A 56,134-nucleotide genomic window follows, 5' to 3' on the forward strand; every position below is an offset into this window, starting at 1 on the left:
CCCATAGCTGCGGGTAACGTCGCGGATTTCGATCATGGATCGATCAGACTGGGGCCGTTCGGCCTGGGTTGGCTCAGGCATAGAGGCCTCCCTCGTTCTGGGTGCGCCTGGCCGCACGGCGGCGCAGGATTTCGGCAACGGTCATCAAGACGAAAGAGGCAACCAGCAGCAGCGTGCCCAGCGCCAGCACGCCCGGCAGCTTGGCGGCGAAGCGTAGCTGGCCCCAGATATAGATAGGCAGCGTCGTCTCGGTGCCGGTCAGGAAGAAGGCGATGACGAATTCGTCGAGCGAAATGGTGAAGCAGACCAGCAGGCTGGAAATGATCGCCGGCGCCACCATCGGCAGCGTCACCCGCCGGAAGGTGCCGAAGGCGCTCTCGCCGAGATCGGCGGAGGCTTCCTCAAGGCTGCGGTCGAACCCCTCGAAGCCTGCAGTCAGCACCGTCATCGAATAGGGGATGCAGATCAGGACATGGCCGAGCACGACAGTGAACAGCGACAGGCTCAGGCCGAGCTGCAGCATGACCAGCAGCATGGAGATGGCGAGGATGATTTCCGGCAACACCAGCGGCGCCATGATCAGGCCGTTGATGGTGCGGCGGCCGGGATAGCGGTAGCGGGTGATCGAACGGGCGGCGAGGATGCCGAGCAGCGTTGCCAGCACCGATGCCGAGACGCCGACGATCAGGCTGTTCCAGGCGGCGTCAAGCAGCGCCGGCGTCTTCGGCAGGTCTTCGTACCATTTCAGCGTATAGCCGGTGAGGGGAAACTTCGGCGTCGGCGCGGTGTTGATCGAGAAGATGGGCAGGAAGATCACGGGCAGATAGAGAAAGACGATGTAGAGGAAGGCGTAGGCGGTCAGCCAACCGCCGGCAAAGAAGCGCCGCATCGCCGTCATCGCGCCAGCCTCTGCAATGCGCGAATGATCAGTACCGTGGCGCCTGCCATCAGCGTGACGACCAGCATGGTGGTGACGGAAAGAGCCGCACCCAGCGGCCAGTTCGATGCCTTGCCGAACTGCGCCTGGATGGCGTTGGCGATCATGACGCCGTCCTTGCCGCCGACAAGCTTCGGCGTGACGTAGTCGCCGACCGTCGGGATCATCACGATAAGCGCCGCCGAGATGACGCCCGGCGCCGACAGCGGCAGCGTCACGCGCAGGAAGGAGCGCAGCGGGCCGTCGCCGAGATCCGTCGCCGCCTCGACCAGAGTGCGGTCGACCTTTTCCAGCGAGACGAAGATCGGCAGGATGGCGAAAGCCGCCCAGGCGTGCGTGAGCGTGATGATGACGGCGCTGGAATTGTAGAGAAGCGCCGTCGACGGTTCGTCGATGATGCCGAGGCCCATGAGGCCGGAATTGAGCACGCCATTGTAGCCGAGGATCACCTTCCACGACATCACGCGCAGCAGATAGCTGGTCCAGAACGGGATGGTGATCAGGAACAGCCAAAGGCTTTTGTGGCGGCCGCCGTGGAAGGAAATGAAATAGGCGATGGGATAGGCGAGGATGACGGTGAAAAAGCTCACGGTCAGCGAGATGTAGAGCGAGCGCCACAGGAGATCACGATAGATCGGCTCGGTCAGCGCGATGCGATAATTCTCCAGCGTGAATGTGTGGTCGATGGTGAGGTAGTCCTGCGTCCAGAAGGAGTGGGCGAAGACCACCAGGATCGGCAGCACCAGAAGAATAAGGGCATAGAGGAAAGTCGGGCTGATCAGGGCAAAGCCCTGAACGGGTTCGGACTGCAGAAGGGCGTTTCGCCTGGCTCGCGTCATGCGCCGCGCGGGCACCCCTTCGGCAGCCGCCGTCATTGCAGCGCCCCGGGCGTGATCTCGGTTGCTGGCTCGAACTGTCCCGCCATGATGCTCCCATTGACCGGGCCGGCTGCCTGTTCCCAATTTTTGCGGAGCGCGATTTTCTGGTCGCGCTCCAAGCTTGCCGGCTTTCTTTCATCATGAGCGCATCCGTGTATTGAAATCAAGCGCTATTTCTGTAATATTGATTGAACGGACATTCAAAATGAAGTGAAGAAAGCCCGCTTTTCAACGCTTGGCGCTTCGTTTTGTGCCCGACGAAAATTACGCTCCAGACTGCGAGGCAATGATGGCGGCTGCAAGAGACCTAAGAGCGATGGAGATGACTGGCGACGACGATGCGGTCGAGCTGGCCAAGCGCCATCTTGTCCAGCCCTGGCCCTATGCCGGCTCAGTTGGCAATGAAGCGCGCGCGCTGATCGGCGAGGGCGATGGCATCTACATCACCGACGTCACCGGCAAGCGGCTGATCGACGGGCCGGCCGGCATGTGGTGCATCAATGTCGGCCACCGCCGCGAGGAACTGGCCAAGGTTATGTACGACCAGGCGATGATGCTGTCCTACAACACGCCCTGGTACACGATGAATGCGCCGTCGGCCGAGCTTGCCAAGCGCATCGCCGACCATGCGCCGGGCGATCTCAGCCATACCTTCTTCACCACCGGAGGTTCTTCGGCTGTCGAGACGGCGCTGCGCTTCATGCAGTTCTACAACAATGTGCGCGGGCGACCGGAAAAGAAGCTGATCCTCAGCCGCGGCGGCGCCTATCACGGCTCGACCTATCTGTCGGCCTCGCTCAATGGCCGACCGCGCGATCGCGACTGGATGGACGGCGCCGATGACCTTGTCGTGAAGTTGTCCTCGCCCGACCTGTTCCGGCGGCCGAAAGGCATGAGCATCGCCGATTTCACCGATTTCCTGGTCGATCAGTTCCGCGATACGGTCGCTCGTGTCGGGGCTGAGAAGATCGGCGCCTTCGTCGGCGAGCCGGTGCAGGCATCGGGCGGTGTCGTCGTGCCGCCGGACGGCTATCTCAAGCGCATCCGCGAAATCTGCAGGGACAACGACATCCTCTATGTCTCCGACGAGGTGGTGACCGGCTTCGGTCGGCTCGGGCATGTCTTTGCGTCCGGCGACGTGTTCGGCATCGATCCTGACATGATCACCTTCGCCAAGGGCGTCACATCAGGCTATTTCCCGCTCGGTGGCGTTATCATCTCGGAGCGGCTGCTTCAGGAAATGCGCCGCTCCAACCATCCCGACGCAATGTTCGGCCATGGCCTGACCTACACCAGCCATCCGATCGGCTGCGCGGTGGCGCTGAAGAACCTCGACATCCTCGAAGACAGCGTGCTTGCCCATACGCGTGATGTCGCGCCCTATTTCCAGGCGCAGTTGAAGACGCTCGAGGAACTGCCGCTGGTCGGCGAAGTCCGCGGCATGGGCCTGATGGGCTGCGTCGAATGCGTCGCCGACCGCGAAAGCAAGGATCCGCTGCAACTCGACAAGGACGTCGGCAAGCGCATCGACGCGCATTGCCACGAGCTCGGCCTGCTGGTCCGGCCGCTGATCAACATGTGCGTGATGTCGCCGCCGCTGATCATTACGCGCGAGCAGATCGACGACATGGTGACCATCCTGCGCGAGGGCATTTCGCGGACCATGGATGATTTGAGGAAAGAAGGGGTTTGGCAGGGGTGAAGGCTCTTCCTTCTCCCCGTTTCACGGGGAGAAGGTGCCCGAAGGGCGGATGAGGGGCGGCGCTGACATCGGCGATTGGCGTGCCAGCGCCGTTCGTTAGGCGATCTCACAAGCCGGCGCTGCCCCCCTCTGTCCTGCCGGACATCTCCCCCTCGAGGGGGGAGATTGGCAGCTTCACCATCCGCCTTACACCTGCGACCGCATGGCGTCGTTGAGGTTCCACATGTCCTTTTCCTCAGGCGCGGTCTCCAGGCCCAGAACCGGGATCTGCTTGCGCAAATGGTCGTGGTGGGTGCGCACGCCGTATTCGAGGTCGGAGAGGTAAAAGCCCTCGAAGGCCTCCGAAATCATGGACTCGTTCGACCAGACGGAAAGCTGGACATCCTCGTTCATGGTGTCGCGGTCGATGCGGTAGGCGAGATAGCGCGCCGCTGCCTGTTCCCTGGTCTCGTCGGGGTAGCGGTAGATGGCGCCGCGTAGCAGCGTCTCACCGGTCGACAGCGGGAACTCCTGATAGAACTGCACCGATTCCGGCATGATCGACAGGGCGTTGTTGGGGAAGATGCCGTAATAGATCCAGGCCCTGCGCAGGTGCTCCGGCAGATGCGACGCATCTGGCGTGAGCTTGATGTATTCGCGCACGCTCCAGCGCCGGCCGGCATGAGGATTGTAGGTGGCGAAGGAACGCGACACGCCGTTGATGAACGGCTCATCGAAATAGGTCGCGCCGTAGAGATCCTGCAGCGCTGGATGCGCCATGGCGACGTGGTAGCCTTCATTGTCGACGTCGCGCACCGACTTCCAGTTGACCGGCGACTTCTGCGTCCAGATACCCCAGGACGGCACCATCTCGGCCACATTGTAGTGAGTCATCTCGGCTTCGATCGGCTTCAGCAGTTCGGCCACCGAAGGCTGCGGGCCGCCCTTGCGGAAGCGGATGAAGATGAAGCCCATCCAGATTTCGAGGTCGAGCGGCATCAGGCCGAACTCGGTCTTGTCGAGTTCCGGGAAGGAGCGCGGCCGGGCTGCGCCGCGCAGCGTGCCGTCGAGATTGTAGACCCAGCCATGGAACGGGCAGACCAGCGCGTTCTTGCAGGTGCCCTGGCTGTCGGCGACGACGCGGCTGCCGCGATGCCGGCACATATTGTTGAAGGCGCGCACGACGCCGTCCTTGCCGCGCACGATCAGCGCCCGCTCGCCGACCACGTCCATGGTCAGATAGTCGCCGGCATTCGGCACGTCGGAGATATGGCCAGCGATCTGCCAATGGTTGCGGAAGACGTATTCCTTCTCGAGTTCGAGAAGCGCGTCGGAGTGATAACTCCAGCCCGGCAGGCCCCGCCGGTCCCAATCGTTGGGGATCGCCACGTCACGGAGGTGCGGGTTCATAAAAAAGCTCTTCTTTTGTTGAATACTCATTCAATAAAATCATATTTTGCATTAAAATGCAATGGCTTGTGGAAATCGATTGGTTTCTCCTCGATGTAATCAAGCCAGCTCGGAGCCGCTTCGATCGAAGAAAATCCCGGAAAATCCGGGCGTTAACCTGGGTCCTGAAATGGCCGTCCAGCATGCGGATTTGGTCCCGGTGGGCGTACAAAAGCGGCCCTGCTCGGAGACGAAAAAATGCCTGCCGTGCGCAAATTCAATCCGCAGTGTGAGCTTGTTCATAGTTCGACTGGCCAGCAGTAGGCTTTGCTGCGTTCACGGCCCGCCTGTCGTCAACGAATTGATTGAGCGCATGAAACAGCTCCGCAAACGCATCCTGCCGTCGGCACATGACCGGATCTGCCCGGATATGCCCGAATTTCTTGTTTCAAACCTGTTACGCGGGCAAGCCAAGCGCATCATTCGCCCGTTACCGGGCGCGATTAAGTTCGTTTCATAAGAAAACGAAGGGGAGCAACAATGTTTACGAAAGCCGAGACAGCCAGCAACGAACGGCGCGCCAAACTGGCACTGCGCCAGCGCGCCAGCGATCATCCGGTCGCGATGTTCTCGATGCTGGGCGCCTGCGCTCTTGCCGTCCTGTTCCTGACGCCGGCTTCCGGTCCGGCCTTTGCTTCGCTCAACCCGCCGGCCAATGTCGTCGAGGGCGCGCCAACCACCATCAAGACCGCCCGGCTGCCAGAGCCGGAAATCGATTTTGCCTGCCAGGGCCAGGCCTGGGGCGCCGAGAGCGCGGACTGCCTGCGCGTCATCGCCGCCCAGTCCGGCGTGCACAAGGCGCGCGCCGTCCGCATGATCGCCAACGCCGCGCCGCTGACCACGACACCCAACGTTTTCTGAACCTCCCGAGCGCTTCCTCCCGCGCTCCTTTTTGGCTCCCGCCGTCCTGCCGGTTGGGAGCCTCTTTTTTTCCGGGTCTGCCGATATTCGGGTGAGGCCGGCCTGCGAACGATGGTCGCCTGCGCTTCCGGTGTTCACGTACCCAAACGTACGCTCCGCTCCGGTTCTCGGCGTCCGCCGTTCTCGGCTCGGCCTGACCCGAATCTCGATAGACCTGGATGGCGTTGGGAAACTCAGCCGGCGGCGGCGACCTGGTCGGCTATTGCCGAGAGCACGCCACGGACGTCGAGCGTCGAGAAGGGTTTTTCCAGGATCTGCGGCCGCTGTTGCGCCGGCAACGCCTCGATCTCGGCCTTGGCGCCGATCAGGTCGCCGGTGACCAGCACGAAGCGTTTGGCGAGCGCCGATTTCTCGGCCAGCAGCTCGCGGTAGATAGCAATGCCGCTGATGCCGGGCATGCGCAGATCGGAAAAGACGATGTCGGGCGGCATGTGACCGGTCAAGGTTGCGGCCGCCGATGTCCAGACCGGCACGATCCGCGACTTGATGCCCATCAATTCCAGGATGTCGGAGAGCGAGCCGGCGACGTCGGGTTCGTCGTCGATGATCAGCGCGTGGCGCAAGCCGCTGGAACGGGCCGGGCTTTCGCCGACCGCGGCTGCGCCGCTGGTGATCGCCGGCAGCTGGACGACGAAGCGCGCGCCGCGCGGCAACACTTCCTCGAACCAGACATTGCCATTGTGCCGCTCGACGATCGATTTCGAGATCGACAGGCCGATGCCGGTGCCGACGCCGACCGGCTTGGTGGTGAAATAGGATTCGAAGATGCGGCCCCGGATCGCCTCCGGAATGCCCGGTCCATTGTCCTCGACCGAAAAGCCGGGATTGCCGCGGTCGCTGCGAAACGTTCGCACCTTGATCAGGCGGTCACCGCCAATACCGGCCAGAGCGTGCTGGGAGTTGATCAGAAAGTTGGCGGCCACCTGCGTCACGTGGTCGGCATCTGCCATCGCCAGCAGCGGGCCGGGGGCGAAATCGGTGTCGATAATGATGCCGCTCGAACGCGCGCCATAGGCGGTCACTTCGAGCGCGGCGCGGATGACCTGGTTGAGATCGGTTTCGGCCTGGGCAGCGGGGTGCAGGCGCACCATCGACAGGAAGCTCTTGACGATGCGGCCGCAGCGCTCGGCGGCGGCGCGCACTTTTTCGGCGCGCACCTTGGTCTGCGGGTCGGTGGCGAATTCATGCAGCAGCGTTGATTGCGCGACGACCACGGCGAGCGGGTTGTTGAGCTCGTGSGMMACGCCGGCCAGCAGTGAACCCATCGCCGCCATCTTCTCGTTCTGGTGCAGTTTCTCGCGTTGGCGGTTGATCTCCTCCTCGGCGCGCAACTTGTCGCGCAGGTCGCGGATCGAGCCGAAGATGAGGTGGCGGTCGGCAACCCGCATTTCGGTCGCGGTCAGCTCGATGGGAAACACCTCGCCGGCGGCATTCTGGGTCACCGTCTCCAGCCGCTGGCCGACCATCGGCGCGCCGCGGCCAGACATGTATTCGGCCCCCGAGACATAGCCCTTGCGGTAATATTCCGGCACCACCGTGTCGAGCAGGTCCTTGCCGAGGATGTCACTGCGCTGGAAGCCGAACATCTTTTCGGCGGCCGGATTGAATTCGATGATCGAGCCGGTCTCGTCGATGACGATGATGGCGTCGAGCGAGGCCTGCAGCATGGTGCGGCGGATGACTTCGCTGGCATGGGCGTCCGACGGCGACCGCTCGATGGCGTCGCCGATGGCGAGCGCGATGATGTGCAGCGCCGCCTCCTCCTCGTCGGTCCACTCACGCTCACTGACGCAGTCATTGACCGCAAGCGTGCCCCACAGATGGCCGTGTGCGAACACCGACACCGACAGGAACGATTTGATGTGCTGCTTTTCGAAATCGGTCCTGAGGAAACCGTCGAGGTTGCGCGTGTGGCCGGCGAAGATCTTGCCTTGCCGCTCGTCCTCCGAAATCCGCTCCAGCAGCGGGTCGTTATCGACGATCGATTGCATGATCACCGTCGGCGAGGCCAGCTCGCCGCCGAAGCGCGGGTCGATCCAGTAGGCGGCGACCGACTGGGCAAAACCCTGGCCGGGCAATTCGCGCAGCCTGAACAGAATGCCGCGCTGGCAGTGCATGGCGACGCATAGCGTCTCCAGGATGGTGTCCATCTCGCGCTGCCAGTCGCCGGCTTCGCGCAGCCGGCGCACGACACGCACGGCCGCCATCGCCGCGCCCTGGCGAACGCCCTTCAGGTCCATGCGTGCTGGTTCAGCGGTCATGTCAGCCATCTATACAGGGCCGTGGGTGGTGGGGCTTAGTGCCCATCGCCGATCGGCAGCGAGAAGATATAGCCTTCGCCGCGCACCGTACGCAAAAATTTCGGATTGGCCGGGTCTGCCTCGATCTTCTTGCGCAGCCGCATGATGCGGATATCGACCGCGCGCGACGATTCCGGGTCTTCGACAAAGCCGATCGCCTCGGAGATCGCCGCCCGCGTCAACAGCCGGTTGGCACGGGTCAGGAAAACCTCCAGCACGTCGAACTCGCTCTTGGCCATGTCGATGACCGTGCCATTGGCGCCGGTGACAAGCCTGCCGTCGAGGTCGGCCTGGAATTGACCGAAGCTCAGCCGGCGCCCGCCATTGGTTTGCGCCTTCGCGGCCTGTGGCGGGCTCGGCTGCGGTACCCGGCGCAGCACGGAGCGGACCCGGGCCAGCACCTCACGCAACTCATAGGGCTTGACGATGTAATCGTCGGCGCCAAGCTCCAGCCCGACAATGCGGTCGAGCGCGGTGCCGGCGGCCGTGGCATAGATGATGCCGATCGGCATTTTCGAGCGCAGCCAGCGGCCGAGCGACAGGCCATCCTCGCCGGGCATGGCGATGTCGAGGATGGCCAGGTTGAACGCTTCGGTCTCCAGCAAGGTGCGCGCCTCGGCAGCGCTTCCGGCCTGCGCCACGTCGTAACCATTGGCGCCGAGATACTCGGCGACCGCGTCCCTGAGATCGGGCTCGTCCTCGACGATGACAATTCGTGCCCGCACTATGGCTTCGCTCCCGCTTTCAGCAGAAAGTAGATTGGGTATAAACATGATGTCCAGCACTCATATCCGGTTGCAGGGGCGGGGGAAGAAAATATGGCTGCACGATCCGTCATCGCGCTGGTTTCCGTCGCCGATGTGGTGGCCAGCGATCTCGCCGACCATCTCGACCGGCGTGGCCATGACGTGCGCGAGGCTCGGCAACCCTGGGAAGCTGAATCGCTGCTGTCGGCCGGAGGCATAGATGTCGTCATCGTTGGCGACAGCGTCAGCCAGGCGGAGGGGCGGGACCTGCTCAGGCGTTATGGCGGCGGCCAGAGCGTGGACGGCAAGGCCGGGCCGGATTTCATCCTGATCTGCCGGCCGGCCGATCTGGTCGACAAGGTGCTGGCGCTCGAGCTTGGCGCCGCCGATGTCGTTGAAAGCCCGCTTAATGTTCGAGAGCTTGCCGCGCGCATTGGCGGCCTGCTGACGCGGCGCGGCAGGTCCGCCCAGGAACTGATCGTGCTGGAAAATGCCACCGTCGATTTGCGGTCGGCTATCGTCATGCACCGCTCGGGTGCGGAAGAGCAGCTGTCGCCTGGCCAGGTGGCGCTGCTCAGGCTGTTTCTGGCCAGCCCGCGCAAGGTGCTGACGCGCGACGACATTATTGCGGCGGCGCCGGCCGAAAATGCCGATGCTTTCGACCGCTCGATCGATTCGCGCATCGTGCGGCTGCGCCGCAAGCTCGACACCGAAACCATCATCACCATACGCGGCGCCGGCTACCGGTTCGACCCGCCGACGCAGCGCGCCGACTAAAGCAATTCCAGGAAAAGTGTGATGCGGTTTTCCGGGGAAAAGCGCGTAGCGCTTTCCCTTGGGAATTGCGTAAAAACCAATAGATAGAGCGGGTCGCGGTTTCCGTGAAACGGTGAACTGCTCTGGGGGCAATAGAAGATTATTTGCCGGTCCACCCAAAACCGCTGCGCAATTTTGGGCGCCATGCATAGGCTTTAGCGCACCACCAGAAGCGATGGTCCCGGCAGCAATTCGCTGGCGACTTCGATTTCGCTGGCGGCATGCGCGCGGTTCTTCAGAAGAACCGTGGCGAGACCGGCAAAGCCGAGCAGGCCTTGTGCGAAGAGCAGCGCCGAAAGCACCGAGGCAGCAGATTTCGTCTTCATCGGTAATCCCTCAAAATCAGAACCGCGGGTACTTCAGGATAAACCCGAAGTGCCCGCGCCGCCCACGGAGCCCCCCGCTGCGGCGCGGGCCTTCGGTCCTCTCGGCAGCAAGTTGCCGGAGGGGCCGCGCATCCACTTCAAACCAAGGCCGACCCGCCAGAAGGCCTTGAGACGGTTGATGCGCAGACTGGAGACAATCCAGACCAAGGCTATGAACAGCGCGGTATGTAGCGTCGAAACCTCACCCGAATTCATGACCGCCAGTTTCGTCATCGGGGTGCCGGCTACTGTGCCGATGCCGCCGATGACAAGTGCGGCGATGCTTATCCTGAAGAGCCAGGACAGGGTGGTCGATCTGATGCTCATTTTCGTTTGGCGCCGGCTGTTCTCGTTGGGATGACTGTGCCGTTGGCCTGTAACCAGATCATGCCGCCCGGGCCGCGCTTTGTTGCAAGTCGGTTTCGAGCGAAGCCAAACTCCTTTCATATAAGGATATTTGTACTTTCGTTTGGCGGCTGGGATCATGATCGAGAGTGAGCCGGGCAGACAGGAAAGCACCCTTGGCTCCTCTCTTGACCGACCTTGCTTGTTAACCAGAGGAAACAGATTCGAAACACAAACGAGCATCAAGCGAAGTCAGCCTGAAACATGACGTTGGGATAAGGCGGTCATCGAATTGACACCGGCCGGGCCGGCAAAAGGGGAGCCATCATGTACAAAGCCATTTCCGCCAAACTCATCAACGTCACCGCCGCCGCTGCCGGCACCGCGCTCCTGCTTGGCGCCGCCAACAGCACGGCGCACGCCGCGGCAAACCAGATCGTGGCGCGTGTATCGCTGTCGCAACAGACCATGGAAGTGCTGGTCGACGGCCGGCCGACCTTCGCCTGGAAGGTCTCGACCGGCGACAGGGCGCATGTCACGCCGACCGGTTCGTTCAAGCCGACCCGCATGCATGAGATGTGGTATTCGAAGAAATATGACAACGCGCCGATGCCGCATTCGGTGTTCTTCAGCGGTGGCTACGCGGTGCATGCGACCAACGCCATCAAGCGGCTGGGACAGCCGGCGTCGCATGGCTGCGTGCGGCTGCATCCCGACAATGCCGCCGACTTCTACCAGCTGGTCGAAACCTTCGGCCCGACCAACACCAGCATCGTCATCGTCAAGTAGCAGACTGCGGTTGGAGCGGTTGTGAAGTCTGGCCGACGCCGCGCTTCACCGCAGGCTCCCCCGAAGCTCCAGCAGGAGCTTTGCGGTAATCAATCCAGTCAAAAAAAGAGGCCGGAAGTTTCCGGCCTCTTTTCTTTGCACTTGGCTGTTCCGCGCAGCGCTTAGTCCGCGTGCACCGGCATCAGCTTCGGGTCGGGCTTTTCGGCGTGATGCGGCAGGTCCTTGCTGGCGATGAAAGTGTAGAACATCGGCACCACGAACAGGGTGAACATAGTTCCGACCAGGATGCCGGTAAAGATCACCAGGCCCATCGAATAGCGCGCCGCGGCACCCGCGCCGCTGGACACGATCAGCGGCACGACGCCGAGCGCCATCGCCGCGGTGGTCATCAGGATCGGCCGCAAGCGCACCTTGGCCGAGGCGACGATCGCATCGCGCCGCCGCATGCCATGCAGCTCGCGCTGCTGGTTGGCGAACTCGACCAGAAGAATGCCGTGCTTGGTGATCAGGCCGATCAGTGTGATCAAGCCAACCTGCGTGTAGATGTTGAGCGTTCCAAGCCCCAGATTGAGCGGCACGATGGCGCCGAAGATCGACAGCGGCACCGCCATCATGATGATCAGCGGGTCGCGGAAGCTTTCGAACTGCGCTGCCAGCACCAGGTAGATGACGATGACGGCGGCCGCGAAAGCGATCAGGATCGTGTTGCCCTGCTCCTTCTCCTGCCGGGACTGGCCGGAGTAGTCGATGAAGAAGGTGTCGGGCAGGCTCTCCTTGGCAAGGTTCTCCAGGGTCTGCAGCCCGTCGCCGGTTGTGACGCCGGGAAGCGGCAGCGCCGATATCGTCGCCGAGTTCAGCTGGTTGAACTGCTCGATCGCGGCCGGCGCGGCGTTGGTCGAAATCTTCACCACCGCTGAAAGCGGCACCATCTCGCCGGTCACGCTGCGCACGAAATATTCGCCGAGCTTCTCGGGATTGTCGCGGAATTCCTGCGGCACCTGCGGGATGATGTCGTAGCTGTTGGAGTCGCGGTCGAACTGCGCCACTTCGGCGCCGCCGACCAGCAGCGTCAGCGTCTGGCCGATGTCGGCGATCGGCAGGTTGAGGGCCGCGGCGCGGTCGCGGTCAATGGTCACCGTCACCTGCGGCGCGTCAAAGGACATCGAGTTCTGCACGACGATGAAGCGACCGGAGGCCTGCGCCTTGTTCTTGATCTGCTCGGCCGCCTCGTAGACCTCGGCGGAACCGCCGGTCGAGCGCACCACCATGGAGATCGGCAGGCCGCCGCCGGAGCCGGGCAGCGTCGGCGGCGCGAAGACGAAGGCCTCGACGCCGGCGACCTTGGCGAGGCGTCCCTGGATGTCGGCCTGAAGCTCCTTTGAATTGCGCTGACGCTCGGCCCAATCCTTGAAGGCGAAGCCGACAAAGGCGCCGTTGGTCGCACCGCCAAAGGCAACGGCGGAGAATTGCGCCCTGGTCTCGGGAATGTCCTTCACCAGGCCGAGGATCTGGTTGACGTAGGTCTCGGTGTAGTCCGAGGTCGCATAGCGCGGTGCCGTTACGATCGACAGCAGGAAGCCCTGATCCTCTTCCGGCGCCAGTTCGCTCGAGGTCTTGGTGAACATGAAGCCGGTGAGCGCCACCAGCGCCACGACCATCAGCAGCGTCACCGGCCGATTTCTCAAGGAGGCGGTGACCGCCCGCTCGTAGACATGCTCGACACGGCTGAAGGTGCCGTCGACGATGCGCTGGAAGCGGCTGTGCGATCCGGCCTTGAGGAGACGTGCGGCCATCATCGGCGTAATGGTGACGGCAATCAGGCCGGACAGCACCACCGAGCCGGCGAGCGTCACTGCAAATTCGCGGAAGAGCGCGCCGGTCAGGCCGCCGGTGAAGGCCAGCGGCGCGAACACGGCGGCGAGCGTGATGGTCATGGCCACGATGGCGGAGAAAATTTCGCGCATGCCGTTGAAGGCCGCCTGCATCGGCGACATGTGGTCTTCCTCCATGTGGCGATGGATATTCTCCACCACCACGATGGCGTCGTCGACGACAAGGCCGATGGCCAGCACCATGGCCAGCAGCGACAGAAGGTTGATCGAATAGCCGACCGCAAACAAAAGGAAGCAGACGCCGACCAGCGACAGCGGGATGGTCACGATCGGCATCATCACCGAGCGGAACGAGCCGAGGAACAACAGGATGACCACGACGACGATGGCGACGGCCTCGGCGATGGTCTTGAACACTTCGTCGATCGAGGCGCTGATCTGCTCGGTGGAATCGTAGACGATCTCGATGGTCATGCCTTTCGGCAGCGTGTCCTGGATCAAAGGCACGATCTTGTGGATCGCCTCCGCCGTCGTCAGCGGGTTGGCGGCCGGCGTCGGGAAGATGGCGAGGAAGGTGCCGGGTTTGCCATTGAAGCTCACCCTCGTGTCGGTGCTCTCGGCGGCAAGTTCGACGCGCGCGACGTCGCGCAACCGAACCACCTGGCCGTCGGTCGAACGCAGCGGAAGCTCGGCAAAAGCCTCCGGTGTCTGCAGCGTCGAGCGAACGGTGATCGAGGACACGACATATTCGTTCTGGGTGTTGCCGGGCGCCGACAGGAAGTTGGAGTTGTTGATCGCGGTCAGCACTTCGGCCGCGGTGACGCCGCGCGCGGCGAGCTTGATCGGGTCGATCCAGACGCGCATCGAATATTCTTCGGCGCCGAAGATCTGCACATCTGCGACACCTTCCACCGTCGAGATGCGCGGCCGAACGACCCGCTCGATGTACTCTGTGAGCTGCTCCTTCGTCATGTTCGGATTCTGCATCGAGATGTACATCATCGCGAACTCTTGACCGGTGCCCTTGACGATGACCGGGTCCTTCGAGGCGTCAGGCAAGGTGCCGCGCACACCCTGCACCTTCGACAGCACCTCGGTCAGCGCGACATCGGGGTTGGAGCCGAGCTTCATCTGGACGACCACAGTGCTCGAAGACGGCCGGCTCGACGAGGTGACGTAGTCGATGTTCTCGGTCGATGCGACGGCACGCGCGATCGGGGCGGAGATGAAGCCCTGGATCAGGTCGGCGCTGGCGCCGGGATAGGCGGTCGTGATGGTGATCGCCGTCTCGTCGACCTTGGGATATTGCCGGATCGACAGGTTGAAGATGCCCTGGAAACCCAGGAGCAGGATCATGCAGGCGAGGACGGTGGAGAGAACCGGTCGGCGAATGAAGATGTCGGAAAAGTTCATTGCTGAGCCTGCTGGTTCGCCGACTTGCTGGGGTCAATGGTGTTGTCGACCGCAACGGACATGCCGTTGAAGAGACGGTTCTGACCGGCGGTGACGACCTCGTCGCCGGCCTTGATGCCTTCCACGATCTCGACCATGCCGTCGTTGCGGCGGCCGGGCTTCACGAACACCTGCGACAGCACAAGCGACGGCTTCTCCTCTTCAGCCGGCTTGCCGGCATCGGCAGCGTTCTTGTCGGCGGGCTTCGCCGCGTCGGCGGTGGGCTTGGCGGCCTCGGCCTGCGGCTTTGCAGTATCGTCGGCCGGTTTGTCGGCCGCCGGCTTCTGGTCCTCGGCCTTGGCCGGCGGAGCTGCGCCCGCCTCGGCTGGCTTCGCCGGCACGACGACAAAGACGAAGTCGCCATAGAGGCTCGACGTCAATGCCGTCTGCGGCAAGGACAGGATATTTTTCTCCTGCGGCAGCTCGACGCGAACCTGGACGAACTGGCCGGGCGTCAGCTTGTCGTCAGGATTAGCGACCTCGCCGCGGACGGACACCAGCCGGCTCGAAGCGTCGATCTTGGGGTCGATGCCGCGAATGGCGCCGGCAAACGGCATGTCGGCGCCGCCGCCGCTGCCTCCAAGGCCGAGCCGTACCGTCTGGCCAATCTTGAGCAACGGCAGCTGCTGTTCGGGCACCGAGAAATCGACCCGCATGGTGTCCAGATCCTGCAAGGTCACCACCGCGTTGCCAGGCGAGAGATATTGACCGAGGTCGATCTTGGGGATGCCGACGGTGCCGCTGAAAGGCGCCTTCAGCTGCTTCTGGTCGAGCACCGCCTGCAGCTTGGCCACTTGGGCTTCGGTGGCTGCTGCGGTTGCACGTGCCGTGTCGAGCGTAGCTTCCGGATTGACGCCGCGCTTCTGCAGTTCGATGGCGCGCTCCAGCGCCGTCTGGACGACCGCCACTTGCGCCTTCGTTGCTTCAAGATCGGCGCGCTCGACGGCGTCGTCGAGCTGCAGCAGGACTGCGCCGCCCGCAACCTTCTGATTGGCGTGAAACAGGATCTCTTTGACGATGCCGCTGGTCTCGACGGTCAGGTCGACGCCGCGCACGGCGCGCACCGTGCCGATTGCCTCGACGCCCGGCGTCCAGTCAGAAGGCTTGACCACAACCGTCGAGACGGTCGTCGCCGGCGGCTTCATGGTAGCGAAATACTGTTTGATGGCGCTGTCACGGAACAGGTTGAAACCGACAACGCCGACGCACACCAGAGCGAGCAGTAGCAGAATTGCTATAATGGAGATGATGCGCTTCACGAACTGCCCCCTAGGCCGGTGTCCGGTAAAATAGTCGAATAACGGGACGCTTATCGACGGCAGGTCCCGATTACAAATGACGGCGAACTTACTGTACCGTCTGGACGGTCTTGTCAATTCCGCCTAGGCTCATGTGGGGGAACGGATAAATGAAGACCCGAAGGGCAAATTCGCGCGACAAGATACTCGCCGCCGCCGCCGATGTAGCACGCGAGGCCGGCCCCGGCAGCCTGTCGCTTGATGCCGTCGCCAGCCGCGCCGGCGTGTCGAAAGGCGGCTTGCTTTACAACTTTCCGACCAAGGCCAAATTAATGCAGGGCCTGGTGGAGAATTACCTGCGCGCTTTCGAGCTGGCGCTGGAATCGGGCCGCGTCGCCGGCGCCAGCGGCGAAAGCCTGCTTGCCACCTATATCCGGCTCTCGGCGGATGATTGCGAGGAGCCGAAGCCGACGGCCTCGTGGATATTCTCGGCGATCGCCGAGGATCCGGATTTCCTGACGCCGATAAAGGCCTTCAAGTCGCAGTTGCTGCAGCGGCTGAAGAGCGAGACGCCGGACCTCAAGGCACTGCTGGTCTGCTTTCTCGCCATCGAAGGGCTGCGTAGCATGAACCTCTTCGACTCCGACGTGCTTTCCACCGACGAACGCCGCTTGCTCGTATCGGCACTGCTGGAGATTGCTGGATAGTCCCATTCATGGGAATGCAGGCTGGTGGTCGTATGCCGCGCCGCAATGGCTTGCGTGCTCGAAAAAACCATAGCCGTCACACCAGCTTCATTGACCAGCCATAGCGTCATTCCCAGTTCTTTGCTGCAGTGCAAAACGGAGTGGGACGATGGTGGACGTTGTTTCTAGCGAGGCGGGGATTCCGAGACCGGACCATCCGCTCAATCAAACGGGCGGTGCGAAGTGGTTCCTGCCGGCCTTCGGCGTGCTGGTGCTCGTCGGTGTCATCTATGTCGGCTACGCGCTCAGCCAGGATCTGGCGGTGGCCAAGACCGTGCCGTGGATCCTGCTCGGCATTGCCTTGCTGATTGCGTTGGGCTTCGAGTTCGTCAACGGCTTCCACGACACCGCCAATGCGGTGGCAACCGTCATCTACACGCGCTCCCTGCCGGCTGAATTTGCAGTCATGTGGTCGGGCGTCTTCAACTTCCTTGGCGTTTTGACCTCGAGCGGCGCGGTTGCGTTCGGCATCCTGTCGCTGCTGCCGGTCGAGCTCATCCTTCAGGTTGGTTCTTCCTCGGGTTTCGCCATGGTGTTCGCGCTGCTCGTCGCGGCCATCCTGTGGAACCTCGGCACCTGGTTCCTCGGCCTGCCGGCTTCCAGCTCGCACACGATGGTCGGCTCGATCATCGGCGTCGGCCTCGCCAACCAATTCATGGCGCCGGCCGGCAGCGCCACCAGCGGCGTCGACTGGGGCCAGGCGACCAATGTCGGCATCACCTTGCTGGTGTCGCCGATCATCGGCTTCTTCGCCGCCTTCATCCTGCTTTATTTGATGAAGCTCTTGGTGCGCAATCCGGCGCTTTATGAAGCGCCGAAGGGCAACACGCCGCCGCCATGGTGGATCCGTGCCCTGCTGATCTTCACCTGCACCGGCGTGTCGTTCGCGCACGGTTCCAATGACGGCCAGAAAGGCATGGGCCTGATCATGCTGATCCTGATCGGCGTCGTGCCGACGGCCTATGCGCTCAACCGCACGCCCGACATCAACTATCTCGAAGCCTACAAGGCGGCATCAGTCGGCGTCGAGACGGCGCTCGGCAACTACGTCAAGCCGGGCGTCACCGTGACCGACGCGAAGGCGGCGGTGCAGGATGCCGTGCGCACCAAGACCTGGAGTGACCAGACGACGGTCGCGCTGCAGACCTACATTCACGACACGACCGCTTCGCTGCAGCCCTATGCCTCGGTCGACAATGTGCCGACCGACTTGGTCAGCAACGCGCGCAACGACATCTATCTGATCGGCGAGGCGCTGAAACTGATCGACAAGAAGAAGCTGCTGCCGATGCAAGATGCCGACCTGAAGGCGGTCACCGACTATCACAAGGCCGTCGACAACGCGACAAAGTTCATCCCGCTGTGGGTGAAGATCGCCGTCGCGCTGGCGCTGGGCCTCGGCACCATGGTTGGCTGGAAACGCATCGTCGTGACCGTTGGCGAGAAGATCGGCAAGAGCCATTTGACCTATGGCCAGGGTGCCGCAGCCGAACTCGTTGCCATGATCACCATCGGCATGGCCGACCGTTTCGGCCTGCCGGTGTCGACCACCCATGTGCTGTCCTCGGGCGTTGCCGGAACCATGGCCGCCAATGGGTCGGGCCTGCAATGGTCGACGGTGCGCAACCTGCTGCTTGCCTGGGTGCTGACGCTGCCGTGCTCGATCACCCTCGCCTTCGTGCTGTTCATCATCTTCCGCCAGGTGTTCTGAGCGGAGCAGAGGCTTTCAAAGAAAAGGCAGCGCCGGGCGACCGGTGCTGCCTTTTTACTTAGGAGCACCGTGTTCAAGTCGGCAGATTATGTTGACGTTGAACATTCTAGGGCATTGGCGCGAAACGCCCATCTCTTCGTCATCCACGGGCGAAGCAAGGAGCGTAACGACGCGGCGCAGACCCGAGGATCCATGCCGCGACTTCAAAGCGTTGCTGCGGTGCAGGATTCTGCTCCGCTGCATTCTTCGCGCGAGGTAACGGCATGGATCCTTGGGTCTTCACTTCGCTTCGCGTCGCTACGCCCAAGGATGACGAACGTCGCGGGTTAAGTCGGATCTTCGCGATGCAGATCGTGGATGGAGACACCCTCGGCATTGGTCGGCAAGGTCAGCCACTGGCTGTGGCGCAGCGTACGCTGGGTGTCCTCCTGGCCCATCTCCCAATGTTCGCGCATTGAGGTGCCGGAGAATTCGTAATCCTTGGCGTGCCCCTCATAGCCTTTGTGCTGATAGATCAGGTGGACGATGTTGACGACGCCGGCATCCGAATAATCGGCGATCAATTCCTTCTCGCCGTCCTTCAGCTGCTCCGGCGGCACGCGCTTCAGCGCATCGAGCAGCTTCATCTTCAGCGCGTGGATGCGCTGGAAATTGTCGGTGTTCTGCCGCGTGCGGCTGGAATACATGATGTCCTTGTGCCGCGACAGCACGTCGGCCATGCCGCGCGGCAGCACGCCACGGGCGCTGAACAGGTCGACCTGGAACACCAGTGAGGAGCGGTCCTCTTCCTGGTCGAGCAGATACTGCAGCGGCGTGTTGGAGACGATGCCGCCGTCCCAGTAATACTCGCCCTCGATGCGGATCGACGGGAAGGCCGGCGGCAGCGCGCCACTGGCCATGATGTGCTCCGGCTCGATGCGCAGCTTCTCAGTGTCGAAATAGACGAAATTGCCGGTCCGGACATTCACCGCGCCGACGCTCAGCCGCTTTTTGCCGTCGTTCAGCACATCGAAGTCGATCAGGCTCTCCAACGTATCCTTGAGCTCGGCGGTGTCATAGAACGAGGTAGCGCCTTCCGCGCCCGCCAGTTGGAGCCAGGGATTGGGCGAGCGCGGCTTGAAGAAGCCGGGCTGGCCCATCGCCATCGTCATGAATGACGATGTCTGGTTGCGGATATCGCGGTAGATGTCGCCTTCCGGCGTATAGGGCCAGATCTTGCGGCCCGAAACCGTCTGCCAGAACTGTTCCAGCCGCTGCAGCCGGCGGCTCGGCTCGTTGCCGGCGATGATGGCGGCATTGATGGCGCCGATCGACACGCCGGACAGCCAGGTCGGTTCGCAGCCGGCATCGGCCAGCGCCTGATAGACGCCGGCCTGGTACGCGCCGAGCGCACCGCCGCCCTGGAACACCAGCGCGACGCGATCATATTGCGCCGAGATTTCCGCGATGGTGGCGGCAGTCGCCTTGCTGCGGTTACGCTCAAGCACTGACTTTCTCCAGTCTGGTCGCGCCGGCAGCAGACTGGCTGTGTTCGGCGAGGTAATCATGCACGACTTCGCCGAGGCCAAGCGTCAGATCTGCTTTGAAGTGGACGGCCGAGACGATGTCGAGCACCGGCAATTTCGCAACATCGGCCATGACGTGCGGGCGAAGATCGAGCGCGGCCGGCGCTGTCCAGGCTTCCTTCAGCGTGATGTCGGTCAGGTAATAGCGCACCAGCTCGCAGATGCGTGGGGTTCCGTCGACATGCGGGATGATTTTGATCAGGAAGTTGGGCGCGGCAAGCGCGGCGAGCACCTGGTCGTGATCAGCTTCCCGGTGCTTGTAGCCCATCGTGCCGGTGGCGCAGAGAACACTGCCATAGTGCAGCGTGCCGACCACCACTTCGCCCTCATGCACAATCTTGGGGTTGGCGAGCTTTTTCGGAAAACCCCAGAGCTCGCGGCCGCCGGCGATCGGCGCATCGTCGTCGAGATACATGGAATGGACGTACCCGCCATGCTGGCCCTTGTACTTCACCGGGATGACCTGGCCGGTCTCGGTGTAGTCGCCGAAGCCGGTTGAGTCAGGCATGCGGATGAATTCGTATTTGACCAGCGGCTCGTCGATCTCCAGCGGCGCCGGCACCACGGCTTCGAGCGCCTCGCGCGTCGTGCGGTAGGTGATGATGACGTATTCGCGATCGAAGAAACGGTACGGGCCGGGGGGGAAAGAAGGGTTGGTCAGCGGCATGGCATACGCGCGCTTCACAACGTCGGCGATTTCCATGGTGTTGCCCCGGTTGGTTCAGAAAAACCCCGCGCGAATGCGCAATCGATTATGTTGCACGGCACCATGACACTGCCGTGTCAGCCTTGAGACGACGCTCGGCTGAGCCGGGAAAGCCCGTCGCAGAGCTGTAATAGCGCCGACATATGGCTGTGGCATTGTCATGTTGCGGCGCACAAACTATGTGCCTTTGTAGTCCTTCCCACCATTCGCGAGATCTCCCATGGGTTCCCTGTCTTCGAAGAATGCGCTCGTCACCGGCTCGACCAGCGGCATTGGCCTGGCCATTGCCCGCGCCTTTGCCGCCGAAGGCGCCAATGTCACCATCAACGGGCTCGGCGATGCCGCGGCAATCGAACAGGAGCGCGCCGGCATCGAGAAGGATTTCGGCGTCAAGTGCCGCTATTCCGGCGCCAACATGATGGACGGCGCTGCTGTGACTGCCATGGTGCACGACGCCGAGCAGGCCTTCGGCAGCCTCGACATTCTGGTCAACAATGCCGGGATCCAGCATGTCGCGCCGATAGAAGACTTCCCCGATGATAAATGGGAAGCGATCATCCGCATCAATCTGCTCGCGGCCTTCTATGCGATCAAGGCCGTGGTGCCGGGCATGAAGGCGCGCAAATGGGGGCGCATCATCAACACCGCCTCGGCGCATGCGCTGGTCGCCTCGCCGTTCAAGTCGGCCTATGTCTCGGCCAAGCACGGCATTGCCGGCCTGACCAAGACCGTGGCGCTGGAAGTCGCCCAGGATGGCATCACGGTCAACGCCATCGCGCCCGGGTATGTCTGGACGCCGCTGGTCGAAAAGCAGATTCCCGACACGATGAAGGCGCGCGACATGACCGAGGAACAGGTCAAGCACGACGTGCTCCTGGCAGCGCAGCCGACCAAGGAGTTCGTCACCGTCGAGGAACTTGCGGCGCTGACGCTGTTCCTGTGCTCGGATTCGGCCAGGCAGATCACCGGCACGACCTTGCCGATGGATGGCGGCTGGACGGCGCAGTAGGGCCATCCCCGAGATCGACTCGCCTCCACAGATTGCAGATTGACTCATCCCCCCGGGGGGGATAGTCGACTGACATGACAGACAACACCCATCAGTCGCACCCCGCTATCGTGAAGCGTCTAAAGCGCGCGCAAGGCCACCTTGCGGCAGTGCTCTCCATGTTCGAGGCTCGTCGTTCCTGTGTTGACCTCGCACAGCAACTCCATGCCGTGGAAAGCGCCATCAGCAGCGCCAAGCGAGAACTGATCCACGATCACATCGAACATTGCCTGACCGACACCGCCGAGGGTGGAGCGCACGACTCGCTGGCGGAACTCAAGCAGTTGGCCAAGTATCTATGAGCGGTCTCGGTAGGCGCACCCTCGACTGGTTCGGTTTCGGTTCGCACGATCACGCCGGCCAAGATCACGACCACCACGGTCCGCATGGCCATACACATGGCGTCATCGATGCAACCATCGCGACGACCGCTCGGGGCATCTGGGCCATAAAATGGTCCTTTGTCATCCTGGCGGTCACGGCAGCAATGCAGATGGCCGTGGTGGTTCTCTCGGGCAGCGTGGCCCTTCTTGCCGACACCATTCACAATATTGGAGACGCAACCACTGCCATCCCCTTGTGGGTCGCCTTCATGCTGGCGAGGCGCAAGCCGTCATCAACCTTCACCTATGGACTGGGTCGGGTCGAAGACCTCGCCGGTATCGTCATCGTCCTGGTCATTCTGTTCAGCGCCATCGTTGCCGGGTACCAGGCTATCGAGCGCCTGATCCATCCGCAGGCAGTGACGCATCTCGGTTGGCTGACGGCGGCGGGCATCGTCGGCTTCCTCGGCAATGAGGCCGTCGCGGTGTTTCGCATTCGCATCGGCAGGGAAATCAACAGTGCGGCGCTCGTCGCCGACGGCTACCATGCCCGCACCGACGGGCTCACCAGCCTTGCCGTGGTCATTGGCGCTATCGGCGTCTGGCTCGGATTTCCGCTTGCCGACCCAATCATCGGGCTCCTCATCACGGTCGCCATTTTCGGTATCGTCTGGCAATCGGCGCGCTCGGTGCTCACCCGCATGCTCGACGGCGTCGAGCCGGGTGTGATGGCCGAAATTCATCATGCTGGCGAGCATGTGCCGGGTGCTCACATCGTCGATGCCAAGGCCCGCTGGATTGGCCACAAGTTGCACGCCGACATCGCCATCGCTGCAGACGAAACGTTGCCACTCGCAGAAGCGAACAAGATCACGGCAGCGCTCGAGAATGAACTGTTCGAACACATGCCTGCGCTCGCGACAGCCAACATCAGGTTTTCGAGCGAGCATGGCGCGCACGAGCATCCACATCCTCACGACCACAATCATGGCGAACACCACGACCACCAACACTGACGTGCGCAGAAAACCACCCGCTTCTGCTAGTCCAGGCTGATGCTCCAGACGCTTGTCGAATTCCAGCGCACCATCTACCTGGCGCTCGCCGATCAGATAAAGCTGCTCTCAGTCGGCGGTGGCTGGCTCGCGTTCCTTGCCTTTCTGCCGATGGGCGTGCTTTTTGGCGCGGCGCATGCCCTGACGCCCGGACATAGCAAAGCCGTCCTGGCTACGTATCTGGCCGGTTCGGACGCGAAGGTTTCGCGCGGCCTTCTGGTGTCACTGACGCTCTCCTTCACGCATGTGACGATCGCGGTGCTGATCGCGGCATTCTCGTTACCGCTGGTATCGATTGCCTTGGGAAGCGTTGGCCGAGCGCCTTTGCTGGAAGACGTCAGCCGTGGTTTGCTTGGCCTGATTGGCGTCTGGATGCTGTGGCGCGCATTGAGCCACGGCCACCATCACAAGCATGAGGGCGAAGCCGTTGGGATCATGGCCGGCTTGATTCCATGCCCGCTGACCCTTTTCGTGATGACCTTCGCGATATCCAGAGGCGTTCCGCTTGCCGGCATTCTGTTTGCGGTCACCATGATGGCCGGTGTGGCGCTGACCTTGTCCTGCGTGGCGGTGGTGTCGATCCTGTTTCGAGAACGGCTGGTGCATTTTTTTGACAACCGGCCACGCTTACTCGACATAATATCCAGAGGCATCGAAGGTACCGCCGGCCTCATTCTTGCTGGCGTCGCTGTTTGGCAAATTTCTGCGCGCTGAGGACATTGAAACGAACAGCTGGGCCATGGATTGACAAGCACGAAGGATCAATCCAGCATAGTGACAAGGGGTTCCTTCGCGACGACCCCGTGAGGCGTCAGCCCAACGATCGCGTCCAAACTCTCACTCTGGAGGTGGACGCCATGCCGTCAACAACCGCAATCACCGTAGCGCAACTTTCCCGTCTCGTCGGCTTGCCCGACGCGCCTGTTCTTGTCGATGTCCGCACCGATGAGGACTATGACGCCGATCCCCACCTGCTGCCGGCCTCGTGCCGGCGCGATTTCAAGACTGTTTCGAGCTGGGCGGCCGAGTTCACCGGCGCTCATGTGGTCGTTATTTGCCAGAGAGGGCAGAAGCTCTCGCAAGGCGTCGCCGCCTGGCTGCGCCATGAGGGCATCGCTGCCGAATCGCTCGAAGGCGGTTTCGAAGCCTGGCTGGCGGCCAAGGGGGTTCTGGTCAAGGCCGACAAGATACCGCGCCGCGACGACAAGGGCCGCACAGTCTGGGTGACGCGGGCCCGCCCCAAGGTCGACCGCATCGCCTGTCCGTGGCTGATCCGCCGCTTCGTCGACCCTTCGGCGGTGTTCCTGTTTGTCGAACCGGCCGAAGTGCTGGCTGCCGCCGATCGGTTCGCGGCGATCCCCTTCGACATCGACGATGTGTTCTGGAGCCATCGCGGCGAGCGGTGCACCTTCGACACCATGATCGAGGAATTCGGGCTGCGGTTCGAGGCGCTCGACCGTCTTGCCTTGATCGTGCGTGCGGCCGACACGGCGCGCCTCGATCTCATACCGCAGGCGGCGGGGTTCCTTGCGGCATCGCTCGGCCTGTCGCGCATGTTCCGCGACGATCTCGAACAGCTCGAAGCCGGAATGCTGCTCTATGACGCGTTTTTCAGGTGGTGCCGCGACGCCACCGACGAAACCCACAACTGGCCGAGCGGGGGCAAAGCGCCATGAGCGCCCTTACCGCCGGCGACAGTCCGCTCGCAGCTCCGACCACGCCGACCTTCAGGCAGGCCGCGAAACTGTGGGCCAGGATCGGCCTGCTGTCGTTCGGCGGGCCGGCCGGACAGATCGCGTTGATGCACAAGGAACTGGTCGAGGAGCGGCGCTGGATCGGCGAGCAGCGGTTTTTGCATGCGCTCAATTATTGCATGCTGTTGCCTGGTCCCGAGGCACAGCAACTCGCCATCTATATCGGCTGGTTGCTGCACCGGACCGCCGGCGGCCTCGTTGCCGGCATCCTGTTCGTGCTGCCCGGCGCTTTGGTCATGTTGGGCCTGAGCATCTTCTACGTGCTCTACAACGATGCGCCTGTCATCGAGGCGCTGTTCTTCGGCATCAAGGCGGCGGTGCTGGCCGTCGTCGTCGAGGCGGTCATCCGCATCGGCAAACGGGCGCTCAAGAACCGGGTGATGGTGGCGATCGCGGTGGTCGCCTTCCTTGCCATCTATGTCGTCAGGCTGCCGTTTCCGCTCATCATCCTGTTGGCAGGACTGACCGGCTGGATCGGCAACCGCCTGGCGCCCACGCGTTTTTCCGGAGCCGCACATGGCAAGGGCAACTTGCCTGATATCAGAGGCGCGGTCGACCTGATGTTCGAGCGCGGCGAACTTGCCCATACCAGACCGACGAAATGGCACGCGCCGCGCACCATTGCGATCTGGCTGCCGATCTGGCTTGGGCCGGTTGTGCTGATCCTGGCGCTGACCGGCCCTGCCAGTGTGTGGACGCAGCTTGGCGGCTTCTTCAGCCTGATGGCGGTGGTCACATTCGGCGGCGCCTACGCCGCACTCTCCTATGTCGCGCAGGCGGCCGTGACGTCGTTCGGCTGGCTCGCGCCCGGTGAAATGGTCGACGGCCTCGGCCTTGCCGAGACGACGCCGGGACCATTGATCCTGGTGCTGCAGTTCGTCGGCTTCGTCGCCGCCTACCGTCACGCCGGCGCGATGGGTCCGCTTATCGCCGGATCGCTCGGCGCGTTGCTGACGCTCTGGGTGACGTTCGTGCCGTGCTTCTTCTGGATATTTCTCGGCGCCCCCTACATCGAGGCGCTGCGCGGCAACAAGGCGCTGTCGGCGGCGCTGAGTGCGATCACGGCGGCTGTCGTCGGCGTGGTGATGAACCTTGCGCTGTGGTTCTCACTGCATGTCGTCTTCGACGCGGTGCACCGCGTTGGCCTCGGGATGGAGGTGCCGGTGCTGTCGTCGCTGGACTGGCGTGCCGCGCTGCTGGCGGCAGCCGCGATGGTCGCCATGTTGAAACTGAAGATCGGCATGCTGCCGACATTAGCCGGCTCGGCGCTGGCCGGACTGGCGCTGCTGGCCTTGCCCGCGTAGCGCCCGACGCACGCAAACCTCAACCGGCAATCATGCGCGACCGCGGTCTTTCCGTATCGCTGTAGAGATAAACCTATTGTGACAGGACGGCGGGCGGCAAGAGCTGGGGATTTGTCCGCAGCGAGAGCATCGCCGGCATGCCTCTTGACTCTGTGCCCGTAGTTGGTGTTGATACGTATAAGTGATACGTATAAGGAACCTTATGAAAAGCTCGCGGGCCACACAGAAGGACGTTGCGCGGCTGGCGGGTGTGTCGCAGGCAAGCGTGTCCATGGTGATGAGCGGCGGCGGTTCACCGGCGATATCGTCGGAGACCTGGGAGCGGATCACCAAGGCGGCGGCGGAGCTTGGCTATACACCGAACCGGTTTGCGCAGGCGCTCAAGACCAACCGCACCATGACCATCGCCTGCGTCGTGCCCGACATCACCAACCCTTTCTATCCGGCGCTGATGCGCGGCATCCAGTCGGTGGCCGAGAACCTCAGCTATGACGTCATCGCGGTCAGCACCGACGGATCGGCCGAGCGCGAGCGGCATTTTCTCGATTGGTCCCGGCAGGGGCGGGTCGACGGCGTGATCGGCGTGTTCTTCACCTTGCGCGCCAGCGACTTCAAACCGTTGCTCGATGCCGGCGTGCCGGTGGTGCGCATCGAATCGAGCAAGAAGCGCGGCGGCGACATCGCCATCGACGACATCTTCGTCGACAGCTACGCCGCCGCCTTTTCGGTGACGCAGTTTCTCATCGGCCGCGGCCACAAACGCATCGCCATGGTCGCTGGACGCGGTGGCCCTCAGGGCGTGCGGGTCGAAGGCTACCGCACGGCGCTGACCGAGGCCGGCGGCACGCCCTACATCGTCGTCGATGAGGAGTTCAGCGAAACTGGCGGCGCCCGCGCCGCCGAGGCGGTGCTGGCCAGCGGCTATGCGCCGACGGCGATCTTCGCTGCCAACGATCTGATGGCCATCGGCGTGATGCAGGCGCTGCGCGATCGCGGCATCGCCATTCCCGGCGACATTGCGGTTGCCGGTTTCGACGACATTTCGGCGGCACGGCTGGTGACGCCATCGCTGACCACCGTGGCCCAGTTCCAGGGCGACATGGGAGTCAAGGCTGCACAGATCCTGATGGAGCGCCTGCGCGGCGCCTCACCGGGCGCGGGGACCGCGCTCGAAATGCCCTACAGCCTGATCGAACGCGGTTCGACCTGACTGCCACAAGAGACGAAGAATATCGGAGGAGATATCATGCAACGCCGTACATTGCTCAAGACCGGCCTCGGGCTTGCCGCCCTGCCGCTGCTGCCACGCCTTTCCTTTGCCGACGACAAGAAGCCGGTCGGCTTCTGGTATGAATCCGCCTCGCCGGAGAACCAGGACAGTCTCAAGACCATTCTGATCGATCCCTTCAATGCGGCGCATCCTGAGGACGATCTGTCGATCGACTTCCGTGGCACCGATCTCGACAAGCAATTGCGCATCGCCATGCTGTCGGGCAGCGGCCCGGACGTCGTCTTCACCGCCGGCCCGAGTTATGTCGCGTCGATGGCGCAGGCCGGGCAATTGCTGCCGCTCGACGATTACGCCGCCAAGCTCGGCTGGAACGACCGGCTGCTGCCGCTGTTCATGGAACTGGGCAAATATGAGGGCAAGCTCTACGCGCTGGCCAAGACCTATGAGACGCTCGGCCTGTTCTACAACAAGACGCTGTTCGACAAGAACGGCTGGAAGGCGCCCACCACCATCGCCGAACTCGAGGCGCTGGCCGACGAGATGAAGGCCAAGGGCCTGGTCCCGTTCGGCGCCGGCAACGCCGACTGGCGACCCGCCAACGAACACCATGTCTCGATCGTGCTCAATTCGGTGGCTGGTCCGGAAAATGTCTACAAGGCGCTGACCGGCGCCATTCCATGGACCGACCCGTCCATCCAGGCAGCCATCGATAAGCTCGATGAGTGGTGGCAGAAGGGTTATTTCGGCCCGAACTATTTCTCGCTGACGCTGGAGCAGGCCTTCGCCCAGGTGGCAACCGGTCAGGCCGGCATGGCGCCGAGCGGCACTTGGAGTTTTACCAACGTCCCGACCTATTTCCCGCCGAACAATGCCGAGCCGGCCTTCGTTGGTTTCCCGAGCACGAGCGGCCCGCCGGTCTATGCGCTCGGCATCGGCTCGACGCTCTCGGTCAACGCGAAATCCGAAAATCCAGACGGCGCGGCGGCAGTGCTCGACTATATCTTCAGCGACACATTCTACGGCGCCATGAACTCGGCCTGGCAGGGCGAGTGGAACCTGCCTTTGAAGGATCTGTCGGGGGCGAAGCTTTCCGACAAGGTGCTGCCGCTCTACACCGAGACGATGAAGAACCTGTCGACGGCCGTCGGCGCCGGCCAGTACGGCTACACGACATGGACCTTCCTGCCGCCTGCCACCGATACCTATCTGGTCAGTGGCATGGAAGAAGTCTGGCTGAAGAAGATCAGCTCGAAGGATTACCTGAAGAAGTTCGACGAGACCTTCCAGCAGGAAAAGGCGGCCGGCAAGGTGCCGGCGGTGCCGAAGCGGGCCTGAGGCGGGCAACCGCGAACCATCTGAACCAGCGACGGAGCGGCGCCTGACCGGCGCTAAATCAAATAGATAGAGCATGATGTCGTCCGAAAACCGCTTCACACTTTTCGGCATCATGCTCTGAAATCCAGGGCAATTGTCCATGCACCGGCTCTACCTCGTCCCGACGCTGATCATCAATTTCGTCATCGTGTTGGTTCCGGCACTGCTGACGGTCGTCCTGGCGTTCTGCAGCTGGGACGGCATTTCAACGCCGACTTTCTCCGGGCTGGACAATTTCCGGGCGCTGCTTGCCGACAGCGTGTTCTGGTCGGCGCTCACCAACAACATCATCTGGACCGGCATCTTCCTTGTCGTGCCGATCGCCATGGGGCTGCTGGCGGCGTCGATGCTGTTGATCGTGCGGCGCGGCAGCAATTTCTTCCAGGTCGTCTACTTCCTGCCGGTCGTCATCGCCACGGTCATCACCGCGCGCGTTTGGCAAGGCATGATCTACAGCCCCGTCACCGGCGTGTTCGGCATGCTGGACCGCATGGGCCTGCCGGTGGCCAATCCGCTGGCGCAGCCATCGACCGCGCTGTTCGGCGTGGCGACCGTCGACCTCTGGCACTGGTGGGGCTTTCTGTGCGTCATCTTCTTCGCCGCCCTGCGGCAGGTGCCGCAGGAGCAGATCGAGGCGGCCCGCATCGAGGGCGCCAGCTACGGCCAAATGATGCGCTATGTGCTGCTGCCGGCGATCCGGCCGACCATCATGCTGATGATGATCATGACGGTGATCTGGAGTTTTCTCGCCTTCGACTTCGTCTACATCCTGACCCAGGGCGGGCCGGCGTTTTCGAGTGAGGTGCTGTCGACGCTGGCCTATCGTCACGCCTTCTACGACCTCAATGTCGGCCAGGCCGCGGCGGCGGCGCTGGTGATCAGCCTGTTCGGCCTCGTCGGCACCTTCTTCTATGTCCGCCTGCAGACGCAGGAGGGCGAACAATGAGAATGGTCGAAAGCCGGGCGACGCTCACCATCTCCTATATCGTGCTCGGCATCGGCGCCTTCATCGCGCTGTTTCCGATTGCACTGCTGGTGCTCAACGCGCTGAAGCCGGCGGCGCAGATCGTGCAGAGTCCGCTGTCGCTGCCGAACCCGATTCGCTGGGAGAATTTCACCAACGCCTGGACGCACGCCAAATTTTCCAAAACGTTCGTCAATTCGCTGCTGCTGTCCGGCACCACGATCGTTCTTGTCTGCACGACATGCTCGCTGTCGGCCTATGTGCTGGCGCGCAAGAAAGTCGCCTCGTGGAAGATCTGGACATTCTACCTGCTGGCCACGACTACGGCGCCGATCCAGCTCTACATTTTCCCGCTCTATTTCGGCTTCGCCAAGCTCGGGCTGATCAACAATGTCTTCGGCGTCGCGCTGATCTATACCGCGCTCTACAGCCCCTTCGCGGTGATGCTGCTCAGGACCTATTTCATCGCCGTGCCGAAGGAGCTCGAGGAAGCCGCGCTGATCGACGGCGCCACACCCTGGCAGGTGTTTTCCAAGGTCATGCTGCCGATTGTGTCACCCGGGATCCTGACAGTCGCGCTGATTATCGGGCTCAATTCCTGGAACGAATTCCTGATCGCGACCACCTTCCTGCAGAAGGCCGACAAGGTCACCGCCGTCATCGGCTTCTATTTGCTCAGCGGCCAATACAGTTCCGACTGGGGTGAGATCATGGCCGCCGCGCTGATCATCGTGGTGCCGGTGGTGGTGCTGTTCGTCGCCATGCAGAAGCGGTTCATCGAAGGCATGGCGGGCGGCTCGGTCAAGGGCTGAAACCCGAGCCAAAATTTTTCGAGTATCTGGAGCAGAACATGCAGTTACCCAACGACTATCTGGAACGGGTCTATGCCGGCGTGCTTGGCAAGCTGGTGGGCGTCTATCTCGGCCGGCCGTTCGAGGGCTGGACCTACCAGAAGATCATGAAAGAGCTCGGCCCGATCGACTACTACGTGCATGAGCGCCTGAACCAGCCGCTGGTGGTGACCGACGACGATGTCGCCGGCACCTTCACCTTCATCCGCGCACTCGAGGACTACGGCATTTCGCCGGATCTGTCGGCCGAAGCCATCGGCAAGGCCTGGCTCAACTACATCGTCGAGGAGCGTTCGATCCTGTGGTGGGGCGGCTCAGGCAATTCGACCGAGCATACCGCCTGGCTCAATCTCAAGAAGGGCATACCGGCTCCGCATTCGGGGTCAATCGCGACCAATGGCGCGACGGTTGCCGAGCAGATCGGCGCGCAGATCTTCATCGATGGCTGGGCGATGGTGGCGCCGGGGCAGCCGCTTCTGGCAGCGAAGCTTGCCGAGCAGGCCGGCAAGGTCTCGCATGACGGCGAATCCGTCTATGCGGCGATGCTGTGGGCGGCGATGGAGGCCGAAGCCTTCGTCTCCAGCGACATCGACCATCTCATCGATACCGGCCTGTCGGTCATCCCGTGCGACAGCCTGATCGCAAAGCTGATCGCGGATATCAGAGGCTGGGTGAAGCAACATCCCGACTGGCACGACACGCGCCAGAAGATCGAGGACAAATACGGCTACGACAAATATCCCGGCAATTGCCATGTCGTGCCCAACCATGCGCTGATGGTCATGGCGGTGCTCTATGCGCCCGACGATTTCCAGAAGGCGCAGATGATCGTCAACACGTCGGGCTGGGACACCGACTGCAACGCCGGCAATGTCGGCTGCCTGCTCGCTCTGATGCTCGGCCTCGACGGCATCGAGGCCGGTCCTGACTGGCGCGGGCCGATCGCCGACCGGCTGCTGATTTCCTCGGCCGACGGCGGCAACTCGATCAACGATGCGGTGCGCACGGCCTATTACATCGCCAATCTCGGCATGACGCTCGCCGGCGGCAACCCGCTCGATGCGCCCAAGGGTGGCGCCCAGTTCCACTTCTCGCTATCGGGCAGCCAGCAGGGCTTTCGGCCGGTCGGAGGTCACGGCTCTGCGATTGGCGTTCGCGTCGGCAACATCGAATTCGAGAACGCGCGTGCGCTGACCATAAATTATGAAGCGCTGGCGCCTGGCCTTAGCGCCGCGGTGACGACGCCGACATTCTCGCCGCGCGAAGTGCTGTCGATGCGCACCTACGATCTGATGGCGACGCCGCTGGTTTATCCCGGGCAAGTGGTCAAGGCGCGCGTCGTCGCCGATCGTCACAACAAGGGCGCGGTGTCGGTGCGGCTGCGCATCCGCGCCTATGATGGCGAGGATCACCTGCGCGACATCGATGGCGATGCGGTCACCTTGAAGGCAGGCGAAGACCGCGTCCTGTCGTGGCGCCTGCCGGATCTGGACGGCCAGCCGATCGCCGAGATCGGCATCGTGCTCACCAGCGAGGGCAAGCGTGCCGACGGCCGTGTGCTGCTCGACTATCTCAGATGGGATGGGGCGCCGGAACTCACGCTGCACCGCCCCGCCGGCGAAAGCGATTTCTGGCGCATGGCCTGGGTCAATGGCGTCAGCTTCTTTTCCAAGCGCTATCCGCCGAGCTTCCGCATTTCGCAAAGCCGCGACGAAGGCATCGTCATTCACGGCACCCGGCAGTGGACCGACTACAAGGTCTCCGGCGATATCGTCATTCACCTCGGCAATTATGGCGGCGTCTGCGCGCGCGTTCAGGGCCTGCGGCGTTATTATGCCGTGCGCGCAACCCGTGATGGCAAGCTGCAGATCGTGCGCACACGGGATGCCGACACGGTCGTTCTGGCCGAGACGGCATACGACCTCGTCTTCGAGAAGCCGATCCCGGTGACGCTGACCGTCAAGGGGAGCCGGATCAAGGCGCTGTTCGATGGTGTGGCGATCGAGGCTGACGACACCGGCGCGGAGGCGTTGAGAGATGGTGGCATCGGACTGCTCATCGCTGAAGGCGCCCTGTCGACCGACAGGCTGCATGTGAGCGGGACCTGAACGTCCCGCGACCTCAATCCCAGGAACAATCCCGATGGCCTCAGTCGAAATCGCCAATGTGCTGAAATCCTACGCCGGGCACGCCGTGCTGCACGGCGTCTCCGTCACGATTCCTGACGGCCAGTTCGTCGTGCTGGTGGGGCCATCCGGCTGCGGCAAGTCCACGCTGCTGCGCATGATCGCCGGGCTGGAGGACATTTCGGGTGGCACGATCAGCATCGGCGACAAGGTCGTCAACGATCTGCCGCCGAAGAAGCGCGACATCTCCATGGTGTTCCAGAATTATGCGCTCTACCCGCATATGACGGTTGCCGAAAACATGGCGTTCTCGATGACGCTCGCCAAAGCGCCGAAGGCCGAGAAAGCCGAACGTGTCGCCAAGGCGGCAGAAATCCTCGGCCTGACGCCGCTGCTTGATCGCTACCCCAGGCAATTGTCGGGCGGCCAGCGCCAGCGTGTCGCCATGGGTCGCTCCATCGTGCGCAACCCGCAGGTGTTCCTGTTTGACGAGCCGCTGTCGAACCTGGATGCCAAATTGCGCGTGGCGATGCGGGCCGAGATCAAGGCGCTGCATCAGCGCCTGCGCACCACCACGGTCTATGTCACGCACGACCAGGTCGAAGCCATGACGATGGCCGACCAGATCGTCGTGCTGAATGACGGGCGCGTGGAGCAGATCGGCAGCCCGCTCGAGCTTTACGATCATCCGGCCAATCTGTTCGTCGCAACCTTCATCGGCTCGCCGTCGATGAACATTATCGACGGCGTTGTCGCGCGACATGACGGCGCGCCGGCGGTGCGAACGCGCGACGGCACGCTTTTGCCGGTCAGCCCGGGCTTCAGCGCAGCCGAGGGAAAGCAGGTGCGATACGGTTTCCGGCCTGAACATCTCAGCATCTCTGCCTCCGGCAAGGGCATTGCCGCATCGATCGACGTGGTCGAGCCGACAGGCTCCGAAACACAGGTCCATCTGACGATCGCCGGCGTGCCGGCGGTTGCCGTGTTTCGCGAAAGGATCAGCGCCAGCCCGGGAGATACGCTCTACGTCGAACCCGATACCGCCAAGCTGAACCTGTTCGATGCCGAGACTGGGCGCGCGCTGGTAAACTGATTTGACGAGGTCGACCGAGCTGTTTCAAAGTCGGTCCCGGATCGCGGAACGGGATGCGACATGGTGGATTCTGAGCGGATCGACAAGCTGATCAAAGGGGTGCCCCCGGCCCTGGCGCTTCGTGCCGGGCTGGACCTTGGCATCTTCACCCGGCTCGGTGGCGATGCAATGACCGCCGACAGCCTCGGCGTCGCGCTCAAAGTCGACCCCGATCGTCTGTCGCGGCTCCTCTACGCGCTCGCCAGCATCGGCCTCCTCGAAGTCAAGGATGGTCAATTTCGCAACGGAGCCGAAGCGGCCGCCTTCCTCGACGCGTCCAAGCCGGCCTATCGCGGCGGCGATCATGCACTGCTGCGCGAGCTCTGGGGAGCCGACCTGTTGACCGCGGAGTCGCTGCGACAGAACCGGCCGGCTGCGCTGCACGACTTTTCCGAAGCGGGCCTCGAGTCCGCGGCCGCCTTCAGCCGCATGCTGGCACCGGGTGGGGTGACTTTCGGCCGAAATCTGGCCGGCGAGTTGGACCTCTCGGCGACCGGTTCGGTGATCGACATCGGCGGCGGCGCCGGGACCATTCTGGTCGGACTTCGCGAGCGTTGGCCGCATATTGCGGCGACGCTGATGGAACTCCCAACGGTCGCAGCGGTCGCGCCAGCCATCCTGTCGGAATACGGCGCCGACGACGTGGTTGTCGAAGAAGGCGACATAACTGTCGCGCCGTCGATCGGCCGGCACGATCTGGCGATCCTGAAGGCCGTCGTCCAGGTCCTTCCGCCGGACCAGGCGCGCAGTTCGATCCTGAACGCGGCGCGTTGCCTCTCACCTGGAGGCGAGATCGCAATTGCGGGGTGGGGTGTCGTCGATGACGACCGCCTTGGCCCGTCTGAAGGTGTGTTTCTCAATCTCACCTTCCTGAATCTCTATCGCGCAGGCGAATCGTACACGGAAGGTCAGTATCGCGCGTGGATGACCGAGGCTGGATTCCGGGATATCTCCAGGTCGCGCCTCGCGGACGGCACCGCGTTATTTCGTGGGCGCCTCGCGGGCTGATCGTGGCGGAACGGCTGGTTTCGGGCGAAGGCTCTCCGAGGCTCTAAAGCCAGCCCTGCATGGATTGCACAAAGTTCCTGAGGCGGCGTGAGCCGATTTTTCCCCTTACCGGGCAACGCGGGGTATCGGCAGTCTTCTTTACTATGAGCTGTTTGGTGCGCGAGATCTCTTGGAACTCTTGCGCGTAGGCAACCAGGAAGCCGTCGACGGCGGAAGTGGGACGCTCCCAATTTGCCTTGTTGTCCTTGTAGTCGGTGTAGTCGTCCCAAATGAGCATGCCGCCAACATTGAGCATCCCCCATGCCAGCACGCTGTCCATCAAGACGCTTTCACGCTCGTGACAGCCATCGACATAAACCAGGTCGAATTCCGCTCCGGCCTGGCGTAGTCTGATCAGCGCCGGCAGCGAGAAGTCTCGAATCTTCGTCACCCGATCGGCGTAGGACCTCAGATTGTTGTCGAACCTTTTCTCCCGTTTGTGGAAGGGATCGACACAGGTGATGACGGCCTTTCGCAAAAAGCTGGCAAAGAAGAGCGCGGAGCGACCTTCCATGGAGCCAATTTCCAGAACCGAAAGGGGCGTGTCCCGCAGCGATTCAAGAATGGGCATCCATGTCGGGAGCTTGTTCGTCACGTAGTCGCGCTCGGTAAATGAGCCCGATGCGTTGATGCTCTGCCAATCAAAATCCATTCCGGTCAGACGCCCCTTAAGTGTACCCGTGATTGTCGTTCCGGCGACGGTCCCGAGGAATACGACGGCCCAGACGAAAGGGGCGACTATGTCCCGCTCTGACCCTTAGCCAATTTTGTCAGGCGTTCGAACTCCTCTGACGGATGCAGAATATCGAAGAGCTCACCGCCATGTCGCCTGAGCTTCAGCAGATGGCGTGCCAGCAGATCTCGTGCATTCACGTGGCGCCGGCCGTCATCCTCAACTTTGAAGTTGACGAAGTAGGTGTCCATAGGCCGATCGGGCTTCTTGCCGCCCCATATCGGGCCGCCGTGAACGATCAGATTTCGCTCAGCGCAACGCTTCTTCAGGTTCGTCAAAACCGCAACAAGCGCCTTCGAGCGGTCGTCCAAAGCCTTGGTCGACAGGAGGCTGACGATGAAATCTAGCCGTCGCTCTTCACCTGGAAACGCCATCAAGATCGTATCGGCCTTCACGGGATCGCAGTCGAGGATCTCAGAAACGAAATGCCGAAGCAGATTGCTCACCGCACCCCACACCGACACGACGCGGCCGATCTCAACCAACAGGTCCGGATGCCGTTCAAATGGCGATCGCAACCCTCGCCGTGGTCCTTGATCGTCTCCAGTTCCGGCATAGGCGCCTCCGGCGCACGTTCGCTTAGATCAAAAATCGCCCGGACCCGAGGACTCGCGAGATGGCGGGTTCTCCAATGTTTCGACGACGCGATCCGCAATCACTCGATAGCGTCTCGCATCGGCGGCCGTGATTGCAGCCTGCGGATCATGAGCGGCGGCGTTGCCAATGGCGAACAAGTCGTCGACGAGCTTGGAGGTGTTCTCATCGATGATCGTTCCCTTTCGAAGGATACGAAGCTGGCTCCGCGCTCCTCCGAAGGTTTTATAGCCAGCTCTTCGGGCAGCGTTCCCAAGAGCCTCTTCGACTTCACGACGGATTTCCATCAATGCACCTCGAGGCGAAATGGCCACCAGCTGCTCGAACCGCGACAGTTCCTCAGGAGTGGCTGGGGCGGCCTCCTGAGGCACGGGCAACTGTTCGACCACGTTCTCAGCAGCGTCCAATCTGAACGATATCTCGGTCTCTTTGTGTTTCAGCTTCAGCCGAGGAAGCAGTGGCCGAATCTCACCCCTGAAGAGCCACACCGCTCCGACGAAGGCCGCCGGCCAGGCCAACGATGTGATCGAGCTGATCACCGAAGCGAAGAAATCGAGATAATTCACTACTGGCCCCTTCCACAGGCGCATTCATGCCGCGCCAATCCCGTCGGTCAAGCCCCGCGGCAGAGCGTTCCGGATTACATCAATTTGACCACGGCGTGGTACCAGTATCCGGTCAAGTCACCAAAACCCCAGATCAGTGTACCAATGGCGCCGATCAAAAGATTGTCGGCAAGGAAGCGCTGCTGCACGGCGGTGATCAATTCAGGCAATTGCTGGGAAACCTTCTTTTCGGTAATCGCCTTGGCCTGTCTGTCGGCATCAGGTCCGGTGAACTTGCGGCGCTCCATGGTCGTTGCGACATCGACCACAACCTCCTTCATCACTGGGCCCTCCATCATTTGCGTCCAAGGCAACGACCGCCAGATATGGAAAATGCTGATCACAATCAGCACGGCTCCGGATCTCGCAAGCGGCATGAAGCTCTCTTGCCACCAAGCGCACGCCAAGCCGCCGGCTATCGCCAGGGCGCAAAGCACCAGTAGATCCCGACGCTTCCCTCGCATCAGCTGGCTGACGATATGGTCAAGCATCACTGCAATCCTCGCCCGAAGTGAACCCAGCCAGATAGATGGGGGGCGGGGGGTCGAATCTCTAGGGCCTTTGGGGTCCGTAACCGCCGCTGTCGAAAGGCGGCGGGCTATCGCTTCTTCAGCCCGAGTGCCTCGCCAACGATGGTCTTCAGAACGTCATCGATCATGTGATCCGTGAACTCTTCGAGCTTTCCCGATGATGGAAACTCGTAAGCCGTATTGCCCTTGAGATCTCTTACAGCGACGTAGCCGGGGCTGTAAGCCTCGAAGGTGAAGCCCGATGACCGGGCCGACACTGTGATCGACGGGTAAGTTCGACGTCCCGAGGACAGGACATCGAACTTGCCGCTGTTGTCGGTAATCGTGAGCTCAAGCTGTCCCTGCCATTCGTCCTTGGCGGTTTGCAGACGGGGCAACACCCTTTCACGGAGAGCGTCGCCGGATTGCTTCGTCTCTTCGACCAGCTTGGCCCGGGCAGCCTTCTCAGCGGCATCGGCGGAGGCCTTTTTCTGCTGAGCCTCCTCCAGCATCATTCGAAGCTTGTCGTCGGCCATCTCTTTCATCCCTGCTTTTCAACGATCGGCCACGGCGCCTTCTATCGTTGCTTTATCAGCATGCCGCCGGCTGCCTTAATCCCGGCCTCGATACCTTGGAGGAAGGGCGTAGTGTTGCCCGGGGTCCCTGGATATCCTGGCGTTCCTGGCATGCCAACGTGGATACCCTTAATCAGCCGATAACCGACTTCGAATCCGTCGTCGAATGATCCTTTGATAGCTGACACTGCGCTCTCCCATGTCGCGACTCATGTCGCGTGGACCTGCCGATAGTCGCAGGAAACCCTTGGAAATCAACGGTAGCCACTTGCAACATCGACGCGACATGGTCGCCAACAAACCAGACGTAAATGATTTGATTTTATTGGTGATCCCGACAGGAATCGAACCTGTGACCTACAGATTAGGAATCTGCCGCTCTATCCTACTGAGCTACGGGACCACGCGGCCCGACACATAGCCGCTTCGGATCGTTTCGCCAAGAGGCCGGCCGAACGCAAATCGGCCAGCCCTTTGGGGTTATAGTCAGGCCGCCAGCGCCGTTTCGGCCAGCTTCACCCAATAGCTCATGCCGTGCGGGATGACCTCGTCGTTGAAGTCGTAGGCCGGGTGGTGCAGGCCTGCGGTCTCGCCATTGCCGATGAAAATGAAGGCGCCGGGCCTGGCTTCCAGCATATAGGAGAAGTCCTCGCCGCCCATCACCGGCTGGATGGCGCGGTGGACCTGGGTATCACCGGCGACACTTGCCGCGACATCGCTGGCAAACACCGTTTCTTCCGGATTGTTGAAGGTCACGGGGTAATTGGCGTCATAGTCGACCGTGATCGTCGCGCCGAAAGCGGTGGCAATGCCGTCGCAGATGGCGCGGATGCGCTCCTCCGACTTCTTGGCGATCTCCTTCTTCAGCGTGCGCACCGTGCCGGCGATCTCGGCGGTCTCGGGAATGACGTTGTAGGCGTCGCCGGCGTGGAATTTGGTCACCGACACCACCACCGCCTCGACCGGATCTGTGCTGCGCGAGGCAACGGTCTGCAAGGCGCCGACGAGCTGGCTGGTGATGACGATCGGGTCGATCGTGCCGTGCGGCATCGCCGCATGGCCGCCGCGGCCCTTGACGGTGATGGTGAACTCGGCCGTCGCCGCCATGATCGGGCCCGGCCGGATGGCGAACTGGCCGACCGGCAGGCCCGGCATGTTGTGCATGCCGAAGACCCTGGAGATGTCGAAGCGCTCCATCATGCCGTCCTTGACCATCTCGTTGCCGCCGCCGCCGCCTTCCTCCGCCGGCTGGAAGATGACAGCCACGGAGCCGGCGAAATTGCGCGTTTCAGTCAGATATTTGGCGGCGCCGAGCAGCATTGCCGTGTGGCCGTCATGGCCGCAGGCGTGCATCTTGCCGGGAACGGTCGAGGCGTAGGGCTTGCCGGGGATCTCGTTGATCGGCAGCGCGTCCATGTCAGCGCGCAAGCCAATGGTCGCGCCATCGCCCTTGCGGCCATGGATGATGCCGACCACGCCGGTCTTGCCCAAGCCCGTCACCACGTCGTCGCAGCCGAATTCCTTCAGCTTTTCGGTGACGAAGGCGGCGGTCTTGAAGACGTCGAAATTCAGTTCTGGCGTCTGGTGCAGATGGCGTCGCCAGCCGGCAACTTCATCCTGCATCTCGGCGGCGCGGTTGAGAATCGGCATAATGGTTCCATCTCGCTGTTGGAGCAGACGGTCTGGCCTGCTGCTTTTGCAATTGTGATTGCCAGGCACTTTGCCATCTTGGCGTCACATAGGGTAAATAGCACCGCAACGATGTGTTCCGGAAATTGAGGGCCGGATCGCATCATGCTGGCCATCGCGTAACGAAATCTTACGGAGCCAGGGGCGACTACGGCAAGAGGCGATTTCGGATTCCATGATGCGGCACAGCCATATCCTCAAATTACTGCTAACGGGCGCCTTGGCGCTGCCGATGCTGGCCGGGCCGGCTTCGGCCAATCCGATTGTCCTGTTCGACCTGAATAGCGGCAAGGTTCTGCAGCATCAGGACGCCTTCAGCCGCTGGTATCCGGCCTCGCTGAGCAAGCTGATGACCGCCTATGTCACCTTCCGGGCGATTGCCGCCGGCGAGGTCCAGCTCGATTCGCCGATCAAGGTGACCAAGCATTCCGCCGGCGAACCGCCGAGCAAGATGGGCTTCAAGCCTGGTTCGGTGATGCGGCTCGACAATGCGCTGAAGATGATGCTGGTCAAATCGGCCAACGACATCGCCATGGCCGTCGGCGAGAATATAGGCGGCTCGCAGGCCGGCTTCGCCATCCGCATGAACGCCGAAGCGGCGCGGCTCGGCATGACCGGGACGCATTTCGTCAACCCGAACGGGCTGTTTTCGCCGGACCAGTATACGACGGCGCGCGACCTTGCCTTGCTGGTGATGGCGATCCGCAAGGAATTTCCGCAATACGCGCCCTGGTTCTCGATCGAGGGCCTTGCCGTCGGCAAGAGGGCGATCCCCAACTACAATCTCTTGATCGGCCGCTATCCCGGCGCCGATGGCATGAAGACTGGGTTCGTCTGTCCCTCTGGCTTCAACATGATCGGCTCGGCGACGCGCAATGGCCGCACACTGGTCGCCGTCGTGCTTGGCGAGAAATCGGCGATTAGCCGCGCCGAGACCGCCGCCAGGCTGCTCGACCAGGGCTTTGCCATGTCCGACCCGAACTGGCTCACGGTCGCGGCCATGCCTTCCTATGGCGATACCATGTCGCCCAACGACATGCATGACGAGATCTGCAAGAAGAAGGCGCCCGAAGAGCAGTCCGAGGCAGCGCCGCCGGTAGCTGCAAAAGACGCCGCGGCCGCGCCGAAATCACCCTATCAGGAAAAGCTCGACCACGTGCCAACGCTGGTTGCCGTCGGCCTTGGCGGCGCCACCGGGCCGGCGCCGAAGGCGATGCTCGACCAAGGGGGCCAGGACTATGCCGATGTGCCGCTGCCGAGCTGGCGGCCCGACATCCCGGCGCCAAAGGGCTCGGAACCGGTCGTGGTTGGCTCGGCAACGGCGGTGCAGGGCGATCAGCCGGTCAAGGCCGCGAACTAGGGAGATGGCGGGCTTTCCGATACCCGTCACGGTGCTCACCGGCTTCCTCGGCGCCGGCAAGACGACTTTGCTCAACCGGCTGCTCAAGGATCCGGCGCTCGTCGATACCGCCGTGATCATCAACGAGTTCGGCGAAGTGGCGATCGACCATCTGCTGGTCGAGCAGGCTTCCGACGGCATCATCCAGCTGTCCGATGGTTGTCTCTGCTGCACGGTGCGTGGCGAACTGGTCGACACCCTGGCTGACCTGGTCGACCGGCTGCAGACCGGCCGCCTCGCCCGCCTCGCCCGCGTCGTTGTCGAAACCACCGGGCTCGCCGATCCGGCGCCGGTGCTGCAGTCGATCATGGCGCATCCCGCCCTTGTCCAGGCCTTCCGGCTCGACGGCGTCATCACGCTGGTCGACGCCGTCAACGGCAATGCGACGCTCGACGGCCATGTCGAGGCGGTCAAGCAGGTAGCGGTTGCCGACCGCATTGTGCTGACCAAGGTCGATCTGGCCGGCGATCCCGCCGATGTCGAGGCTCTGCGGTCGCGGCTGCATCAGCTCAATCCGGGCGCCGTGGTGCTGGAAGCCGGCGACAGCCAGACTGGTGTGGCTGCACTGTTCGATTGTGGCCTCTACAATCCGGCGACCAAATCCGCCGATGTCCAGCGTTGGCTCGGCGAAGAAGCCGCGCATGATCATGAGCATCATCATCATGGCGATCACGACCATGGTCATCATGATCACGCCGAGCACGAGCATCGCCACGATTCCCGTGTGCGCTCCTATTCGCTGGTCCATGACGGACCAGTGCCGTTTTCGGCGATCGAGATGTTCCTCGACCTGTTGCGCTCGACGCATGGCGACAAGCTTTTGCGTATGAAAGGCGTCATCGAGCTCGCGGAAGATCCGTCGCGGCCGCTGGTCGTCCACGGCGTACAGAAAATCCTGCATCCGCCGGCGCGGTTGCCGGCCTGGCCGGACGGCCAGCACGGCACCAGGCTGGTGCTGATCACGCTGGACATGCCGGAAGACTATGTGCGCCGGCTGTTTGCCGCCTTCACCAACCGGCCGTCAATCGACACGCCGGATCGTGCGGCGCTGGAGAACAATCCGCTGGCGATTGCGGGGGGCTGAGGGGCGCTACGCGCCGCGCTCGACCAGAAAGCGATGACCGCCGGTGACTGCCGCAGCTTCAACCAGATGATGCCCGGCGTCGGCGCAAAAGGCGGGGATATCGATGACCGCCAGCGGATCGGTGGTCTCCAGCCAGAGCTGGCCGCCCGGCTGCATCGCCGCCAGGCGTTTTTTCGCCTTGAGAACGGGCAGGGGGCAGTTCAACCCCTTGAGATCATAGACAGATGCGCGCTTGGCCAAAGACTCAGCCGCCGAACATGCCGAGCAGCTTGTTCTTGATCTTTGACATCCGGCTTTCGTCGGCCGGCGGCTCGGCGGGCGCTGCCTCGACGCTGGCGGTGGCGACCGGCTGCTGGGCGGCCTGCTTGGCGGCTTCCTTCTCGGCCAGCGCTTGGGCCTTGGCGGCTTCTTTTTCAGCCAGTGCCTGGGCCTTGGCGACTTTCGCGGCTTCGATGGCAGCAACCCGCTGTTCCTCGGCCTTGCGCTTGGCTTCCTTCTCGGCGTCGAGCGCGGCCATCTTGCGGCCGGCCGGCGAATCGATGCGGCCCATGCGCGCCGTCTCGGTCACCGTGCCGTCGGAATTGAGCGACGGCGGATCGATCGGCACGCGCTCGCCGCGGGCGCGGCGCTTCGACCAGTCGGAAACGATGCTGGCTTCCTTGATGCCGGCAATGGTCGGCTTGGGTGCCGGCACGCTGGCCTTGACCGCGCCGGTGAAGGCCGCGTCATAGCTGCTCTGATAGGCGTTGTAGGCGCTCTTCAGCGAATCCGGCTGCGTGGACGGAGGGCAAGCGCCGGTCGGATCGAAGGTGGTGCCTTCAGGCGCCACCTGGTTGAAGACATAGCGCTTCTCGCAGACATCGACCTTTGGCGGCACCTTGGTGATCTCGAAATTGTCGTAGCCGACCTTCAGCATCTTCCAGAACTCGTAGTTCGGGTCGTTGCGATAGCGCGCCATGTTGGCGGCGGTCATGCGGAACGGAAAGGCCTGGATCTGGAACTCGGTCTGGCCGCCCTGGAAGGCGTCGCGGCCGAAGGCGTAGATCTGCTCGATCTGCGGGTCGGTCATCGAATAGCAGCCCGACGACGAGCAGGCGCCGTGCACCATCAGATTGGCGCCGGTGCGGCCATTGGCACGGTCATATGCGTTGGGGTAGCCGATGTTGAAGGACAGGTGATAGCTCGAGCGCGGATTCATCTGCGACGGGCGAACCGTATAGAAACCTTCCGGAGCCTGGCGGTCGCCCTCGGTGTATTTCGGCCCGAGCTTGCCCGACCATTTGCAGATGTCGTAGCTGGCGACCATCTCGTAGCGGCCGGTGGTCTTGGCCTTCCAAATCTCGAGCTTGCCCTCTTCCTTGAAGATGCGGGCCATCACCGAGGAGGTGCGGACCATGCCCTTGGCCTTCATGTCGGCGAGGATCTTGTCCGGCAGCGGCTTGTTGGCCTCCGGCGCGAAATCCTTCATCGAGGAATCGTTGCAGCCGGCGACACCGAGGGTGGCGATCAGGAGTCCGGTACGGGCAAGCTTGGCAAACATGGTTACGGCTATGTCTTTTCTCGGGGCGCCCGGAGCTTCGCAGCCGCGGGGCCAGCACACTAAACCTTTACGAACCCTAAGCCCGTTAACCTTGAAAATTCCTTACCGCAAGCTCCGGGCGGCTTCCCCCACGGCAATTCGTTCCGTCTCACGGACTTTTCATTGACCCGAATGCGGCGGCATTTTTGTGGCGAAATTGCTCCCGGCGCCACATTCCGGCGCGCGGTGGGCCCGAAATCAGAGGCTGCGGCCCATCGCCAGGTATTTTTCGCGGCGCTGCTCGCGAAAATCGGTGTTGGCGCCGGCAAATTCCTTCATCGTCTTGGCGATGAGGTCGCCGGTGGCGGCGATCACCGTTTCGGGCGCGCGCTGGGCACCGCCGAGCGGCTCGGGAATGATGGCGTCGATGATCTTCATTTCCAGAAGATCCTGGGCGGTGATCTTCATGTTGGTCGCCGCATCCTTGGAGCGGGTGGTGTCGCGCCACAGGATCGAGGCGGCGCCCTCCGGCGAGATCACCGAATAGATAGCGTGTTCCAGCATGTAGACGCGGTTGGCGGTGGCGATGGCAATGGCGCCGCCCGAGCCGCCTTCGCCGATGACGACCGAAATCGACGGCACTTTGAGGCCGAGGCAGGCCGAGGTCGAACGGGCGATGGCTTCGGCCTGGCCGCGTTCCTCGGCACCGACGCCGGGATAGGCGCCGGCGGTGTCGACCAGCGTCAGAAGGGGGATTTTGAAACGGTCGGCAAGCTCCATCAGCCGCACCGCCTTGCGGTAGCCTTCAGGCCGCACCGAACCGAAATTGTGCTTGAGCCGGCTCGCCGTGTCCGAGCCCTTTTCCTGGCCGATGACGGCCACCGGCTCGCCGCGGAAGCGGGCGAAGCCGCCAATGATGGCCTGGTCCTCGCCGAAATTGCGGTCGCCGGCGAGCGGCGTGAAATCGTTGAACAGGCCCTTGATGTAATCGAGGCAATGCGGCCTGTCGGTGTGGCGCGCCACCTGCACCTTCTGCCACGGCGTCAGTGCCTTATAGATGTCGCGCAGCGCGTCGCGTACGCGCTTCTCGAGCCGGCTGATTTCGTCGCCGACATCGACCGCCTCGCCATTCTCTGCAAGCTTCTTCAGCTCGAGGATCTTGAGTTCAAGGTCCTGCACCGGCTTTTCGAAATCGAGGTAATTGTACATTCTTGAGCGGACCGATGCGTCGGAAGGCAAAGACTGGCGGGACCCGGGAAATGGCGGCTCCGCGCGGTGGAACGTGCCTTCACATAGCGATATGAGGCCTAGTCGGCAAGCGGATGATGATCGTTGACCAGCCGCACCAGCCGCTCCTCCAGCACATGCGTGTAAATCTGCGTGGTCGAGATATCGGCATGGCCGAGCAGCTGTTGCACCGCCCTGAGATCGGCGCCGTTCTGTAAGAGATGGCTGGCGAAAGCATGGCGCAGCACATGCGGCGATATTTTCGCCGCTGATATGCCGGCCCGCGCAGCAAGGCCCTTCAGGTCGCGGGCAAAGACCTGCCTGGAGAGAAAGCCGCTGTCGCCGGCGGCCGGAAACAGGAACGGGCTGTCAGCGAAAGAAGGCACCGTCGCCCGGGCCGTGAGCCATGCCCGCATGGCCACGCGCGCCTTGGCCGACAACGGCACCATGCGCTCCTTGTCGCCCTTGCCGCGCACCATGAAGAAGCGGTCGTCGCGCTGGGCGACGGTCACCGGCAGGCCGACCAGTTCGGAGACGCGCAAACCGGTGGCATAGAGCACTTCGACCAGAGCGTGCAGGCGCAGCGCCGCCAGCCGGTCGCCGTCGCCCTCATCGGCGGCCTCAAGCGCCGCGCGGTCGAGCAGCCTGCCGGTATCGGCCTCGCTCATCGTCTTGGGCAGCGGGCGGCCCTTTTTCGGGCTTTCGAGCGTGCCGGTCGGGTCGTCGCCGCGCAGGCCCTCGGCATAGAGAAACTTGAAGAACTGGCGGATCGCCGACAGTTTTCGCGCCTGCGACGTCGGCGCAAAGCCGCGTGCGGCGATGTCGTCGAGATAGGCGCGGATGTCGGCTGCAGGAGCACCGGCAAGCCCGCCATCGATCGTTGTCGAGGCATCTTCGAGATCGCGGCGATAGGAGGACAGCGTGTTTTCGGCGGCGCCGCGTTCGGCGCTCATCATTTCGAGAAAGGCTTCGATGCGAGCCGCGCTGTTCATTTCCTGAAGTCAGTTTTTCTCTAGGGTCAGTTTTTCTTCGGGTTCAGCTTTTCCGGCGGAATGCGCACGGTAATTTCCGCCTTTTTCGGCTCGACGAACATCGCCAGCGCGACCATCGTACCATAGGCAATGCCGGCAAGAATCATCAGTGTCACGACAAAGCGGAACAGTGTCGGCATCAATCTTCGCCCGTCTTCTTGCTTTGCGATTCCAAACCCTGTGCCCTTATGGGACGCTAATTCCGTCAATTCAAGGACGAAGGGCTCTGTGTGCCAGGGGTGCCATGCTTGACGCAAACGGGCTTTTGATGTCGATACGCCGGCAAAGACGGCTTAGAAACAGCATGATCTCATGAACGCGCCACCAGCAAACCCTCCCGGCGAGAGCCATGCCGAGCTGCTCGACAGGCTGGGCAGTCGTTCGATTGTCTTTGTCGGCCTGATGGGCGCCGGCAAGACAGCGATCGGCCGCAAGGTGGCGACCATGCTGTCGCTGCCCTTCATCGACAGCGACCAGGAGATCGAAAGCGTGTCGCGCATGACGGTACCGGAACTGTTCGAGCGCTATGGCGAGACCGAATTCCGCGCGCTCGAGCAGCGCGTCATCCTGCGCCTCTTGGAAAATGGCCCGCAGGTGCTGTCGACCGGTGGCGGGGCATTCATGAATGCTCAGACGCGCGACGCGATCGCGTCGCATGGTGTTTCGGTGTGGCTGAAGGCCGAACTCGATCTGCTGATGGAGCGCGTGTCCAAGAAGCAGAATCGGCCCTTGCTCAAAAGCCCCGATCCGCGCGCCGTGCTGGAGCGGCTGATGGGCGAGCGCCATCCGGTCTATGCCACGTCTAACATCACCGTGCCGACCCGCGACGACCGCAAGGAAGTCATCGCCACCGAGGTCGTTGACGCACTGTGCGGCCATTTCGGCATTCCGGCCACCACGGCACTGGGCGAGGTGCGGTCATGAGCGAACCGGTCATTGTCGAGGTCGGCCTTGGCGAGCGCGCCTATGACATCCTGATCGGCCCCGGCCTGTTGGCGCGCGCCGGCACGGAACTGTCGCGCCGTCTGCCCGGCACGAGGGCAGCCGTAGTCACCGACCAAAATGTCGCCGCGGCGCATCTCGAGACACTGAAGGCTGGCCTCGAAAAAGGCGGTATCCAGCCGGCGATCATCACTTTGCCGGCCGGCGAAAAGACCAAGAGCTTTGCCCATCTCGAAGAGGTGGTCGACGGCGTGCTTGCCGCCAAGCTGGAGCGCGGCGATGTCGTCATCGCGCTCGGCGGCGGCGTCATCGGCGACCTCACCGGCTTTGCCGCCGGCATCGTTCGGCGCGGCATGAATTTCGTGCAGATCCCGACCTCGCTCCTGGCGCAGGTCGATTCTTCGGTCGGCGGCAAGACCGGCATTAACAGCCCGCGCGGCAAGAATCTGGTCGGTGTCTTCCACCAGCCGAAGCTGGTGCTGGCCGACACCGAGGTGCTCGACACGCTGCCGATCCGCGAATTCCGCGCCGGCTATGCCGAACTCGCCAAATACGGGCTGATCGACCGGCCGGCGTTTTTTGCCTGGCTGGAAGAGAACTGGACAAAAGTATTCGCCGGCGGTGCGGAGCGGGCCGAAGCCATCGCCGAGGCCTGCCGGGCCAAGGCCGATGTCGTTGCCCGCGACGAGTTCGAAACCGGCGACCGCGCCCTGCTCAATCTTGGCCACACATTCGGCCATGCGCTGGAAGGGGCCACACAGTATGACGGCGCCCGTCTCGTCCATGGCGAAGGTGTCGCCATCGGCATGGCGCTGGCGCATCGTTTTTCCGCGCGGCTCAATCTGGCCAGTCCCGATGATGCGGCACGCGTCGAGGCGCATCTTCGCGCCGTCGGCTTGCCTTGGCGGATGTCCGACATCCCCGGCGAGTTGCCGGACGCCGAGGCGCTGCTTGCCTTCATCACCCAGGACAAGAAAGTGTCGCGCGGCGCGCTGACCTTCATCCTGACGCACGGCATCGGCCAGGCTTTTATTGCCAAGGACGTGCCGGCTTCCGAAGTGCTGTCGTTCCTGAGGGAAAATCATCCGGACAACGGGAAAGCCGGCTGAGATGGACACTGGCTGGATCGTCGTCGCCGTCCTCGCCATCCTCTTTCTGTTTTTTGTTGCCGTGCGCACGCGCCTGCTTGCCGCATTCGGCTATGAGCTGTCGCGCATCGAACCGCAGCGCTCGACGCAGGATGAATTGCGCGGCGCGGTCGACGATTTCCGCCGTGACGGCCAGATGGTGCGCGAGGACCGCGACCGCGTCGGCGGCCTGTTCGACCTCGCCGAACTCGAAGTCTCCGACATCATGGTCCACCGCACCAATATGCGCTCAGTCAACGCCGACAATGCGCCGGAAGCGGTGGTGCGCGAGATCCTGCAGAGCCCGCACACCCGCATGCCGTTGTGGAAGGGCTCACTCGACAACATTGTCGGTGTGCTGCACGCCAAGGACCTGCTTCGGGCGCTGAACGAGGTTGGCAACGACTTCACCAAAATCGACGTGATGAAGATCGCGTCGAAGCCGTGGTTCGTGCCCGACACCACGACGCTGCAGGAACAGCTTAACGCCTTCCTGCGCGCCAAGGCGCATTTCGCCATCGTCGTCGACGAATATGGCGAGGTCGAAGGGCTGGTGACGCTGGAAGACATCATCGAGGAGATCGTCGGCGAGATCGCCGACGAGCACGATGTCGACATACAGGGCGTCAAGCAGGAGGCCGACGGTTCCGTCGTCGTCGACGGCACGGTTCCGATCCGCGATCTCAACCGGGCACTCGACTGGAACCTGCCCGACGAGGAAGCCACCACCATTGCGGGCCTGGTCATCCACGAGACGCAGTCGATCCCCGAGGAAAAGCAGGCTTTCACCTTCCACGGCAAACGCTTCGTGGTGATGAAGCGCGACAAGAACCGGATCGCCAGGATAAGGATCAGGCCGGCGGGGGAAGGTTAGCCAAACTCGGCCGTGGATATCACAAGTCCCTTGTTGAGCGCTGGCTTAGCGTCGCGCCGGTTTCACCATCGATCGCAGCCAGGCTGACATCATAACCCCAGAGGCTTCGGATATGGCGGAGCGTCGCGTCGCGGCTCTTGCCGTCGAGCATGATGCCATCTTTCACTTGGTGCTGCAGCCGCAAATACCGATCGCCAAGCAGATCCACGTCTACTACCTGGATGTCGGGTCGTTTCGAACCGACATCGTAGCTTTGGGCCAGAGCGGCGCGTATCTTTTTGTATCCACGCTCATTGTGGATCGATGCGACTTCATAATGCGGCTGGTCGGCGCCGTCGGCCAGCACGAAGAGCCGCCATTTCCGGATCAGAGCGGGACTTAGATATTGGCGAATGAAGGATTCATCGCGGTGGTTGGCCCAGGCTTCGAGCAGGGTATCACGCCAGTCGCCACGGCCGGCGATGTCCGGGAACCAGTCCCGGTCTTCCGCGGTCGGCTCTGTCGAGATGCGCTGGATGTCCTGCATCATGTCGAGGCCGAGGGCATAAGGATTGATGCCGGAAAACCGCGGATCGTCGAAGGCCGGCTGAGAGATCACATTCGAATGGTTGCGCAGGATTTCGAGCATGGCGCCTTCGCTGATCCTGCCACGCTCGAACAGCATGTTCATGAGCGTGTAGTGCACGAAGGTGGCGCAGCCTTCGTTCATCACCTGGGTTTGCCGCTGCGGATAAAAATACTGCGCGATAACACGCACGATCCTGATGACCTCGCGCTGCCAAGGCTCAAGTACAACGCTGTTTTTCTCCAGAAAATACAGCAGGTTTTCCTCCGGCAGGTTGAGCGATTTCTTGCGCCCCACCACGCTTTCATCCCGCACTTCGGCCTTGCCGACCCTTTGCGAAGGCGGCAGCGTGCGCCACAGATCACTATAGGAGCGCTCTTCATATTCGAGGCGCTCGCGAAGCCCTTCGCGCTGCTGCTCCGACGACAGTTTCGGCGGCCGGTGATATCGGAAGACTCCATGCTCCATCAGTGCGTGGGCGGAATCGAGCACGGCCTCCACGGCGGCCAGGCCGTGGCGCTCCTCGCAGTGGGCGATGTAGCCCTTTGCGAAGTTCAGATAGCTCAGGATTCCGTCGGCGTCCGTCCATTGCCGGAAGAGATGATTGTTCTTGAAGAAATGATTGTGTCCCAGCGCTGCATGGGCGGTCACCAAGGCCTGCAGGGCCATGGTATTTTCCTCCATCAGATAGACGATGCAGGGATTGGAGTTGATGACCAGTTCATAGGCCAGGCCGCGCCCGCCTTTGCGGTAGAGAAATTCGTTGTAGAGGAAATGCTTGCCGAATGACCAATGCCGATACATCAGCGGCATGCCGACCGACGAATAGGCGTCGAGCATCTGCTCCGAGGAGATGATCTCCATCTGCACTGGATAGATATCGAGATGAAGCTCCTCGACGCCGATCGCTTCGATCTCGTCATAGACGCGCGACAGTTTCTTGAAATCCCAGTCCGACCCGGAAAAAAGCAGCCTGGATGCGCCGGCTTGCCTGTCCATCGACCTTATCCTCACGCGCTCTGCCGCATGGCCGGCTGTCTGGCAAACAGTTGGCGAAAGACCGGGTAGATATCGGCCGGAGCGGCGATGCGCCTTGTTTGGAAGTTTGGCCATTTCTGCTCGATCACGCTGTAGGCTCGCCAGAGCGATGTGCCGTTTTCTGTTGCGCCGAAAATATGGCTTTCCCGTTCGTCGATGATCTCCACATAGGCGAAATATTGGCACAGGCGCATGAGCTTGCCGTCGAGCAGTTCTATGCAGCGCTCGGAGTCGGCAGAGAAATTGTCGCCGTCGGAGGCCTGAGCGGCATAGATGTTCCATTCAGTGGGCGGATAGCGTTGTTCGATGACACGGTGCATTTCCTCAAGCGCGGTGGAAACGACCGTTCCGCCGCTCTGGGTGTGGTAAAAGAAGGTGTGCTCGTCCACCTCCTGGGCTTCATGGGTGTGGCGAATGAAAACGAGCTCCGTCCGCTCATAGCGCCGCGTGAGGAACAGGTGCAGCAGCACGAAAAAGCGTTTGGCCAAATCCTTCTCGCGCTCTCCCATCGAGCCGGAGACGTCCATCAGGCAGAACATGACGGCGCTGGCATTCGGCAGCGGCCGGGGGTCAAAGCGGTTGAAGCGGATGTCGACCGGATCGACAAAGGCGATCCGCCGCCGCCGCCGTTCCAGCTGTTCGAAATCCTCGCGCAACGCCGCAATGCGCTTGAGCGTTCCCGCGTTTGGCGGCTGCGATTCCAGCATGGCGAGCTGCTGGGCAATCGCATCCAACTCGGTCTGCTTGGGGCGCCTGAGCGCGATGCGGCGACCGTGGCTGTTTCGCATGGTGCGCCCGACATTGATGTTGGTGGGTGATCCGCTTGCCGCAAAGCCTGCCCGCTTCGGCTTGAATGTGAGTATCTGCTTAAGGTTGAGCTTGATAAGGTCGGGCAGTTCGAGATCCTCGAAGAAGAGATCGAGCACCTCCTCGCGTGACAGCACAAAGCGAAAATCGTCTTCGGAGTCGGTCTTTCCCGGAGACGTGGGTCCCCCTCCGCCATCAGCAGGCTTGGGGATCAGGTCACCGGAGTTGAACGTCCTGTTGCCGGGCAGGATATGGTTCCGTCGACCGCTGTCCCTGGCGTCGTTGAAGGCTGGCTCGCTGGTGCCTTTTTCAGGCATCGGCACCGCATGCTCCCGATCCGCATCGGCGATGCGGCCGGTGCTGATCTGGTCGCGGATGCTCCGCTTGAGTTCTTCGCGCGCGCGCCTGAGGAAGCGCTGGCGATTACCCAGGCTCTTGTCCTTTGGATTCAAACGGCGGTCGATAAAGATCGGCATGGAACCATTCGGGCTGCCTCAACCCGCCTTGTTCACGCGCATGTACCAGTCAACCAACCGGCGTACCTGCCGCCCGGTGTAGCCACGTTCCACCATGCGCTGCACGAACTCATTGTGCCGCTTTTCCGTGACGCTGTCCTGCTTGGAGCCGAAACTGATCACCGGCAGGAGATCTTCGACCTGGCCGAACATGCGCTTCTCGATGACCTCGCGAAGCTTTTCGTAGCTAGTCCAGGACGGGTTGCGGCCATGATTTCTCGCCCGGGCGCGTAGCGTGAATTTGACCACCTCGTTGCGGAAGTCCTTGGGATTGGCGATCCCGGCGGGTTTTTCGACCTGCGACAGTTCGTTGTCCAATACCTCGCGATTGAGAATCTGGCCGGTATCGGGATCCTTGTAGTCCTGGTCCTCGATCCAGGCATCGGCGTAGGCGATATAGCGGTCGAAGAGATTCTGGCCATACTCGCTGTATGATTCCAGATAGGCCTTCTGGATTTCGTGACCGATGAATTCGGCGTAGCGCGTTGCGAGCTCTGATTTGATGAATTCGAGATAGGCGGCTTCCGTTTCCTTTGGAAACTGCTCGCGCTTGATCGCCTCTTCCACGATGTACATCAGATGCACTGGATCGGCAGCGACCTCGTTGGTGTCGTAGTTGAATGTCTGCGACAGGATCTTGAAGGCAAAGCGAGTGCTTACCCCAGTCATGCCTTCGTCGACGCCGGCTGCGTCGCGATATTCCTGGACTGACTTCGCCTTGGGATCGATTTCCCTGAGGTTCTCGCCATCATAGGCGCGCATCTTGGTGTAGATCGGCGAATTGTCGTGCTCGGCAAGGCGGGTCGAGACGGTGAATCGGCTGAGAATATCCAGCACTTCCGGAGCGCACGGGCTGCCGGCCAATTCGCTCTCGCGTACCAGTTTCTCGTAGATCTGCCTTTCCTCGGTGATGCGCAGGCAATACGGAACCTTGACCACCAGGATACGGTCGAGAAAGGCCTCGTTGTTCTTGTTGTTCTTGAATTGCTGCCATTCCGATTCGTTGGAATGGGCAACGATGATGCCCTGGTAGGGAAAGGCACCGAAATTTTCGGTACCGTTGTAGCTGCCTTCCTGCGTCGCCGTCAGTAGCGGATGCAGCACCTTAATGGGCGCCTTGAACATCTCCACGAACTCGAGCAGGCCTTGCGTGGTCCGGTTCAGTCCGCCGCTGTATGAATAGGCGTCCGGATCGGATTGGCTGAAATTCTCCAATTGCCTGATGTCGACCTTGCCGACCAGGGCCGAAACGTCCTGATTGTTCTCGTCGCCTGGCTCAGTCTTGGCAATGCCTATCTGACGCAGCCGCGAAGGCATCAGCTTGACCACGCTGAATTTGGAAATGTCGCCAGACAATTCATCGAGGCGCTTGGCTGCCCAGGGCGAGATGAGCCCGTTCAGCCGGCGGCGGGCCACGCCGTATTTCTCTTCCAGCAAATCGCCCATGCGATCGGGATGGAAAAGGCCGAGCGGCGATTCAAAAATGGGGCTGATCTGGTTGCCGATCTTCAGCGTGTAGATCGGACGCTGCTCCATCAATCTCTTCAGCCGTTCGGCGAGAGATGATTTTCCGCCCCCAACCGGGCCGAGCAAATACAGGATCTGCTTGCGCTCCTCGAGCCCTTGCGAGGCATAGCGGAAATACCCGGCGATGCGCTCGATCGTGTCCTCCATCCCATAGAAGTCGGAGAAGGAGGGATACACCTTGACCGTGCGGTTCGAAAAAATGCGGCCGAGCCGTTCGTCCTGGCTGGTGTCGACCAGATTCGGCTCGCCGATTGCCTCGACCATCCGTTCGGGCGCCGAAGCGTACAACGACTTGTCCTCTCGACAGGCAAGAAGATATTGCTGAAGACTGGTCTCCTCCTCGGCCGCGTTGGAATAAATCTCCGAAAACAGGTCGAAGACGTCGGATTGGTTCTCACGCATGATGCTTTGCCCTCAGAGCCAATCTGCTGCCCATCGGCTCGTCGCATATTCAACTGTCGGGATGCGTTGTTTGTTCCCTTGATCGTAAGCAGAAGTTGTGGCGGTCACATAGGGACCGTGCAGGACGGTGTCGTTCCGGCGCGCTGATCTGTGCGGCGGCAACCGCATCGCGAGCCGGCTGATCAAGCCGGCCGGCGACCGTCATGCCGCGGCACCTGATGCAGGCCGGCAATGTGTTGTCGATCCTTGACTGGACGCGCGCGGCGCCCACGGGGCATTCTCTTCCCGCGAAGCGCCCGGAGGCGGCGATGATAGATCGGCGAAGTCTTGTCCTGATGTCCATGGCGGCATTGTTGCCAACCGCTGCGCCAGCAGCCTGGCGGATGCGCCAGCCGGCGCCGCATACCGTCGATTATGGACCCGCCAAGCTCGACATCTATGCGCCCGAGGGCGCCAGTGGCCTGCCGGTGGTGTTTTTCGTCCATGGCGGCGCCTGGCGGTTCGGCAAACGCAGCCAAGTCAACGCCAAGCCGGCCTTCCTGCTCGCCAATGGCTTCGGCTTCGTCTCCATCGACTATCGCATGTTGCCCGAGGCCGACGTCGCCACCCAGGCCAATGATGTCGAAGCGGCGTATCGTTATATTAGAGCCAACATCACCCAGCATGGCGGCGACCCCGATCGCATCGTCGGCATGGGCCATTCGGCCGGCTGCCATTTGATCGCGCTGACCGGGATGCGCGGCGGGCTGCCCGGTGTGGCGGCGCTGATCCTCGACGACACCAGGGCCTATGACCTGGCCGCACTGTCGAGAAATGGCGGCGTGGTCCGGGCCTATGCCCGCGTGTTTTCCGATCCCGCGCAATGGGCGGCGCTGTCGCCTGCCAGCCATGTCGACAGGCGCAAACACCCGCCGACCTTCATCGCTTATTCGCACGCACCGGGCCGCGGCGAGGAATCGAAGGCTTTTGCCGAACGCCTGCGCGCCACCGGCACTGCGGTGACGCTGTTCGACGGCAGCGCCTACACGCATATGTCGATCAATCGTGATTTCGGCGAGGACGGCGATGCGTTGACCGCCGCCGCGCTGGCGTTCCTGAAATCGACGGCCGGCTGAGTGGCGAATCCCGCGAGAGGTCCTGGATCAGACCAAAAGCGCCGGCGGGATATTGCCGTGCCGGTGCTTACGGGTGCTATTGCAGAATCTGTTTGTTTAGACGCAATTCCGGACGGAAAACCGCTTCACACTTTTCCTGGAATTGCTCCTGACTGTCGACGGGAGGGAAACTGCATGAATGGCGCCGACCTGTTGTGCGACGTGCTGCTGGCCAATGACGTCACGGTCTGTTTTGCCAATCCCGGCACATCCGAAATGCATTTCGTTGCGGCACTGGATCGCAAACCTCAGATGCGCTGCGTGCTCGGCTTGTTCGAGGGCGTGGTGACGGGTGCCGCCGACGGTTATGCGCGCATGACCGACAGCCCGGCAGCGACGCTGCTGCATACCGGGCCGGGCCTGGCCAATGGCCTTGCCAACATGCACAACGCAAGGCGTGCGCGCAGCCCGATGATCAACATTGTCGGCGACCATGCCTCCTACCATTTGCCGCTCGATGCGCCGCTGACCAGCGATATTGAGGGCCTGGCGGCGCCGATGTCGAACTGGGTTGGCCGCGTCAAGGGGCCGGCCGACATCGCCCCGGCTGCAGAGGCGGCTTTCCGCGCCTCGCTGACGCCGCCGGGTGTTTCGACGCTGATCCTGCCGGCGGATGCAGCTTGGGGCGAGGTCGATGCGATTTCACCTGTTAAGGTCAAGCTGGCGCCGCCACCCACCATTGACATGGCTGCTGTGCGCAAGGTCGCCGAAGCGATCCGCGCCGCGCCGGGCCGTGTCGGCATGGTGGTGCGCGGGCTGGCGGCGCGGGCCGATGCGCTTGAAATCGCGGGCCGGATCTCGGCGGCCGGTGATGTTCGCCTGTTCGGCGAGGTTCTGCTCGCCCGTATGCAGCGCGGTCGCGGGCGCGTGGCGCCGACCCGCATTCCGTATCCGGTCGATGCCGCGACTGCCACGCTCCGGGATATCGACGTGCTGGTGCTGGTCGGTGCCGAGGAGCCGGTCGCCTTCTTCGCCTATCCGGGCAAGCCAGGGCGGCTGGTTCGAGACGATTGCCAGGTACTTTCGCTGGCGGCGCATGGCGGGGACCTGAAGGCGGCGCTGGAAGCGCTTGCCGACGAACTCGGCATCAAGCCGACGCAGCAATTCACCGTCGCAACAGCCTTCCCCGATGAACCAGCGCCAAGCGGCACGCTGACGGACGATGCGATCGCGCTTTCCGTGGCGCGCAAACTTCCGGCCAATGCCATCGTCTGCGACGAAGCGATCACCTCGGCAAGGCGGTCCTTTGCGCTGTCGGCCTTTGCCGCGCCGCACGATTACATGATGGGCACGGGCGGATCGATCGGCGGCGGCATTCCGATGGCAACCGGGGCGGCGATCGCCTGCCCGGATCGCAAGGTGATCAATCTCGAAGCCGACGGCAGCGGCATGTACACGGTGCAGGGACTGTGGACACAGGCCAGGGAAAAGCTCGACGTCGTGACCATCATTTTTTCCAACCGGACCTACGCCATCTTGCATGGTGAAATGCGCAATGTCGGTGTGAATGCGTTCGGCGAGAACGCTAGGCG

At 62.4% G+C, this 56,134-nt stretch carries 53 protein-coding genes and 1 tRNA gene (2 of these 54 only partly in view); 27 read left to right on the forward strand and 27 right to left on the reverse strand.

The genetic code is table 11. The features are described from left to right. The 3 genes in view from AC1DYO_RS10900 to AC1DYO_RS10910 are tightly spaced (at most 37 nt apart) and all read right to left on the reverse strand, a layout consistent with a single transcriptional unit that may run on beyond the window. Positions 1 to 36, reverse strand: partial view of an ABC transporter ATP-binding protein gene (locus AC1DYO_RS10900; protein WP_477263311.1) — the start only. It extends 1,038 nt beyond the left edge of the window; only the first 36 of its 1,074 coding nucleotides appear in the window; its start codon is at positions 34 to 36; its stop codon lies beyond the left edge, outside the window. A 37-nt stretch (positions 37 to 73) separates the two neighbouring features. Beyond that, the gene (locus tag AC1DYO_RS10905; protein WP_203279593.1) at positions 74 to 898 is read right to left on the reverse strand and encodes an ABC transporter permease; all 825 of its coding nucleotides are present in this window, start codon (positions 896 to 898) and stop codon (positions 74 to 76) included. Beyond that, positions 895 to 1,812, reverse strand: a complete 918-nt coding sequence (locus AC1DYO_RS10910) for an ABC transporter permease (protein WP_477263015.1) — start codon at positions 1,810 to 1,812, stop codon at positions 895 to 897. The genes AC1DYO_RS10905 and AC1DYO_RS10910 overlap by 4 nt, the downstream gene beginning before the upstream one ends. A 292-nt stretch (positions 1,813 to 2,104) precedes the next feature. Here AC1DYO_RS10910 and AC1DYO_RS10915 point away from each other — a divergent pair, with 292 nt between their 5' ends. After that, positions 2,105 to 3,517: an aminotransferase gene (locus AC1DYO_RS10915; RefSeq protein ID WP_477263017.1), complete on the forward strand. Its 1,413-nt coding sequence runs from the start codon at positions 2,105 to 2,107 to the stop codon at positions 3,515 to 3,517. Positions 3,518 to 3,703: 186 nt separating this feature from the next. On the opposite strand, the gene AC1DYO_RS10920 is transcribed toward AC1DYO_RS10915, so the two are convergent. Continuing rightward, positions 3,704 to 4,906, reverse strand: a complete 1,203-nt coding sequence (locus tag AC1DYO_RS10920; RefSeq protein WP_477263019.1) for an aromatic ring-hydroxylating oxygenase subunit alpha — start codon at positions 4,904 to 4,906, stop codon at positions 3,704 to 3,706. 352 nt (positions 4,907 to 5,258) lie between these two features. Here AC1DYO_RS10920 and AC1DYO_RS10925 point away from each other — a divergent pair, with 352 nt between their 5' ends. Further along, a complete protein-coding gene (locus tag AC1DYO_RS10925; RefSeq protein WP_477263021.1) occupies positions 5,259 to 5,405 on the forward strand; it encodes a hypothetical protein in 147 nt (48 codons plus the stop codon). Between the two features lie 20 nt (positions 5,406 to 5,425). Then, positions 5,426 to 5,806, forward strand: a complete 381-nt coding sequence (locus tag AC1DYO_RS10930) for a hypothetical protein (protein ID WP_477263023.1) — start codon at positions 5,426 to 5,428, stop codon at positions 5,804 to 5,806. A 233-nt stretch (positions 5,807 to 6,039) separates the two neighbouring features. Here AC1DYO_RS10930 and AC1DYO_RS10935 read toward each other — a convergent pair whose 3' ends face one another. Both AC1DYO_RS10935 and AC1DYO_RS10940 read right to left on the reverse strand, forming a co-directional pair. Next, entirely contained in the window at positions 6,040 to 8,127 is a 2,088-nt protein-coding gene (locus tag AC1DYO_RS10935; RefSeq protein WP_477263025.1) for a GAF domain-containing sensor histidine kinase, read from the reverse strand. A 35-nt stretch (positions 8,128 to 8,162) separates the two neighbouring features. After that, positions 8,163 to 8,939 carry a response regulator gene (locus AC1DYO_RS10940; protein ID WP_477263027.1) on the reverse strand — a complete coding sequence of 259 codons (777 nt, stop codon included), beginning with the start codon at positions 8,937 to 8,939 and terminating at the stop codon, positions 8,163 to 8,165. Between the two features lie 45 nt (positions 8,940 to 8,984). Here AC1DYO_RS10940 and AC1DYO_RS10945 point away from each other — a divergent pair, with 45 nt between their 5' ends. Beyond that, positions 8,985 to 9,689, forward strand: coding sequence for a winged helix-turn-helix domain-containing protein (locus AC1DYO_RS10945; RefSeq protein WP_477263029.1), 705 nt, complete (start codon positions 8,985 to 8,987; stop codon positions 9,687 to 9,689). A gap of 194 nt (positions 9,690 to 9,883) precedes the next feature. Here the strand turns inward: AC1DYO_RS10945 and AC1DYO_RS10950 are convergent, their stop codons facing one another. Continuing rightward, positions 9,884 to 10,054 (reverse strand): hypothetical protein, encoded by a 171-nt coding sequence (locus tag AC1DYO_RS10950; protein ID WP_477263031.1) that lies wholly within the window; start codon positions 10,052 to 10,054, stop codon positions 9,884 to 9,886. Between the two features lie 33 nt (positions 10,055 to 10,087). Next, positions 10,088 to 10,420, reverse strand: a complete 333-nt coding sequence (locus tag AC1DYO_RS10955; protein WP_477263033.1) for a hypothetical protein — start codon at positions 10,418 to 10,420, stop codon at positions 10,088 to 10,090. A 345-nt stretch (positions 10,421 to 10,765) separates the two neighbouring features. Between AC1DYO_RS10955 and AC1DYO_RS10960 the strand changes: the two genes are divergently transcribed. Further along, complete coding sequence (locus AC1DYO_RS10960; RefSeq protein WP_181058134.1) at positions 10,766 to 11,227, forward strand: L,D-transpeptidase; 462 nt, start codon at positions 10,766 to 10,768, stop codon at positions 11,225 to 11,227. Positions 11,228 to 11,388: 161 nt separating this feature from the next. Here AC1DYO_RS10960 and AC1DYO_RS10965 read toward each other — a convergent pair whose 3' ends face one another. Next, positions 11,389 to 14,472 carry an efflux RND transporter permease subunit gene (locus AC1DYO_RS10965; protein ID WP_181058136.1) on the reverse strand — a complete coding sequence of 1,028 codons (3,084 nt, stop codon included), beginning with the start codon at positions 14,470 to 14,472 and terminating at the stop codon, positions 11,389 to 11,391. After that, a complete protein-coding gene (locus tag AC1DYO_RS10970; RefSeq protein WP_477263035.1) occupies positions 14,469 to 15,770 on the reverse strand; it encodes an efflux RND transporter periplasmic adaptor subunit in 1,302 nt (433 codons plus the stop codon). The genes AC1DYO_RS10965 and AC1DYO_RS10970 overlap by 4 nt, the downstream gene beginning before the upstream one ends. Positions 15,771 to 15,919: 149 nt before the next feature. Here AC1DYO_RS10970 and AC1DYO_RS10975 point away from each other — a divergent pair, with 149 nt between their 5' ends. Beyond that, positions 15,920 to 16,456 carry a TetR/AcrR family transcriptional regulator gene (locus AC1DYO_RS10975; RefSeq protein ID WP_477263037.1) on the forward strand — a complete coding sequence of 179 codons (537 nt, stop codon included), beginning with the start codon at positions 15,920 to 15,922 and terminating at the stop codon, positions 16,454 to 16,456. Between the two features lie 148 nt (positions 16,457 to 16,604). After that, on the forward strand, positions 16,605 to 18,206 hold the full coding sequence (locus AC1DYO_RS10980) for an inorganic phosphate transporter (RefSeq protein WP_477263039.1): 1,602 nt from the start codon (positions 16,605 to 16,607) through the stop codon (positions 18,204 to 18,206). A gap of 326 nt (positions 18,207 to 18,532) precedes the next feature. On the opposite strand, the gene AC1DYO_RS10985 is transcribed toward AC1DYO_RS10980, so the two are convergent. Next, on the reverse strand, positions 18,533 to 19,693 hold the full coding sequence (locus AC1DYO_RS10985) for a patatin-like phospholipase family protein (protein ID WP_477263041.1): 1,161 nt from the start codon (positions 19,691 to 19,693) through the stop codon (positions 18,533 to 18,535). After that, positions 19,686 to 20,474 carry an acetoacetate decarboxylase gene (locus AC1DYO_RS10990; protein WP_477263042.1) on the reverse strand — a complete coding sequence of 263 codons (789 nt, stop codon included), beginning with the start codon at positions 20,472 to 20,474 and terminating at the stop codon, positions 19,686 to 19,688. Before AC1DYO_RS10990 ends, AC1DYO_RS10985 begins: the two co-directional genes overlap by 8 nt. 223 nt (positions 20,475 to 20,697) lie before the next feature. Between AC1DYO_RS10990 and AC1DYO_RS10995 the strand changes: the two genes are divergently transcribed. The 13 genes from AC1DYO_RS10995 to AC1DYO_RS11055 all read left to right on the forward strand — a co-directional run bounded on the left by AC1DYO_RS10995 (position 20,698) and on the right by AC1DYO_RS11055 (position 34,647). Next, positions 20,698 to 21,486: a 3-hydroxybutyrate dehydrogenase gene (locus AC1DYO_RS10995; protein ID WP_477263044.1), complete on the forward strand. Its 789-nt coding sequence runs from the start codon at positions 20,698 to 20,700 to the stop codon at positions 21,484 to 21,486. Positions 21,487 to 21,560: 74 nt separating this feature from the next. Then, positions 21,561 to 21,827, forward strand: coding sequence for a metal-sensing transcriptional repressor (locus tag AC1DYO_RS11000; RefSeq protein ID WP_477263046.1), 267 nt, complete (start codon positions 21,561 to 21,563; stop codon positions 21,825 to 21,827). Beyond that, a complete protein-coding gene (locus tag AC1DYO_RS11005; RefSeq protein WP_477263048.1) occupies positions 21,824 to 22,864 on the forward strand; it encodes a cation diffusion facilitator family transporter in 1,041 nt (346 codons plus the stop codon). The genes AC1DYO_RS11000 and AC1DYO_RS11005 overlap by 4 nt, the downstream gene beginning before the upstream one ends. Positions 22,865 to 22,903: 39 nt before the next feature. Then, positions 22,904 to 23,617, forward strand: a complete 714-nt coding sequence (locus AC1DYO_RS11010) for a HoxN/HupN/NixA family nickel/cobalt transporter (RefSeq protein WP_477263050.1) — start codon at positions 22,904 to 22,906, stop codon at positions 23,615 to 23,617. A 143-nt stretch (positions 23,618 to 23,760) separates the two neighbouring features. Further along, positions 23,761 to 24,579 (forward strand): chromate resistance protein ChrB domain-containing protein, encoded by an 819-nt coding sequence (locus AC1DYO_RS11015; RefSeq protein ID WP_477263052.1) that lies wholly within the window; start codon positions 23,761 to 23,763, stop codon positions 24,577 to 24,579. Continuing rightward, positions 24,576 to 25,961, forward strand: a complete 1,386-nt coding sequence (gene chrA, locus AC1DYO_RS11020) for a chromate efflux transporter (protein ID WP_477263054.1) — start codon at positions 24,576 to 24,578, stop codon at positions 25,959 to 25,961. Before AC1DYO_RS11015 ends, chrA begins: the two co-directional genes overlap by 4 nt. A gap of 202 nt (positions 25,962 to 26,163) precedes the next feature. Beyond that, complete coding sequence (locus AC1DYO_RS11025; RefSeq protein ID WP_477263056.1) at positions 26,164 to 27,171, forward strand: LacI family DNA-binding transcriptional regulator; 1,008 nt, start codon at positions 26,164 to 26,166, stop codon at positions 27,169 to 27,171. Positions 27,172 to 27,207: 36 nt separating this feature from the next. After that, on the forward strand, positions 27,208 to 28,527 hold the full coding sequence (locus AC1DYO_RS11030; protein ID WP_477263058.1) for an ABC transporter substrate-binding protein: 1,320 nt from the start codon (positions 27,208 to 27,210) through the stop codon (positions 28,525 to 28,527). A gap of 139 nt (positions 28,528 to 28,666) precedes the next feature. Next, positions 28,667 to 29,512 (forward strand): carbohydrate ABC transporter permease, encoded by an 846-nt coding sequence (locus tag AC1DYO_RS11035; RefSeq protein ID WP_477263060.1) that lies wholly within the window; start codon positions 28,667 to 28,669, stop codon positions 29,510 to 29,512. Then, a complete protein-coding gene (locus AC1DYO_RS11040; protein ID WP_477263062.1) occupies positions 29,509 to 30,342 on the forward strand; it encodes a carbohydrate ABC transporter permease in 834 nt (277 codons plus the stop codon). The genes AC1DYO_RS11035 and AC1DYO_RS11040 overlap by 4 nt, the downstream gene beginning before the upstream one ends. Before the next feature lie 38 nt (positions 30,343 to 30,380). Beyond that, positions 30,381 to 32,489, forward strand: coding sequence for an ADP-ribosylglycohydrolase family protein (locus AC1DYO_RS11045; protein WP_477263064.1), 2,109 nt, complete (start codon positions 30,381 to 30,383; stop codon positions 32,487 to 32,489). A 34-nt stretch (positions 32,490 to 32,523) separates the two neighbouring features. Then, positions 32,524 to 33,600: an ABC transporter ATP-binding protein gene (locus tag AC1DYO_RS11050; protein WP_477263066.1), complete on the forward strand. Its 1,077-nt coding sequence runs from the start codon at positions 32,524 to 32,526 to the stop codon at positions 33,598 to 33,600. Between the two features lie 60 nt (positions 33,601 to 33,660). Further along, positions 33,661 to 34,647, forward strand: coding sequence for a methyltransferase (locus AC1DYO_RS11055; protein ID WP_477263068.1), 987 nt, complete (start codon positions 33,661 to 33,663; stop codon positions 34,645 to 34,647). A gap of 43 nt (positions 34,648 to 34,690) precedes the next feature. Here the strand turns inward: AC1DYO_RS11055 and AC1DYO_RS11060 are convergent, their stop codons facing one another. The 7 genes from AC1DYO_RS11060 to AC1DYO_RS11090 all read right to left on the reverse strand — a co-directional run bounded on the left by AC1DYO_RS11060 (position 34,691) and on the right by AC1DYO_RS11090 (position 39,352). Then, positions 34,691 to 35,338 (reverse strand): class I SAM-dependent methyltransferase, encoded by a 648-nt coding sequence (locus AC1DYO_RS11060; RefSeq protein ID WP_477263070.1) that lies wholly within the window; start codon positions 35,336 to 35,338, stop codon positions 34,691 to 34,693. Positions 35,339 to 35,424: 86 nt separating this feature from the next. Further along, complete coding sequence (locus tag AC1DYO_RS11065) at positions 35,425 to 35,904, reverse strand: hypothetical protein (protein WP_477263072.1); 480 nt, start codon at positions 35,902 to 35,904, stop codon at positions 35,425 to 35,427. A 99-nt stretch (positions 35,905 to 36,003) separates the two neighbouring features. Then, positions 36,004 to 36,579, reverse strand: coding sequence for a DUF4145 domain-containing protein (locus AC1DYO_RS11070; protein WP_477263074.1), 576 nt, complete (start codon positions 36,577 to 36,579; stop codon positions 36,004 to 36,006). 74 nt (positions 36,580 to 36,653) lie between these two features. Then, positions 36,654 to 37,109 carry a hypothetical protein gene (locus AC1DYO_RS11075; RefSeq protein WP_477263076.1) on the reverse strand — a complete coding sequence of 152 codons (456 nt, stop codon included), beginning with the start codon at positions 37,107 to 37,109 and terminating at the stop codon, positions 36,654 to 36,656. A 107-nt stretch (positions 37,110 to 37,216) separates the two neighbouring features. After that, complete coding sequence (locus AC1DYO_RS11080) at positions 37,217 to 37,663, reverse strand: hypothetical protein (protein ID WP_477263078.1); 447 nt, start codon at positions 37,661 to 37,663, stop codon at positions 37,217 to 37,219. A 365-nt stretch (positions 37,664 to 38,028) separates the two neighbouring features. Continuing rightward, positions 38,029 to 38,105 (reverse strand) — tRNA-Arg (locus AC1DYO_RS11085). An 83-nt stretch (positions 38,106 to 38,188) separates the two neighbouring features. Then, a complete protein-coding gene (locus AC1DYO_RS11090; protein ID WP_477263080.1) occupies positions 38,189 to 39,352 on the reverse strand; it encodes a M20 aminoacylase family protein in 1,164 nt (387 codons plus the stop codon). Positions 39,353 to 39,569: 217 nt separating this feature from the next. Here AC1DYO_RS11090 and AC1DYO_RS11095 point away from each other — a divergent pair, with 217 nt between their 5' ends. Together AC1DYO_RS11095 and AC1DYO_RS11100 are read left to right on the forward strand one after the other, a co-directional pair. Then, positions 39,570 to 40,751: a D-alanyl-D-alanine carboxypeptidase family protein gene (locus AC1DYO_RS11095; RefSeq protein ID WP_477263312.1), complete on the forward strand. Its 1,182-nt coding sequence runs from the start codon at positions 39,570 to 39,572 to the stop codon at positions 40,749 to 40,751. A 4-nt stretch (positions 40,752 to 40,755) separates the two neighbouring features. Further along, positions 40,756 to 41,874: a CobW family GTP-binding protein gene (locus AC1DYO_RS11100; protein WP_477263082.1), complete on the forward strand. Its 1,119-nt coding sequence runs from the start codon at positions 40,756 to 40,758 to the stop codon at positions 41,872 to 41,874. 6 nt (positions 41,875 to 41,880) lie between these two features. Here AC1DYO_RS11100 and AC1DYO_RS11105 read toward each other — a convergent pair whose 3' ends face one another. The 5 genes from AC1DYO_RS11105 to AC1DYO_RS11125 all read right to left on the reverse strand — a co-directional run bounded on the left by AC1DYO_RS11105 (position 41,881) and on the right by AC1DYO_RS11125 (position 45,791). Further along, the gene (locus tag AC1DYO_RS11105) at positions 41,881 to 42,114 is read right to left on the reverse strand and encodes a sulfurtransferase TusA family protein (protein WP_477263084.1); all 234 of its coding nucleotides are present in this window, start codon (positions 42,112 to 42,114) and stop codon (positions 41,881 to 41,883) included. Positions 42,115 to 42,118: 4 nt separating this feature from the next. After that, complete coding sequence (locus tag AC1DYO_RS11110) at positions 42,119 to 43,414, reverse strand: L,D-transpeptidase family protein (RefSeq protein WP_477263086.1); 1,296 nt, start codon at positions 43,412 to 43,414, stop codon at positions 42,119 to 42,121. Positions 43,415 to 43,651: 237 nt separating this feature from the next. After that, positions 43,652 to 44,602 (reverse strand): acetyl-CoA carboxylase carboxyltransferase subunit alpha, encoded by a 951-nt coding sequence (locus AC1DYO_RS11115; RefSeq protein ID WP_477263088.1) that lies wholly within the window; start codon positions 44,600 to 44,602, stop codon positions 43,652 to 43,654. Positions 44,603 to 44,700: 98 nt separating this feature from the next. Continuing rightward, entirely contained in the window at positions 44,701 to 45,612 is a 912-nt protein-coding gene (locus AC1DYO_RS11120) for a site-specific tyrosine recombinase XerD (RefSeq protein ID WP_477263089.1), read from the reverse strand. A 26-nt stretch (positions 45,613 to 45,638) separates the two neighbouring features. Then, entirely contained in the window at positions 45,639 to 45,791 is a 153-nt protein-coding gene (locus AC1DYO_RS11125; RefSeq protein WP_142866477.1) for a histidine kinase, read from the reverse strand. Positions 45,792 to 45,963: 172 nt separating this feature from the next. Here AC1DYO_RS11125 and AC1DYO_RS11130 point away from each other — a divergent pair, with 172 nt between their 5' ends. From AC1DYO_RS11130 to AC1DYO_RS11140, 3 genes are read left to right on the forward strand one after another with little or no spacing between them, the layout of a single operon-like run. Then, the gene (locus AC1DYO_RS11130; RefSeq protein WP_477263091.1) at positions 45,964 to 46,575 is read left to right on the forward strand and encodes a shikimate kinase; all 612 of its coding nucleotides are present in this window, start codon (positions 45,964 to 45,966) and stop codon (positions 46,573 to 46,575) included. Then, positions 46,572 to 47,702, forward strand: a complete 1,131-nt coding sequence (gene aroB, locus AC1DYO_RS11135; RefSeq protein ID WP_477263093.1) for a 3-dehydroquinate synthase — start codon at positions 46,572 to 46,574, stop codon at positions 47,700 to 47,702. Before AC1DYO_RS11130 ends, aroB begins: the two co-directional genes overlap by 4 nt. A 1-nt stretch (position 47,703) precedes the next feature. Next, positions 47,704 to 48,594, forward strand: coding sequence for an HlyC/CorC family transporter (locus tag AC1DYO_RS11140; protein ID WP_477263095.1), 891 nt, complete (start codon positions 47,704 to 47,706; stop codon positions 48,592 to 48,594). A gap of 19 nt (positions 48,595 to 48,613) precedes the next feature. Here AC1DYO_RS11140 and AC1DYO_RS11145 read toward each other — a convergent pair whose 3' ends face one another. Genes AC1DYO_RS11145 through AC1DYO_RS11155 form a run of 3 tightly spaced genes read right to left on the reverse strand, consistent with a single transcriptional unit; the run spans position 48,614 to position 53,448 of the window. Further along, positions 48,614 to 50,158, reverse strand: coding sequence for a SpoVR family protein (locus AC1DYO_RS11145; RefSeq protein ID WP_181058207.1), 1,545 nt, complete (start codon positions 50,156 to 50,158; stop codon positions 48,614 to 48,616). A gap of 11 nt (positions 50,159 to 50,169) precedes the next feature. Continuing rightward, a complete protein-coding gene (locus tag AC1DYO_RS11150) occupies positions 50,170 to 51,480 on the reverse strand; it encodes a YeaH/YhbH family protein (RefSeq protein WP_477263097.1) in 1,311 nt (436 codons plus the stop codon). Positions 51,481 to 51,498: 18 nt separating this feature from the next. Then, complete coding sequence (locus tag AC1DYO_RS11155; protein WP_477263099.1) at positions 51,499 to 53,448, reverse strand: PrkA family serine protein kinase; 1,950 nt, start codon at positions 53,446 to 53,448, stop codon at positions 51,499 to 51,501. 308 nt (positions 53,449 to 53,756) lie between these two features. Between AC1DYO_RS11155 and AC1DYO_RS11160 the strand changes: the two genes are divergently transcribed. After that, positions 53,757 to 54,563: an alpha/beta hydrolase gene (locus AC1DYO_RS11160; RefSeq protein WP_477263101.1), complete on the forward strand. Its 807-nt coding sequence runs from the start codon at positions 53,757 to 53,759 to the stop codon at positions 54,561 to 54,563. Positions 54,564 to 54,737: 174 nt separating this feature from the next. Beyond that, on the forward strand, positions 54,738 to 56,134 hold the 5' portion of the coding sequence (locus tag AC1DYO_RS11165; protein ID WP_477263103.1) for an acetolactate synthase large subunit. It continues 157 nt past the right edge of the window; only the first 1,397 of its 1,554 coding nucleotides appear in the window; it begins with the start codon at positions 54,738 to 54,740; its stop codon lies off the right edge, out of view.

Source organism: Mesorhizobium sp. P2_F5, assembly GCF_056403715.1.

Coding starts and splice junctions, on each gene's coding strand:
- AC1DYO_RS10905 (WP_203279593.1), bottom strand. CDS start 898: ATGACGGCGATGCGGCGCTTCTTTGCCGGCGGTTGGCTGACCGCCTAC.
- AC1DYO_RS10910 (WP_477263015.1), bottom strand. CDS start 1,812: ATGACGGCGGCTGCCGAAGGGGTGCCCGCGCGGCGCATGACGCGAGCC.
- AC1DYO_RS10915 (WP_477263017.1), top strand. CDS start 2,105: ATGGCGGCTGCAAGAGACCTAAGAGCGATGGAGATGACTGGCGACGAC.
- AC1DYO_RS10920 (WP_477263019.1), bottom strand. CDS start 4,906: ATGAACCCGCACCTCCGTGACGTGGCGATCCCCAACGATTGGGACCGG.
- AC1DYO_RS10925 (WP_477263021.1), top strand. CDS start 5,259: ATGAAACAGCTCCGCAAACGCATCCTGCCGTCGGCACATGACCGGATC.
- AC1DYO_RS10930 (WP_477263023.1), top strand. CDS start 5,426: ATGTTTACGAAAGCCGAGACAGCCAGCAACGAACGGCGCGCCAAACTG.
- AC1DYO_RS10940 (WP_477263027.1), bottom strand. CDS start 8,939: ATGTTTATACCCAATCTACTTTCTGCTGAAAGCGGGAGCGAAGCCATA.
- AC1DYO_RS10945 (WP_477263029.1), top strand. CDS start 8,985: ATGGCTGCACGATCCGTCATCGCGCTGGTTTCCGTCGCCGATGTGGTG.
- AC1DYO_RS10950 (WP_477263031.1), bottom strand. CDS start 10,054: ATGAAGACGAAATCTGCTGCCTCGGTGCTTTCGGCGCTGCTCTTCGCA.
- AC1DYO_RS10955 (WP_477263033.1), bottom strand. CDS start 10,420: ATGAGCATCAGATCGACCACCCTGTCCTGGCTCTTCAGGATAAGCATC.
- AC1DYO_RS10960 (WP_181058134.1), top strand. CDS start 10,766: ATGTACAAAGCCATTTCCGCCAAACTCATCAACGTCACCGCCGCCGCT.
- AC1DYO_RS10965 (WP_181058136.1), bottom strand. CDS start 14,472: ATGAACTTTTCCGACATCTTCATTCGCCGACCGGTTCTCTCCACCGTC.
- AC1DYO_RS10975 (WP_477263037.1), top strand. CDS start 15,920: ATGAAGACCCGAAGGGCAAATTCGCGCGACAAGATACTCGCCGCCGCC.
- AC1DYO_RS10980 (WP_477263039.1), top strand. CDS start 16,605: ATGGTGGACGTTGTTTCTAGCGAGGCGGGGATTCCGAGACCGGACCAT.
- AC1DYO_RS10990 (WP_477263042.1), bottom strand. CDS start 20,474: ATGGAAATCGCCGACGTTGTGAAGCGCGCGTATGCCATGCCGCTGACC.
- AC1DYO_RS10995 (WP_477263044.1), top strand. CDS start 20,698: ATGGGTTCCCTGTCTTCGAAGAATGCGCTCGTCACCGGCTCGACCAGC.
- AC1DYO_RS11000 (WP_477263046.1), top strand. CDS start 21,561: ATGACAGACAACACCCATCAGTCGCACCCCGCTATCGTGAAGCGTCTA.
- AC1DYO_RS11005 (WP_477263048.1), top strand. CDS start 21,824: ATGAGCGGTCTCGGTAGGCGCACCCTCGACTGGTTCGGTTTCGGTTCG.
- AC1DYO_RS11010 (WP_477263050.1), top strand. CDS start 22,904: ATGCTCCAGACGCTTGTCGAATTCCAGCGCACCATCTACCTGGCGCTC.
- AC1DYO_RS11015 (WP_477263052.1), top strand. CDS start 23,761: ATGCCGTCAACAACCGCAATCACCGTAGCGCAACTTTCCCGTCTCGTC.
- chrA (WP_477263054.1), top strand. CDS start 24,576: ATGAGCGCCCTTACCGCCGGCGACAGTCCGCTCGCAGCTCCGACCACG.
- AC1DYO_RS11025 (WP_477263056.1), top strand. CDS start 26,164: ATGAAAAGCTCGCGGGCCACACAGAAGGACGTTGCGCGGCTGGCGGGT.
- AC1DYO_RS11030 (WP_477263058.1), top strand. CDS start 27,208: ATGCAACGCCGTACATTGCTCAAGACCGGCCTCGGGCTTGCCGCCCTG.
- AC1DYO_RS11035 (WP_477263060.1), top strand. CDS start 28,667: ATGCACCGGCTCTACCTCGTCCCGACGCTGATCATCAATTTCGTCATC.
- AC1DYO_RS11040 (WP_477263062.1), top strand. CDS start 29,509: ATGAGAATGGTCGAAAGCCGGGCGACGCTCACCATCTCCTATATCGTG.
- AC1DYO_RS11045 (WP_477263064.1), top strand. CDS start 30,381: ATGCAGTTACCCAACGACTATCTGGAACGGGTCTATGCCGGCGTGCTT.
- AC1DYO_RS11050 (WP_477263066.1), top strand. CDS start 32,524: ATGGCCTCAGTCGAAATCGCCAATGTGCTGAAATCCTACGCCGGGCAC.
- AC1DYO_RS11055 (WP_477263068.1), top strand. CDS start 33,661: ATGGTGGATTCTGAGCGGATCGACAAGCTGATCAAAGGGGTGCCCCCG.
- AC1DYO_RS11060 (WP_477263070.1), bottom strand. CDS start 35,338: ATGGATTTTGATTGGCAGAGCATCAACGCATCGGGCTCATTTACCGAG.
- AC1DYO_RS11075 (WP_477263076.1), bottom strand. CDS start 37,109: ATGCTTGACCATATCGTCAGCCAGCTGATGCGAGGGAAGCGTCGGGAT.
- AC1DYO_RS11080 (WP_477263078.1), bottom strand. CDS start 37,663: ATGGCCGACGACAAGCTTCGAATGATGCTGGAGGAGGCTCAGCAGAAA.
- AC1DYO_RS11090 (WP_477263080.1), bottom strand. CDS start 39,352: ATGCCGATTCTCAACCGCGCCGCCGAGATGCAGGATGAAGTTGCCGGC.
- AC1DYO_RS11095 (WP_477263312.1), top strand. CDS start 39,570: ATGCGGCACAGCCATATCCTCAAATTACTGCTAACGGGCGCCTTGGCG.
- AC1DYO_RS11100 (WP_477263082.1), top strand. CDS start 40,756: ATGGCGGGCTTTCCGATACCCGTCACGGTGCTCACCGGCTTCCTCGGC.
- AC1DYO_RS11110 (WP_477263086.1), bottom strand. CDS start 43,414: ATGTTTGCCAAGCTTGCCCGTACCGGACTCCTGATCGCCACCCTCGGT.
- AC1DYO_RS11115 (WP_477263088.1), bottom strand. CDS start 44,602: ATGTACAATTACCTCGATTTCGAAAAGCCGGTGCAGGACCTTGAACTC.
- AC1DYO_RS11120 (WP_477263089.1), bottom strand. CDS start 45,612: ATGAACAGCGCGGCTCGCATCGAAGCCTTTCTCGAAATGATGAGCGCC.
- AC1DYO_RS11125 (WP_142866477.1), bottom strand. CDS start 45,791: ATGCCGACACTGTTCCGCTTTGTCGTGACACTGATGATTCTTGCCGGC.
- AC1DYO_RS11130 (WP_477263091.1), top strand. CDS start 45,964: ATGAACGCGCCACCAGCAAACCCTCCCGGCGAGAGCCATGCCGAGCTG.
- aroB (WP_477263093.1), top strand. CDS start 46,572: ATGAGCGAACCGGTCATTGTCGAGGTCGGCCTTGGCGAGCGCGCCTAT.
- AC1DYO_RS11140 (WP_477263095.1), top strand. CDS start 47,704: ATGGACACTGGCTGGATCGTCGTCGCCGTCCTCGCCATCCTCTTTCTG.
- AC1DYO_RS11145 (WP_181058207.1), bottom strand. CDS start 50,158: ATGGACAGGCAAGCCGGCGCATCCAGGCTGCTTTTTTCCGGGTCGGAC.
- AC1DYO_RS11150 (WP_477263097.1), bottom strand. CDS start 51,480: ATGCCGATCTTTATCGACCGCCGTTTGAATCCAAAGGACAAGAGCCTG.
- AC1DYO_RS11155 (WP_477263099.1), bottom strand. CDS start 53,448: ATGCGTGAGAACCAATCCGACGTCTTCGACCTGTTTTCGGAGATTTAT.
- AC1DYO_RS11160 (WP_477263101.1), top strand. CDS start 53,757: ATGATAGATCGGCGAAGTCTTGTCCTGATGTCCATGGCGGCATTGTTG.